Annotated in this window: 56 protein-coding genes and 3 pseudogenes (1 of these 59 cut by a window edge); 16 read left to right on the top strand and 43 right to left on the bottom strand. The window is 60.6% G+C overall.

The genetic code is table 11. The features are described 5' to 3' along the window. The 8 genes from gcl to H043_RS0123635 all read left to right on the top strand — a co-directional run. Window positions 1-1,491, top strand: partial view of a glyoxylate carboligase gene (gene gcl / locus H043_RS0123670; protein WP_027613942.1) — the 3' portion only. 285 nt of this gene lie to the left of the window's left edge; 1,491 of the gene's 1,776 nt are visible here — the last part of the coding sequence; its start codon lies beyond the left edge, outside the window; its stop codon occupies window positions 1,489-1,491. 177 nt (window positions 1,492-1,668) lie between these two features. Next, window positions 1,669-2,451, top strand: coding sequence for a hydroxypyruvate isomerase (hyi, locus tag H043_RS0123665; RefSeq protein ID WP_027613941.1), 783 nt, complete (start codon window positions 1,669-1,671; stop codon window positions 2,449-2,451). A 162-nt stretch (window positions 2,452-2,613) separates the two neighbouring features. Further along, window positions 2,614-3,507, top strand: coding sequence for a 2-hydroxy-3-oxopropionate reductase (locus H043_RS0123660; RefSeq protein ID WP_003222962.1), 894 nt, complete (start codon window positions 2,614-2,616; stop codon window positions 3,505-3,507). Between the two features lie 154 nt (window positions 3,508-3,661). Beyond that, complete coding sequence (locus tag H043_RS0123655; protein WP_027613940.1) at window positions 3,662-4,936, top strand: glycerate kinase; 1,275 nt, start codon at window positions 3,662-3,664, stop codon at window positions 4,934-4,936. Next, a complete protein-coding gene (gene pyk, locus H043_RS0123650) occupies window positions 4,933-6,348 on the top strand; it encodes a pyruvate kinase (protein WP_007961656.1) in 1,416 nt (471 codons plus the stop codon). Before H043_RS0123655 ends, pyk begins: the two co-directional genes overlap by 4 nt. 147 nt (window positions 6,349-6,495) lie before the next feature. Continuing rightward, window positions 6,496-7,410 (top strand): urea transporter, encoded by a 915-nt coding sequence (locus H043_RS0123645; RefSeq protein WP_027613939.1) that lies wholly within the window; start codon window positions 6,496-6,498, stop codon window positions 7,408-7,410. Between the two features lie 21 nt (window positions 7,411-7,431). Then, on the top strand, window positions 7,432-8,256 hold the full coding sequence (locus tag H043_RS0123640; RefSeq protein ID WP_027613938.1) for an ion transporter: 825 nt from the start codon (window positions 7,432-7,434) through the stop codon (window positions 8,254-8,256). A 105-nt stretch (window positions 8,257-8,361) separates the two neighbouring features. Continuing rightward, entirely contained in the window at window positions 8,362-9,360 is a 999-nt protein-coding gene (locus tag H043_RS0123635) for a sulfate ABC transporter substrate-binding protein (RefSeq protein WP_027613937.1), read from the top strand. Window positions 9,361-9,485: 125 nt separating this feature from the next. On the opposite strand, the gene H043_RS0123630 is transcribed toward H043_RS0123635, so the two are convergent. Continuing rightward, the gene (locus H043_RS0123630; protein ID WP_027613936.1) at window positions 9,486-10,106 is read right to left on the bottom strand and encodes a DUF5666 domain-containing protein; all 621 of its coding nucleotides are present in this window, start codon (window positions 10,104-10,106) and stop codon (window positions 9,486-9,488) included. Window positions 10,107-10,349: 243 nt separating this feature from the next. On the opposite strand from H043_RS0123630, the gene H043_RS0123625 reads away from it, so the two are divergent. Next, window positions 10,350-11,537 carry an MFS transporter gene (locus H043_RS0123625; RefSeq protein ID WP_003222953.1) on the top strand — a complete coding sequence of 396 codons (1,188 nt, stop codon included), beginning with the start codon at window positions 10,350-10,352 and terminating at the stop codon, window positions 11,535-11,537. A gap of 54 nt (window positions 11,538-11,591) precedes the next feature. Here the strand turns inward: H043_RS0123625 and H043_RS0123620 are convergent, their stop codons facing one another. Beyond that, a complete protein-coding gene (locus tag H043_RS0123620) occupies window positions 11,592-11,996 on the bottom strand; it encodes a type II toxin-antitoxin system HicB family antitoxin (RefSeq protein ID WP_007961664.1) in 405 nt (134 codons plus the stop codon). Continuing rightward, window positions 11,996-12,208, bottom strand: coding sequence for a type II toxin-antitoxin system HicA family toxin (locus H043_RS0123615; RefSeq protein ID WP_027613935.1), 213 nt, complete (start codon window positions 12,206-12,208; stop codon window positions 11,996-11,998). Before H043_RS0123615 ends, H043_RS0123620 begins: the two co-directional genes overlap by 1 nt. Window positions 12,209-12,475: 267 nt before the next feature. On the opposite strand from H043_RS0123615, the gene H043_RS0123610 reads away from it, so the two are divergent. Beyond that, complete coding sequence (locus H043_RS0123610; RefSeq protein ID WP_027613934.1) at window positions 12,476-13,363, top strand: LysR family transcriptional regulator; 888 nt, start codon at window positions 12,476-12,478, stop codon at window positions 13,361-13,363. 104 nt (window positions 13,364-13,467) lie between these two features. On the opposite strand, the gene H043_RS0123605 is transcribed toward H043_RS0123610, so the two are convergent. The 10 genes from H043_RS0123605 to ccmA form a co-directional block, all read right to left on the bottom strand. Then, entirely contained in the window at window positions 13,468-13,872 is a 405-nt protein-coding gene (locus H043_RS0123605) for a hypothetical protein (RefSeq protein WP_027613933.1), read from the bottom strand. A 27-nt stretch (window positions 13,873-13,899) separates the two neighbouring features. Then, window positions 13,900-15,102, bottom strand: a complete 1,203-nt coding sequence (ccmI, locus tag H043_RS0123600; RefSeq protein WP_027613932.1) for a c-type cytochrome biogenesis protein CcmI — start codon at window positions 15,100-15,102, stop codon at window positions 13,900-13,902. Further along, entirely contained in the window at window positions 15,099-15,569 is a 471-nt protein-coding gene (locus H043_RS0123595) for a cytochrome c-type biogenesis protein (protein ID WP_027613931.1), read from the bottom strand. The genes ccmI and H043_RS0123595 overlap by 4 nt, the downstream gene beginning before the upstream one ends. Further along, window positions 15,566-16,102: a DsbE family thiol:disulfide interchange protein gene (locus tag H043_RS0123590; protein ID WP_027613930.1), complete on the bottom strand. Its 537-nt coding sequence runs from the start codon at window positions 16,100-16,102 to the stop codon at window positions 15,566-15,568. The genes H043_RS0123595 and H043_RS0123590 overlap by 4 nt, the downstream gene beginning before the upstream one ends. After that, on the bottom strand, window positions 16,099-18,087 hold the full coding sequence (locus tag H043_RS0123585; RefSeq protein ID WP_027613929.1) for a heme lyase CcmF/NrfE family subunit: 1,989 nt from the start codon (window positions 18,085-18,087) through the stop codon (window positions 16,099-16,101). The genes H043_RS0123590 and H043_RS0123585 overlap by 4 nt, the downstream gene beginning before the upstream one ends. A gap of 3 nt (window positions 18,088-18,090) precedes the next feature. Beyond that, the gene (ccmE, locus tag H043_RS0123580) at window positions 18,091-18,546 is read right to left on the bottom strand and encodes a cytochrome c maturation protein CcmE (RefSeq protein ID WP_007961672.1); all 456 of its coding nucleotides are present in this window, start codon (window positions 18,544-18,546) and stop codon (window positions 18,091-18,093) included. Beyond that, window positions 18,543-18,719, bottom strand: coding sequence for a heme exporter protein CcmD (gene ccmD, locus H043_RS0123575; RefSeq protein ID WP_003222944.1), 177 nt, complete (start codon window positions 18,717-18,719; stop codon window positions 18,543-18,545). Before ccmD ends, ccmE begins: the two co-directional genes overlap by 4 nt. Further along, the gene (locus tag H043_RS0123570) at window positions 18,716-19,471 is read right to left on the bottom strand and encodes a heme ABC transporter permease (RefSeq protein WP_027613928.1); all 756 of its coding nucleotides are present in this window, start codon (window positions 19,469-19,471) and stop codon (window positions 18,716-18,718) included. Before H043_RS0123570 ends, ccmD begins: the two co-directional genes overlap by 4 nt. 78 nt (window positions 19,472-19,549) lie before the next feature. Beyond that, window positions 19,550-20,218 (bottom strand): heme exporter protein CcmB, encoded by a 669-nt coding sequence (gene ccmB, locus H043_RS0123565; RefSeq protein ID WP_003222942.1) that lies wholly within the window; start codon window positions 20,216-20,218, stop codon window positions 19,550-19,552. Continuing rightward, window positions 20,215-20,850, bottom strand: a complete 636-nt coding sequence (gene ccmA / locus H043_RS0123560) for a cytochrome c biogenesis heme-transporting ATPase CcmA (protein WP_027613927.1) — start codon at window positions 20,848-20,850, stop codon at window positions 20,215-20,217. Before ccmA ends, ccmB begins: the two co-directional genes overlap by 4 nt. 197 nt (window positions 20,851-21,047) lie before the next feature. Between ccmA and H043_RS0123555 the strand changes: the two genes are divergently transcribed. Together H043_RS0123555 and H043_RS0123550 are read left to right on the top strand one after the other, a co-directional pair. Then, window positions 21,048-22,628, top strand: a complete 1,581-nt coding sequence (locus tag H043_RS0123555; protein WP_027613926.1) for a flagellar hook-length control protein FliK — start codon at window positions 21,048-21,050, stop codon at window positions 22,626-22,628. Then, on the top strand, window positions 22,625-22,954 hold the full coding sequence (locus H043_RS0123550) for an EscU/YscU/HrcU family type III secretion system export apparatus switch protein (protein WP_027613925.1): 330 nt from the start codon (window positions 22,625-22,627) through the stop codon (window positions 22,952-22,954). Before H043_RS0123555 ends, H043_RS0123550 begins: the two co-directional genes overlap by 4 nt. A 45-nt stretch (window positions 22,955-22,999) precedes the next feature. Here the strand turns inward: H043_RS0123550 and H043_RS0123545 are convergent, their stop codons facing one another. The 16 genes from H043_RS0123545 to H043_RS0123470 form a co-directional block, all read right to left on the bottom strand. Further along, entirely contained in the window at window positions 23,000-25,441 is a 2,442-nt protein-coding gene (locus H043_RS0123545) for a PIG-L family deacetylase (protein WP_027613924.1), read from the bottom strand. A 235-nt stretch (window positions 25,442-25,676) separates the two neighbouring features. Next, entirely contained in the window at window positions 25,677-26,069 is a 393-nt protein-coding gene (locus H043_RS0123540) for a DUF2802 domain-containing protein (protein ID WP_007961680.1), read from the bottom strand. After that, window positions 26,070-26,555: a chemotaxis protein CheW gene (locus H043_RS0123535; RefSeq protein ID WP_003222936.1), complete on the bottom strand. Its 486-nt coding sequence runs from the start codon at window positions 26,553-26,555 to the stop codon at window positions 26,070-26,072. A 90-nt stretch (window positions 26,556-26,645) separates the two neighbouring features. Then, complete coding sequence (locus tag H043_RS0123530) at window positions 26,646-27,608, bottom strand: CheW domain-containing protein (protein ID WP_027613923.1); 963 nt, start codon at window positions 27,606-27,608, stop codon at window positions 26,646-26,648. Between the two features lie 105 nt (window positions 27,609-27,713). Further along, the gene (locus tag H043_RS0123525) at window positions 27,714-28,502 is read right to left on the bottom strand and encodes a ParA family protein (RefSeq protein WP_003222933.1); all 789 of its coding nucleotides are present in this window, start codon (window positions 28,500-28,502) and stop codon (window positions 27,714-27,716) included. A gap of 43 nt (window positions 28,503-28,545) precedes the next feature. Then, window positions 28,546-29,436, bottom strand: coding sequence for a flagellar motor protein MotD (gene motD / locus H043_RS0123520; RefSeq protein ID WP_027613922.1), 891 nt, complete (start codon window positions 29,434-29,436; stop codon window positions 28,546-28,548). 15 nt (window positions 29,437-29,451) lie between these two features. Beyond that, on the bottom strand, window positions 29,452-30,192 hold the full coding sequence (locus H043_RS0123515) for a flagellar motor protein (protein WP_007967839.1): 741 nt from the start codon (window positions 30,190-30,192) through the stop codon (window positions 29,452-29,454). Then, window positions 30,192-31,328 (bottom strand): chemotaxis response regulator protein-glutamate methylesterase, encoded by a 1,137-nt coding sequence (locus tag H043_RS0123510; RefSeq protein ID WP_027613921.1) that lies wholly within the window; start codon window positions 31,326-31,328, stop codon window positions 30,192-30,194. The genes H043_RS0123515 and H043_RS0123510 overlap by 1 nt, the downstream gene beginning before the upstream one ends. A gap of 49 nt (window positions 31,329-31,377) precedes the next feature. Then, window positions 31,378-33,660 carry a chemotaxis protein CheA gene (locus tag H043_RS0123505; RefSeq protein ID WP_027613920.1) on the bottom strand — a complete coding sequence of 761 codons (2,283 nt, stop codon included), beginning with the start codon at window positions 33,658-33,660 and terminating at the stop codon, window positions 31,378-31,380. Window positions 33,661-33,714: 54 nt separating this feature from the next. Then, window positions 33,715-34,503 carry a protein phosphatase CheZ gene (locus tag H043_RS0123500; protein WP_027613919.1) on the bottom strand — a complete coding sequence of 263 codons (789 nt, stop codon included), beginning with the start codon at window positions 34,501-34,503 and terminating at the stop codon, window positions 33,715-33,717. A 17-nt stretch (window positions 34,504-34,520) separates the two neighbouring features. Next, a complete protein-coding gene (locus H043_RS0123495; RefSeq protein WP_024012118.1) occupies window positions 34,521-34,892 on the bottom strand; it encodes a chemotaxis response regulator CheY in 372 nt (123 codons plus the stop codon). Between the two features lie 165 nt (window positions 34,893-35,057). Continuing rightward, entirely contained in the window at window positions 35,058-35,798 is a 741-nt protein-coding gene (gene fliA, locus H043_RS0123490) for an RNA polymerase sigma factor FliA (protein WP_007920004.1), read from the bottom strand. Further along, the gene (gene fleN / locus H043_RS0123485; RefSeq protein WP_003222917.1) at window positions 35,795-36,625 is read right to left on the bottom strand and encodes a flagellar synthesis regulator FleN; all 831 of its coding nucleotides are present in this window, start codon (window positions 36,623-36,625) and stop codon (window positions 35,795-35,797) included. Before fleN ends, fliA begins: the two co-directional genes overlap by 4 nt. A 113-nt stretch (window positions 36,626-36,738) precedes the next feature. Continuing rightward, window positions 36,739-38,079, bottom strand: coding sequence for a flagellar biosynthesis protein FlhF (gene flhF, locus H043_RS0123480; protein ID WP_003222914.1), 1,341 nt, complete (start codon window positions 38,077-38,079; stop codon window positions 36,739-36,741). Between the two features lie 11 nt (window positions 38,080-38,090). After that, the gene (gene flhA, locus H043_RS0123475; protein WP_027613918.1) at window positions 38,091-40,220 is read right to left on the bottom strand and encodes a flagellar biosynthesis protein FlhA; all 2,130 of its coding nucleotides are present in this window, start codon (window positions 40,218-40,220) and stop codon (window positions 38,091-38,093) included. Window positions 40,221-40,438: 218 nt separating this feature from the next. Beyond that, on the bottom strand, window positions 40,439-41,113 hold the full coding sequence (locus tag H043_RS0123470) for a hypothetical protein (protein WP_027613917.1): 675 nt from the start codon (window positions 41,111-41,113) through the stop codon (window positions 40,439-40,441). A gap of 604 nt (window positions 41,114-41,717) precedes the next feature. Between H043_RS0123470 and H043_RS0123465 the strand changes: the two genes are divergently transcribed. From H043_RS0123465 to H043_RS29305, 3 genes and pseudogenes are all read left to right on the top strand, one after another. Next, window positions 41,718-42,077: a hypothetical protein gene (locus H043_RS0123465; protein WP_027613916.1), complete on the top strand. Its 360-nt coding sequence runs from the start codon at window positions 41,718-41,720 to the stop codon at window positions 42,075-42,077. A 341-nt stretch (window positions 42,078-42,418) separates the two neighbouring features. Continuing rightward, a complete protein-coding gene (locus H043_RS29310) occupies window positions 42,419-45,340 on the top strand; it encodes a hypothetical protein (protein WP_177325660.1) in 2,922 nt (973 codons plus the stop codon). Between the two features lie 29 nt (window positions 45,341-45,369). Continuing rightward, window positions 45,370-45,588: pseudogene (locus H043_RS29305) on the top strand (hypothetical protein); the annotation flags it as partial. A gap of 229 nt (window positions 45,589-45,817) precedes the next feature. Here H043_RS29305 and flhB read toward each other — a convergent pair. The 13 genes and pseudogenes from flhB to H043_RS30835 all read right to left on the bottom strand — a co-directional run. Further along, complete coding sequence (flhB, locus tag H043_RS0123450) at window positions 45,818-46,957, bottom strand: flagellar biosynthesis protein FlhB (protein WP_027613915.1); 1,140 nt, start codon at window positions 46,955-46,957, stop codon at window positions 45,818-45,820. Between the two features lie 3 nt (window positions 46,958-46,960). Further along, on the bottom strand, window positions 46,961-47,746 hold the full coding sequence (gene fliR / locus H043_RS0123445) for a flagellar biosynthetic protein FliR (RefSeq protein ID WP_027613914.1): 786 nt from the start codon (window positions 47,744-47,746) through the stop codon (window positions 46,961-46,963). 3 nt (window positions 47,747-47,749) lie between these two features. After that, window positions 47,750-48,019, bottom strand: coding sequence for a flagellar biosynthesis protein FliQ (gene fliQ, locus H043_RS0123440; protein ID WP_007920026.1), 270 nt, complete (start codon window positions 48,017-48,019; stop codon window positions 47,750-47,752). Next, on the bottom strand, window positions 48,016-48,774 hold the full coding sequence (gene fliP, locus H043_RS0123435) for a flagellar type III secretion system pore protein FliP (protein ID WP_003222895.1): 759 nt from the start codon (window positions 48,772-48,774) through the stop codon (window positions 48,016-48,018). The genes fliQ and fliP overlap by 4 nt, the downstream gene beginning before the upstream one ends. Then, a complete protein-coding gene (gene fliO, locus H043_RS0123430) occupies window positions 48,774-49,226 on the bottom strand; it encodes a flagellar biosynthetic protein FliO (protein WP_027613913.1) in 453 nt (150 codons plus the stop codon). The genes fliP and fliO overlap by 1 nt, the downstream gene beginning before the upstream one ends. After that, entirely contained in the window at window positions 49,227-49,688 is a 462-nt protein-coding gene (fliN, locus tag H043_RS0123425) for a flagellar motor switch protein FliN (RefSeq protein WP_164747895.1), read from the bottom strand. A gap of 52 nt (window positions 49,689-49,740) precedes the next feature. Next, on the bottom strand, window positions 49,741-50,709 hold the full coding sequence (gene fliM / locus H043_RS0123420) for a flagellar motor switch protein FliM (protein WP_003222890.1): 969 nt from the start codon (window positions 50,707-50,709) through the stop codon (window positions 49,741-49,743). 9 nt (window positions 50,710-50,718) lie between these two features. Continuing rightward, window positions 50,719-51,222 (bottom strand): flagellar basal body-associated protein FliL, encoded by a 504-nt coding sequence (fliL, locus tag H043_RS0123415; protein WP_007966247.1) that lies wholly within the window; start codon window positions 51,220-51,222, stop codon window positions 50,719-50,721. A 212-nt stretch (window positions 51,223-51,434) separates the two neighbouring features. Next, complete coding sequence (locus H043_RS0123410; RefSeq protein ID WP_027613912.1) at window positions 51,435-52,826, bottom strand: flagellar hook-length control protein FliK; 1,392 nt, start codon at window positions 52,824-52,826, stop codon at window positions 51,435-51,437. Between the two features lie 106 nt (window positions 52,827-52,932). After that, window positions 52,933-53,280 carry an Hpt domain-containing protein gene (locus H043_RS0123405; RefSeq protein ID WP_027613911.1) on the bottom strand — a complete coding sequence of 116 codons (348 nt, stop codon included), beginning with the start codon at window positions 53,278-53,280 and terminating at the stop codon, window positions 52,933-52,935. Window positions 53,281-53,317: 37 nt separating this feature from the next. After that, on the bottom strand, window positions 53,318-55,015 hold the full coding sequence (locus H043_RS0123400) for a fused response regulator/phosphatase (RefSeq protein ID WP_027613910.1): 1,698 nt from the start codon (window positions 55,013-55,015) through the stop codon (window positions 53,318-53,320). Window positions 55,016-55,020: 5 nt separating this feature from the next. Continuing rightward, entirely contained in the window at window positions 55,021-55,326 is a 306-nt protein-coding gene (locus H043_RS0123395; protein ID WP_027613909.1) for an STAS domain-containing protein, read from the bottom strand. Between the two features lie 195 nt (window positions 55,327-55,521). After that, window positions 55,522-55,629, bottom strand: a pseudogene (locus H043_RS30835) (flagella biosynthesis chaperone FliJ); the annotation flags it as partial. 136 nt (window positions 55,630-55,765) lie between these two features. On the opposite strand from H043_RS30835, the gene H043_RS0123385 reads away from it, so the two are divergent. After that, the gene (locus H043_RS0123385) at window positions 55,766-56,119 is read left to right on the top strand and encodes a hypothetical protein (RefSeq protein WP_027613907.1); all 354 of its coding nucleotides are present in this window, start codon (window positions 55,766-55,768) and stop codon (window positions 56,117-56,119) included. Window positions 56,120-56,154: 35 nt separating this feature from the next. On the opposite strand, the pseudogene H043_RS30830 reads toward H043_RS0123385, so the two are convergent. Beyond that, window positions 56,155-56,251 (bottom strand): annotated as a pseudogene (locus H043_RS30830) (flagella biosynthesis chaperone FliJ); the annotation flags it as partial.

Genomic DNA, 56,251 nt, shown 5'->3' with positions numbered 1-56,251 from the left:
CCGATCCTCTGCATCACCGGCCAGGCACCCCGCGCCCGTATGCACAAGGAAGACTTCCAGGCGGTCGACATCACCAGCATCGTCAAGCCCGTCACCAAGTGGGCGACCACCGTTCTTGAGCCGGGCCAGGTGCCTTACGCGTTCCAGAAAGCCTTCTATGAAATGCGCTCCGGTCGTCCAGGCCCGGTGCTGATCGACCTGCCGTTCGACGTGCAGATGGCTGAAATCGAATTCGACATCGATGCTTACCAGCCGCTGCCGTTGGCCAAGCCAACCGCGACCCGCGTTCAGGTCGAGAAGGCGCTGGCCCTGCTTGATCAGGCCGAGCGTCCATTGCTGGTGGCCGGTGGCGGCATCATCAACGCCGACGCCAGCGATCTGCTGGTGGAGTTCGCCGAGCTGACCGGTATTCCGGTGATCCCGACCCTGATGGGCTGGGGCACCATTCCCGATGATCACCCGCTGATGGTCGGCATGGTCGGTCTGCAGACGTCGCACCGTTACGGCAACGCCACGCTGCTCAAATCCGACGTGGTACTGGGTATCGGCAACCGTTGGGCCAACCGCCACACCGGTTCGGTGGATGTCTACACCGAAGGGCGCAAGTTCATTCACGTCGACATCGAAGGCACGCAGATCGGCCGTGTGTTCACCCCGGACCTGGGCATCGTCTCCGACGCTGCTGCGGCGCTGACCGTGTTCATCGAAGTCGCCCGTGAATGGCAAGCCGCTGGCAAGCTGAAAAACCGTAGCGCCTGGCTGCAGGATTGCCAGCAGCGCAAGGCCAGCCTGCAGCGCAAGACCCACTTCGACAGCGTACCGGTCAAGCCGCAGCGCGTTTACGAAGAGATGAACCAGGTGTTCGGCAAGGACACTTGCTACGTCAGCACCATTGGTCTGTCGCAGATTGCCGGCGCGCAGTTCCTGCACGTCTACAAGCCGCGTCACTGGATCAACTGCGGTCAGGCCGGCCCGTTGGGCTGGACCATTCCGGCGGCGCTGGGCGTGGTCAAGGCCGATCCGAGCCGGAAAGTCGTGGCCCTGTCAGGGGACTATGACTTCCAGTTCATGATCGAGGAGTTGGCGGTCGGCGCTCAGTTCAAACTGCCTTACATCCACGTCGTGGTGAACAACTCGTACCTGGGGTTGATCCGTCAGGCCCAGCGCGGGTTCGAAATGGACTACTGCGTGCAGCTGTCCTTCGATAACCTGAACGCGCCGGAACTCAACGGTTACGGTGTCGACCACATCGCAGTCGCCGAAGGCCTCGGCTGTAAAGCCCTGCGGGTGTTCGAACCGTCGGAAATCGCCCCTGCCCTGCGCAAGGCCGAACAGATGATCGAAGAGTTCAAGGTACCGGTGATCGTCGAAATCATCCTGGAGCGTGTGACCAACATCTCTATGGGGACCGAGATCAACGCCGTCAACGAATTCGAAGACCTCGCACTGGTCGGCAACGACGCGCCAACGGCGATTTCGTTGCTCGACTGAACGTAACTGGCGCCCTCTCCCTCCGGGAGAGGGCTGGGGTGAGGGAGCGATTTTGTGTCGTTCGGGGAATTGGGGGCCAACCCTGATTCCCCCCTCACCCTAACCCTCTCCCCCTGGAGAGGGGACTGATTGGGTTTAGTCTGACCACCCGCGTCAAAACCGTTTTAGGAGACCACCATGCCGCGTTTCGCTGCCAACCTGTCCATGCTGTTCACCGAACAGGATTTCCTTGCCCGTTTCGACGCCGCCGCCAAGGCCGGTTTCAGTGGTGTGGAATACCTGTTCCCGTACGACTTCAGCTCTGCCGAAATCAAGGCCAGGCTCGATGCCAACGGTCTGACCCAAGTGCTGTTCAACCTGCCGGCCGGTGACTGGGCCAAGGGCGAGCGCGGAATCGCGTGTCTGCCGGATCGCGTTGAAGAGTTCCGCGCCGGGGTCGATCTGGCGATTGCCTACGCGCAAGTGCTGGGCAACACCCAGGTCAACTGCTTGGCCGGTATTCGTCCGCAAGGCGTGGACGATGCCACCGTGGAAAAAACCTTCGTCGCCAACCTCAAATATGCAGCCGACAAGCTGCAAGCGGCGGGTATCAAACTGGTGATGGAAGCGATCAACACCCGCGACATCCCGAGCTTCTACCTGAACAACACGGCGCAAGCCCTGTCGATTCGCGAGCAGGTCGGCAGCGCCAACCTGTTCCTGCAATACGACATCTACCACATGCAAATCATGGAAGGCGATCTGGCTCGCACCCTGCAATCGCACCTGGCCGAGATCAACCACGTGCAGCTCGCGGACAACCCGGGGCGCAACGAACCGGGCACCGGTGAAATCAACTACCGGTTCCTGTTCGAACACCTGGATCGCATTGGTTATCAGGGTTGGGTGGGTTGCGAATACAAGCCGCTGACCACCACTGAAGCGGGTCTTGGCTGGTTGAAAACCCACAACGCCATTTAAGAACACTGCAAAAAAACCTGTGGGAGCGGGCTTGCTCGCGAATGCGGTGGTTCAGTCAACATGGATATTGAATGTTCCACCGCATTCGCGAGCAAGCCCGCTCCCACCCAAAGCAACACCCCCTATTTCGCTTGAGCAAGACAAAAACAAGAGGATTTTCTCATGGCTAAAATCGGATTTATCGGCACCGGCATCATGGGCCACCCAATGGCTTCGAACCTGCAGAAAGCCGGTCACAGCCTGTTCCTGTCGGCGCACCACGACGCCGCTCCGGCCGATCTGGTCGCCGCTGGCGCCGTCGCCCTGGCCAACCCGCGCGAAGTGGCGCAGGAAGCTGAATTCATCATTGTCATGGTGCCGGACACCCCGCAGGTCGATGACGTGCTGTTCCGCGCCGACGGCGTCGCTGCCGGCATCGGCAAAGGCAAAGTCGTGATCGACATGAGCTCGATCTCGCCGACCGCCACCAAAGCCTTCGCCAAGAAGATCAACGAGAAAGGCGCGCAATACCTCGACGCGCCAGTGTCCGGTGGGGAAGTCGGCGCCAAGGCTGCGACCCTGAGCATCATGGTCGGTGGCGATGCCGATGCCTTCGAACGCGCCCTGCCGCTGTTCCAGGCCATGGGCAAGAACATCACTCTGGTCGGTGGCAACGGCGACGGTCAGACCGCCAAAGTGGCGAACCAGATCATCGTCGCGCTGAACATTCAGGCCGTGGCTGAAGCCCTGCTGTTCGCTTCGAAAAACGGTGCTGATCCGGCCAAGGTGCGTGAAGCGCTGATGGGCGGTTTCGCTTCGTCGAAGATCCTCGAAGTGCACGGCGAGCGCATGATCAAAGGCACCTTCGATCCGGGCTTCCGTATCAGCCTGCACCAGAAGGACCTGAACCTGGCCCTGCAAGGCGCAAAGGAGCTGAACATCAACCTGCCGAACACCGCCAACGCCCAGCAAGTGTTCAGCACCTGCGCGGCGATCGGTGGCAGCAACTGGGACCACTCGGCGCTGATCAAGGGTCTGGAACACATGGCCAACTTCTCGATTCGCGACAAAAAATAAAGCCTGCACAAAACCCTGTGGGAGCGAGCCTGCTCGCGAAAACGGTTGCACATTCAACATCGATGTTGGCTGACACACCGCCTTCGCGAGCAGGCTCGCTCCCACAAGGGGTCCGAGTTGCCCTTTCGAATAACAAGAATTCCGGGAGCCCGCCATGTCGGTCGATCCGCAACAACTGCTGCGCGAGCTGTTTGCCACAGCCATCGACGCGGCCCATCCGAACCAGGTCCTCGAAGCCCATCTGCCTGCCGATCGCACGGGTCGGGTGATCGTCATCGGCGCCGGCAAGGCCGCAGCCGCCATGGCCCAGGTGGTCGAGCGCTGCTGGCAGGGTGAAGTATCCGGTCTGGTGGTGACCCGTTACGGTCACGGCGCTCCGTGCGAAAAAATCGAAGTGGTCGAAGCCGCGCATCCGGTACCGGACGCTGCCGGCCTGGCCGTGGCCAATCGCGTGCTGGAACTGGTCAGCAATCTGACTGAAGACGACCGCGTGATCTTCCTGCTGTCCGGCGGCGGTTCTGCCCTGCTCGCGCTGCCAGCCGAAGGCATCACCCTGGCCGACAAGCAGTCGATCAACAAAGCCCTGCTTAAATCCGGCGCGACCATCGGCGAGATGAACTGCGTGCGCAAGCACCTCTCGGCGATCAAGGGCGGCCGCCTCGGCAAGGCTTGCTGGCCTGCCACCGTCTACACCTACGCAATTTCCGATGTGCCGGGCGACCTCGCCACGGTCATCGCCTCCGGCCCGACCGTGGCCGACCCGAGCACTTCGGCCGAAGCGCTGGCGATCCTCAAGCGCTACAACATTGAAGTCCCGGCGTCGGTGCGCAACTGGCTGCAAAGCCCGGAATCGGAAACGGTCAAACCCGGTGATCCGAGCCTCGCTCGCAGCCATTTCCAGTTGATCGCCCGCCCGCAGCAATCGCTGGATGCAGCGGCGGTGAAATGCCGTCAGGCCGGTTTCAGCACACTGATCCTCGGCGACCTCGAAGGTGAATCCCGCGAGGTGGCGAAGGTCCACGCCGGCATCGCTCGGCAGATCATCAACCATGGTCAGCCGTTGGCGGCGCCGTGCGTGATTCTTTCCGGCGGCGAAACTACCGTGACCGTGCGCGGCAATGGCCGCGGCGGGCGCAACGCCGAATTCCTCTTGAGCCTCACCGACAGCCTCAAGGGCCAGCCCGGCGTCTACGCGCTGGCCGGCGACACCGACGGCATCGACGGTTCGGAAGACAACGCCGGCGCAATCATGACCCCGGACAGCTACGCCCGCGCCGCCGCCCTCGGTTTGAGCGCCAGCGACGAGCTGGATAACAACAACGGTTACGGCTACTTCGAGGCGCTCGATGCGCTGATCGTCACCGAGCCGACCCGCACCAACGTCAACGACTTCCGCGCCATCCTGATCCTTGAGAACTGCAAATCATGACGCCTGATAAAAAGGTCAAAATCCTCGCCACCCTCGGGCCTGCCGTCGATGGCATCGAAGACATCCGTGAACTGGTCGAGGCCGGGGTCAACATCTTCCGCCTGAACTTCAGCCACGGCGATCACGCCGACCACGCCAAGCGCTATCAGTGGATCCGCGAAGTCGAGCGCCAGCTCAACTATCCACTGGGGATCCTGATGGATTTGCAGGGGCCGAAACTGCGCGTCGGCAAGTTCGCCGACGGTAAGGTGCAACTGCATCGCGGTCAGGCGTTCCGCCTCGATCTGGACGCCACACCCGGCGATGAACGCCGGGTGAACCTGCCGCATCCGGAGATCATCGCCGCGCTCGAAGCGGGCATGGATCTGCTGCTGGATGACGGCAAACTGCGCCTGCGCGTGGTCAGCAAATACTCCGACGCGATCGACACCACCGTGCTCAACGGTGGCGAACTGTCGGACCGCAAAGGCGTGAACGTGCCGCAGGCGGTGCTCGATTTGAGCCCGCTGACCGCCAAGGATCGCCGCGACCTGAGCTTCGGTCTGGAGCTGGGCGTGGACTGGGTGGCTCTGTCGTTCGTGCAGCGTCCGCAGGACATTCTCGAAGCCCGCGAACTGATCGGCGACAAGGCCTTTCTGATGGCGAAAATCGAGAAGCCGTCAGCGGTTGAACAACTGCGCGAAATCGCCGAACTGAGCGACGCGATCATGGTCGCTCGCGGCGATCTCGGTGTCGAAGTGCCGGCGGAAAGCGTGCCGCAGATCCAGAAGAACATCATCAGCACCTGCCGCGAACTCGGCAAACCGGTGGTGGTGGCGACGCAGATGCTCGAATCGATGCGCTTCTCCCCGGCACCGACCCGTGCTGAAGTCACTGACGTGGCCAACGCTGTGGCTGAAGGCGCGGACGCAGTGATGCTTTCGGCGGAAACCGCATCCGGTGAATACCCGCTGGAAGCGGTGCAGATGATGAGCAAGATCATTCGCCAAGTGGAAAACGGCCCGGATTATCAGACCCAACTCGATGTCAGCCGACCGAAAGCCGAAGCGACGGTGTCCGATGCCATCAGTTGCGCGATCCGCCGCATCAGCAATGTGCTGCCGGTGGCAGTGCTGGTCAACTACAGTGAATCGGGCGCTTCGACGTTGCGTGCAGCGCGGGAGCGGCCGAAAGCGCCGATCCTCAACCTGACGCCGAACCTGCAAACGGCACGACGTTTGAGTGTGGCGTGGGGTATTCATTCGGTGGTCAACGATCGCCTGCGTCAGGTCGATGAAGTGTGTTCGACCGCGCTAGAAATCGCTCAGGCGCAAGGCATGGCCGAGCGTGGCGATACGCTGCTGATCACTGCGGGGGTGCCGTTCGGGCAGCCTGGTTCGACTAACTCGCTACGGATTGAAACATTGATTTAGCGCCTGTACCGGCCTCTTCGCGAGCAGGCTCGCTCCCACAGTTGATTTGTGTGCATCACAAACTCAATGACTGAACAAAGATTCAATGTGGGAGCCAGCCTGCTGGCGAAGAAGGCAACTCGGTTTCACTGACTTTCAGAACTGCCCATGCCTGCCAATCATTTCAACACCCACTGCCCCGACTGGGCCGAGGCTTTGCTCAACGGTTTCAGTCAGATATTCCTCCAGCGCCACCCGCTATGCGGCCTGTTGTGCCTGCTGGCGATCCTGCTCACTGCGCCGGTGCTGTTTGCCGGCGCGCTGCTCGGGGCGGTCGCTGGATTGCTCACTGCACAGCGACGTAACTATGCCAAGGCTGATCGTCAGGCCGGTTTGTTCAGCTATAACGGCGTGCTGCTCGGCTTGTTGCTGAGCCCGTATTTCCCTTGGTCACCGCTGCTGCCGCCGCTGATTCTGGCGGCTGGCGGCCTCAGTGCGATGGTCACTCAGCAATGGCTCAAACACGTGTACCGCAATCGATCGATACCGGCTTACACCTCGCCGTTCGTGGCCATCGGCTGGATCTTGCTGCTGTTCGCCGAGCCATCCGCGCCGACAGCGCACATCGAGATGAACACGCTGAATTTGCTCGCCGCTGAGTTGCGTGGACTGGGTCAGGTGATGTTCCTTGATCATCCACTGGCCGGCGCATTGATCGCCATTGGCTTGTTGATCGCTGATCGCCGCGCCTTTTGCTGGGCATTATTCGCGTCAGCCATCGGCCTTGCGTCCAGTCTGCTGCACCACGAAACCGGCGCGGCATTGCTGGGACTGGGCAGTTACAACGCGGTACTCGCCGCCCTCGCCTTCAGTGCGCAGCGCCAGCAACCGTGGCTGTCGCTGCTGGGCATCGTCCTTGCGCTGCTGGTCACCCCGCTGTTCGTCGCTCTCGGTCTGGCGACGCTGACCGCGCCGTTCATCCTCGCTTGCTGGCTGATCCGCGCCGGGATCCAGATGCTTGGCAAAGCGGCCGTCGACGCCACGCCTTGCGCACAGGGGGACAATCAACCTAGGCTGCGCTGATCTTCAATTCAGGCGTTATCCATGGACAGCAGCAACAGTTGGCGCGAACGGCTTTACGTGATGATTTTCCAGAGCGACACCCTCGCCGGGCGGCGCTTCGACGGCACCTTGCTGTTGATCATCCTTGCCAGCCTGGTGGTGGTGATGCTCGACAGCATCGACAGCATTCACCAGAACTACGCCGATGTGCTGGCCTACATCGAGTGGGGCTTCACCATCATTTTTCTCGGTGAGTACATCCTGCGGTTGTATTGCTCACCGAAACCATTGCGCTACGCCTTCAGTTTCTACGGACTGGTGGATCTGCTGGCGATCGTGCCGGGGATCCTGGCGCTGTATTACAGCGATGCGCAGTACCTGCTGATCATCCGCATCATTCGGATGCTGCGGATCTTCCGGGTGCTCAAGCTCAGCCCGTACCTCAAGCAAGCCAACTACCTGATGTCGGCGCTGCGCGGCAGCAAGCAGAAAATCGTGGTGTTTCTGGTCAGCGTCTGCACCCTGGTGACGGTGTTCGGCACCCTGATGTACGTGATCGAAGGCCCGGAACATGGCTTCACCAGCATCCCCAAAGGCATCTATTGGGCTATCGTGACCCTGACCACCGTCGGCTTCGGCGACATCGTGCCCAAGACCCCGCTGGGTCAGGTAATTTCTTCGCTGGTGATGATCACCGGTTACTCGATCATCGCCGTGCCCACCGGGATTTTCACGGCGGAACTGGCCAACGCCATGCGCGGCGAACAGCTGCAACATGACTGCCCGGTGTGCAAGAAAAACAGCCATGAACAGAACGCAGCGTTTTGCTCGCGGTGCGGCAGTCAGCTGTTTAAGAAAGTGGAATAAGCACAGAGCTTTTTAATCTTTAAACGACTATGCCAGCCCGGCTATAGTCGCTGGCAAAACGGTATCACCCCCGACCGTTATCACCGACACAACAAGGAATGCGCAGTGAAAAAACTCTTTGGCGCCTCACTTCTCGCCGCCGGTCTTGCCTTTGGCAGCGTGGCTCAAGCCGCACCGACCCTGCTTAACGTCTCCTATGACGTCATGCGCGATTTCTACAAGGATTACAACACTGCGTTCCAGAAACACTGGCAGGCCGAGCACAACGAAAACATCACCGTGCAAATGTCCTTCGGCGGTTCGAGCAAGCAGGCGCGTTCGGTGATCGACGGCCTGCCGGCTGACGTCATCACCATGAACATGGCGACCGACATCAACGCCCTCGCCGACAACGGCAAACTGGTGCCGGAAAACTGGGTCAGCCGCCTGCCGAACAACAGCGCACCGTTCACCTCGGCCACCGTGTTCATCGTCCGCAAAGGCAACCCGAAAGCCCTGAAAGACTGGCCGGACCTGCTCAAGGACGGCGTGCAAGTGATCGTGCCGAACCCGAAAACTTCGGGCAACGGCCGCTACACCTACCTCTCGGCCTGGGGCTACGTGCTGAAAAATGGCGGTGACGAGAACAAGGCCAAGGACTTCGTCGGCAAACTGTTCAAGCAAGCGCCGGTGCTCGATACCGGTGGCCGCGCCGCGACTACCACGTTCATGACCAACCAGATCGGCGACGTACTGGTGACCTTCGAAAACGAAGCCGAGATGATCGCTCGCGAGTTCGGTCGCGATCAGTTCGAAGTGATCTACCCAAGCGTCTCCGCCGAGGCCGAACCACCGGTATCGGTGGTCGACAAAGTGGTCGACAAGAAAGGCACCCGCGCCGCTGCCGACGAATACCTGAAATACCTGTGGTCGCCGGAAGGTCAAGAAATCGCCGCTGCCAACTACTTGCGTCCACGGGACCCGGCAGTGCTGGCGAAGTACACCGACCGTTTCCCGAAAGTCGACTTCCTGTCGGTTGAAAAGACCTTCGGTGACTGGCGTTCAGTGCAGAAGACCCACTTCAATGATGGCGGGATCTTTGATCAGATTTATACCGGCCAGTAAGGCTTAGGCCGTAACGAAAAAGGCGACCTCAACAGGTCGCCTTTTTTGTGGGCATTGGAAATCACCACACTTCCCCCTGTGGGAGCGAGCAAGCCCGCTCCCACAGGGGATTGTTTGTCAGCCAGTTACATCGGTGGGGTCACGCCATCCTTGCCGGCGGAAATCGATTGCGCCGTCAACGTGCCGTCTGCGTCCTGGGTCACGAAGCTGACAATCTTCACCCCGACCTTGAGCAAGCTGCGATCCCCCGGCGTCAGGTTAACGATCGGCACGTCCTCCGGTACCAGAATCTTCTGCTGCCCGCCCTTGTAGTTGACGGTCAGCACCCGGCCATTGCTGACCACCAGATCACCGACGCTGCCATTGGTCATGCTGCTGCCCTTGGCCAGATCAAACGGCCGATGACCGTCACCGCTGCCGGCCAGTTCCGGCGGGAATACGTGCACTTCCAGCGCCTTGAGCGTGCCATCCTCCTGCGGCATGGCGGCCGAGCCAATGTAGCTGCCGGGTTTGATGTCTTCGATATTCGCCAGCGTGACGGCACGCACCTTGGTGTCCGCATTCAACCGGATCACCACATTCTCGCCGCTGTTGACGTGGACTTTCAGCGAGTCGGCGCTGACCCCGGTGATCTCGCCGCGCACGCCGAGACGCATACCCGGGGCATCGGCGGCCTGCACCGCAGTGGCACTGAGCAGGCCGATCAAAGCAATCGTGGTGGTGTGACGCAGCAGCTGGCGCAACATGGCAATCCTCCGGTGATGAGCAGTAAAAGCGCAGTGGTAAACATAAGCACGCTATCGAAGAAGATGTAAGTGAATGTATCATCAGCCCTCCCCGGCCGGACGCAAGGTTCGCCGATGGACGACACCGCCGTTGAAGCCAATCATTCCGCAACGGAATAACTGATATCGATACAAGGCTTCTACCGCCGCTTCGGTGCGTCCCTTAGCCTCACCGCATTCCCTTTCGCTGGATCGAGAAACCTTATGAACGCCACAACTCACGCAATGACCCGAGGCATGGTGCTGCTGTTCGCCTTCTGCTGCGGCGCGATCGTCGCCAACATTTACTACGCGCAACCCATCATCGGGCTGATCGCGCCGGACATTGGTCTTTCCGACACCATGGCCAGCTTCATCGTCTCGCTGACGCAGATCGGTTATGCGCTGGGCCTGTTCTTCCTGGTGCCGCTGGGCGACCTGCTGGAAAACCGCCGACTGATGATCATCACCACTGTAGTGGCGATTGCCAGCCTGCTCGGTGCAGCGTTCACCAGCCAGCCGAATGTGTTTTTGCTGATCTCGTTGCTGGTGGGCTTCAGTTCGGTGTCGGTGCAGATCCTGATTCCGCTGGCCGCGCATCTGGCGCCGGAAGAATCCCGGGGCCGGGTGGTCGGCGGGATCATGGGCGGCTTGTTGCTGGGCATTCTGCTGGCGCGACCGGTGTCGAGCGTGGTGGCTGACCATTTCGGCTGGCGTGCGATGTTCATGATTGCTGCGGCGTTGATGGCAGCGATCAGCGTGGTGCTGGCGCTGACCGTGCCCAAGCGCCAACCGGATCACAGCGCGTCCTACGGCCAGTTGCTCGGCTCACTGTGGACGCTGCTGCGCCAACAACCGGTGCTGCGTCAGCGGGCGTTTTATCAAGGCTGCATGTTCGCCACCTTCAGCCTGTTCTGGACAGCGGTGCCGCTGGAACTGGCGCGCAACCATGGCCTGTCGCAAAGCGAGATCGCGATCTTCGCGCTGGTCGGCGCCATCGGTGCAATCGCCGCGCCGATCAGCGGACGCCTGGCTGACGCTGGCCACACCCGCATCGCTTCCTTGCTGGCCATGCTGTTCGCCAGCCTGAGCTTCCTGCCGGCCTTCATTCACCCGGCCTACAGCGTCATCGGCCTCGCGGTGACCGGCGTGGTACTGGACTTCTGCGTGCAGATGAACATGGTTCTCGGCCAGCGCGCGGTCTACTCGCTGGACGCCAAAAGCCGTGGTCGCCTGAATGCGCTATACATGACCAGCATCTTCATCGGCGGCGCCTTCGGCTCGTCGGTTGCCAGTGCGGTGTATGAGCATGGCGGCTGGTTGTGGATCGTGATTGTCGGCAGCGCGTTCCCGCTGCTGGCGCTGTTGCGGTTTTTGAGTGCTTCGCAGCGTGGTTCTTTGGCAACGGCATAGGCATCCAGGCTCGCTCCCACAGGTTGCTCACTGGGCCTGTGGGAGCGAAGACGCTTAATACCGAACCAGTTTTTCCATCGCCGCATCCGCCAGAAACGAAGAGCGGCTTTTGACATTGTGTTCACGCACATAACGATCGATGCGCTGGATCACATAGCCTGGCAACGTCACGTTGACCTTCTCGGTCTTGCCCATGTACGGCGAGATATCCAGCTCGAGCATCCCCCAGCCCATGTCGGCAAACTCCGGATTATTGCGATGCGCCGCTGCCGACGTCGGCATCGGAATCGATTCCCCGTCCGCCGCCATCTCCTGCAACATGAGATGGGCGACTTCAACGGCTGCGTTATAGGCGTCCTCGAAAGTGTCCCCGGCCGTGACGGCGCCGGGAATGTCAGGTATCTGAATACCGATGGCGGTGTTGTCGTCACCCCATTCGATGCAGATCGGATATTGCATTATGGATCTCCCTTGTAGCTGGCTGGCGGGTGGTACAACCCGGCACGCCTCCTGATGCTTTTGACCGTCCCCAGCGGCAAATCCTTTTTAGGGTGAGGAACGGGAATGGTGTACGGGTTGTAACGATGCGTGAAGATGTGATGACTGCCGGTGACTCGATCCAGCGTCCAGCCTGCCTCCTCCAGCTCCTTGATCAATAGCCTGCTTTGCACCTACCGCCTCCTTGCTTCGGCCGAACAAAAGTAACCCTAGAGTTATCTTTACTCAAGCACATAAATCTGCAGGACGACGTTTGGTTGTTTTACCGCATGTGATTGAATGGACGCGGATTACACTCAGCACCCTATTCCCTGTGGGAGCGGGCTTGCTCGCGAAGGCGTTGGATCAGCCAATACATGTGCTGAATGTCAGACCGCTTTCGCGAGCAAGCCCGCTCCCACAAGGGGACTACGACAACTTTCAGATTTGCAGGAAGACTGATGGACCGCCTCGCCGCCATGGAAACCTTCGTGTACGTGGTCGAAACCGGCTCCTTTTCCGCCGCCGCCCGACGCTTGAATATTGGCCAGCCCGCCGTGTCGAAAACCATCGCTCAGCTGGAAAAACGCCTGGCGGTAAGCCTGTTGCTGCGCTCGACTCGCGGCCTGACCCCGACCGAAGCCGGACTCGCGTTTTTCGAACGGGCCAGACGCGCCATCGACGAAGCCAACGAAGCCGATAACGCCGCCCGTGGCAGCGCCAGCGGTTTAAGCGGCAACCTGCGGATCAGCGCTGCGGTGACTTTCGGCCGCCTGCACGTCGTGCCGCAGCTGGGGCCGTTTCTCGAGCAGCATCCACAGCTGAACATCGACCTGATGCTCGATGACCGCAATATCAATCTGGTCGAAGAAGGTATCGACGTCGCCCTGCGCATGGGCCCGCTCAGCGACTCTGGTCTCACCGCGCGCAAGATCGCCGACTGTCGCCGCGTAGTGCTCGGCAGCCCGGCCTACTTCGATCGTCACGGCGAACCGAGCTGCCCTGCCGACCTCAATCAGCACCAAGGCATCGTCTACAACCTCAGCGGCGGCGCCACCTGGATCTTCACCCAGGGCAGCGAACAACAGACGCAAACCCTGACCGGCCGCCTGCGGGTCAGCGCCGCCGAGGGCTTGCGCGCCGCCGTGCTGGCCGATCAGGGCCTGACCATCGCCTCGCAATGGATGTTCGCCCCGGAGCTGGCAAGCGGCGCGGTCAGGGCGGTGATGAACGAATGGGTATTGCCGGATCAGGACTTGTGGGCGGTGTTTCCCACGGGGCGGATGGTCAGTGCGAAGGCGCGGGTGTTTGTGGATTATGTGCAAGGGTTGTTGACCAGCGAACTTTGAAAACAGCAGATCAAAAGATCGCAGGCTTCGCCAGCTCCTACAGGGACATCATCAATGCCCGGCAACACACAAAAAAACGGCGATCCAGAGATCGCCGTTTTTCATTACTGCCCGAACTGTTTGCCCAACCCCGGCGGCACGCCGTGGATGTTGGTGTCTTCCCACGGGCCGTTGGGGCTGACGGAGCGAGTCCAGCCGTTGTTCCAGCGGAAGTAGGTGCGCTGGCGGTAGAAGGTGTTGGGCTGGTCGTCGAGGACGTAGACGCCGAGCTTCTGGTCCCAGTGGCTGTTGCCGCCCGGTGGTGGGGCGAAGCTGGCTGAGGTGCGTGGGACTGGCTTGGACGGTTTGGCCGGGATGCTTTTGCCCGGAGTCGGCGAGGTCGACGGGGTCGGGCTCGGTTGTGACGGCGGGATCGGCGGTAGGTTGGTGGTCGGTTCCGGCCGGTGCACCGCACATGCGCTCATGCTCAAGGCCAATGTGATGACGGAGATGCGGGCGAGGCTGTGCATGGCGGTGCTTTCCTGTGGGTTCCGGGGTTATTTGTCCGGGCTGTCGATGGTCAGTGTTTGCGGCGCGGTGGTGCTGCTGGCCAGCGGGCCGCTGCGACCTACCCACTCCCCGGCGGTTGGCTGACCGGCGCGAGAGATGCGTGCAACCAGTTGGACTTCAGGAAAGTTCGACAGTTTCAACTGCGGCATCATCGCGTCGGCATCGCCCAGTTCGACAGTGACCGGCAGATCGGCCACGGTCAGGCGCTTGGCCGCCAGCGGTGCCGGTGGGCCGGAAACGGCGCGGGCGAAGATGAACACGCTGTCGCCCGGTTGCACCTTGCCTTTGAGTTCGCTGGCCAGATCGACACGCACCTTGAGCAGTGCGGCAACCTTGGCGGCCGGCGCGGCGGCGACCTTGCCGCCACTGGCTTGCAGGCGCTCGGTGGCTCGCTCGATCCCGCCCTGCAATGCGGCGCGGGAGTTGTCGCCCTCTGGCAACTGCGCCAGCAGCCGGTTCCAATAGTCGATTGCCTGCTGATAACGCTCACCCTCGAACGCGGCGATGCCGAGCAGGCCGAGGCTGGTGACTTCTTTCGGATCGGCTTTCAGCGCTTCATCGGTCAGGGCCTGGATCTTGTCCGACCACTTTTTGCCATCGGCGAAATACTGCGCCTGCGCCCACTGACCAAGCAGCTCCGGCTGGCGACCGGCCAGGTTGGCGGCGCGTTCGAACATCTTGGCCGCATCTGCCGGACGATCCTGGGCCATGTAGGTGCGCCCGAGGAAGTACAGGCCTTCCGCCGAATCCGGTTGCGCCGCAACAGCACGCTCCAGACGCCGGGTCATCTCTTCCATCGACTGCGGCGCCTGGGCGAATTCACGGGTCAGCTCGACTTTGTCGGCAGCACCGAAATGCAGGTACAGCCCCAGGCCCAACACCGGGACCAGCACCGCTGCCAACAACGGCAACGGCTTGCCCAGTCTCGATACACGCGGTGCGGCAACGCCTTCGGTATCGGCGAGCAGCTCACGCGCAGCTTCCGCGCGACCGCTGTCCATTTGCGCGGCATCGAGTACACCTTCAGCCTGCTGCGCTTGCAGCTCGGCCACGCGCTCCTGATACAGCGCCACGTTCAGGGCAGTTCGATCCTCTTCACGCTGGGCGCGACGGCCACGCAAAACCGGGATCAGCAGAAAACTCAGGGCGACCAGAAGCAACAGCCCTGCGGCAAGCCAGAAATCAATCATTCTTGGTTTTTATCCAACAGTTGGTCGAGGCGCTGACGCTCTTCGGTGGACAGCGATGGCGGGGTCTCGGTGCGTTGCGCGCGGCGTCGGCGAACGATCACCGCGATCACCACCAGACCGCCGAACAACAGACCGGCCGGGCCGAACCACAGCAAGGCTGTCTTGGCATTGAGCGCCGGTTTGTAGCGGACGAAATCACCGTAGCGATCGACCATGAAATCGATGATCTGCTGATTGTCCTTGCCCTCGCCGAGCATGCGGAAAATCTCTTTGCGCAGGTCGGCGGCAATCGGCGCGTTGGAGTCGGCGATGTCCTGGTTCTGGCACTTGGGGCAGCGCAGTTCCTTGGTCAGTTCACGAAAGCGCTCGCGATCGCCTTCCTTGGCGAACTCGTAGGTGTCGATCGCGGCATGCGCCACACCGGCCAGACTCAGGCCCAACAAAACGGTAGCCAGAAAACGCTTCATGGCTTGGCCTCATCGACCAGCGCCTGATATTTGGCTGCAAGTTTTTCGCGCCAGACCTGTTCGTCGATCACCCCGACGTACTTGTCGCGGATGATGCCCTTGGCGTCGATGAAGAAGGTTTCCGGCGCGCCGTACACGCCGAGGTTGAGGCCCAGCGAACCTTCGTCGTCACGGATATCCAGCGAGTACGGGTTGTGGAATTCGGCCAGCCACTTCAACGCATCGGCGTTGGTGTCCTTGTAGTTGATGCCGTAGATCACCACACCGCGCTCGGCCAGTTTGTTCAGCACCGGGTGCTCGACCCGGCAGGAAATGCACCAGGTGCCCCAGACGTTGACCAGTGCCGGTTTGCCGAGAATGTCAGCCTTGGTCAGGTTCTTGTCGCCCTGCACGTTCGGCAGAGTGAACTCCGGGAAAGGCTTGTTGATCATCGCCGACGGTAGCTCCGCCGGATCGAGGTACAGACCGCGATAAAGAAACACCGCCACCAGCAGGAAAATCGCCAGGGGTACCAGCATCAACCAACGTCTCATGCAGCCGCTCCTTGCAGGCCGAGGGCTTCACGCACCCGGGCTTTGACCTTGACTCGATAACGCCGATCCAGCGCCGCCAGCAATCCGCCCAGACCGGTCAGCAAACCGCCGAACCAGATCCAGCGCACGAACGGTTTGACGTGAACCCGCACCGCCCACGCGCCGTTTTCCAGCGGCTCGCCCAGTGCGACGTACAGATCGCGGGTGAAACCGGCGTCGATCCCGGCCTCGGTCATCATCGAACTCTGCACGGTGTACAGGCGCTTTTCCGGGTGCAGCACGCTGACTTCCTTGCCGTCGCGGATTACCCGGATGGTGCCCTTGTCGGAGGTGAAGTTCGGCCCTTCGAAGTGTTTGGCACCTTCGAAGATGAAGTGATAACCGGCCAGATCCATCGACTCGCCCGGCGCCAGACGCAGGTCGCGCTCGGCACTGTTCTGACTCGACAGCACCACACCGAGGGCGCACACGGCGATGCCCAGGTGAGCGATCTGCATGCCCCAGTAGCTGCGGGTCAGAGTTGGCAGACCTTTGATCAGGCCCTTGTGGCGAGTCTTGTCGAAGATGTCGCGCACACCGGCGAGCAGCACCCACGCGGCGAGCAGGAACGTCGCGATCACCGCCCAGTTGAAATCGCCGTAAGCGACACCAGCCACCACGGCCAATGCGACACTGCCGAGCAACACCGGGGTCAGCATGTTCGCCAGCCACTTCACCGGGGTGTCCTTCCAGCGGACGATCACGCCGACCGCCATCACCACCATCAGCAACGCCATCAACGGGATGAACAGCGCGTTGAAGTACGGCGGGCCTACCGACAGCTTGGCGCCGCTGATCGCATCAAGAATCAGCGGATACAACGTGCCGAGCAGAATCATCGACGCCGCCACCACCAGCACCAGGTTGTTGCCCAGCAGCAGGGTTTCCCGCGACCACAGGTTGAAGCCGACCTGGCTCTTGACCACCGGAGCGCGCAACGCAAACAGCGTCAGCGAACCGCCGACCACAAACAGCAGGAAGATCAGAATGAACACGCCGCGCTCAGGGTCCGAGGCAAACGCATGTACCGAAGTCAGCACGCCGGAGCGCACGAGGAACGTACCGAGCAGGCTCAACGAAAATGCGGCAATCGCCAGCAACACCGTCCAGCTCTTGAACACGCCACGTTTTTCCGTGACCGCCAACGAGTGGATCAGTGCGGTGCCGACCAGCCATGGCATGAACGAGGCGTTTTCCACCGGGTCCCAGAACCACCAGCCGCCCCAGCCGAGTTCGTAGTACGCCCACCATGAACCGAGGGTGATGCCGATGCCGAGGAAGGCCCAGGCGACAATCGTCCAAGGGCGCGACCAGCGTGCCCACGCGGCGTCGAGACGACCACCGAGCAGTGCAGCGATGGCGAAGGCGAACGCCACCGAGAAGCCGACGTACCCCATGTAGAGCATCGGCGGATGCACAATCAGGCCGATGTCTTGCAGCAGCGGATTGAGGTCACGACCGTCGGCCGGAATCTGCGGCAGGATCCGCGAGAACGGGTTGGAGGTGAGGATCAGGAACAACAGGAAACCGGTGCTGATCATGCCCATCACCGCCAGCACACGGGCGAGCATGACTTGCGGCAACTGCCGGGAGAACACCGACACGGCGAAGGTCCAGCCACCGAGGATCAACGCCCACAGCAGCAGCGAACCTTCGTGGGCGCCCCACACCGCGCTGAACTTGTAGTACCACGGCAAGGCGCTGTTGGAGTTCATCGCCACATAACCGACCGAGAAATCGTCGGTCATGAACGCGTAGGTCAGGCAACCGAAGGCAAACAACAGGAACGCAAACTGGCCCCACGCCGCCGGCTGGGCCAGGCCCATCCACATGCGGTCACCGCGCCACGCACCGAACAGCGGCACCACGGCCTGCACCAGCGCAAAACACAGCGCCAGAATCATCGCCAGATGGCCGAGTTCGGGAATAAACAGTGCAGAAGTCATCGATCAACCCTCCTTCGCTTGGGTCGGTGCCGATTGACCACTGTCTTTCAGCGCTTTGGTCACTTCCGGCGGCATGTACTTCTCGTCGTGCTTGGCCAGCACTTCATCGGCCACCACCACGCCGTCGGCGTTGAGTTTGCCCAGGGCGACAATGCCCTGCCCTTCGCGGAACAGATCCGGGAGGATCCCGCGGTAGGTGATGGTCACGGCTTTGTTGAAGTCGGTGACAACGAATTTGACGTCCAGTGAGTCCGGCGAACGCTGCAGCGAGCCCTTCTCGACCATGCCGCCGGCGCGGATGCGCGTGTCGTGCGGCGCTTCGCCGTTGGCGATCTGGGTCGGCGTGTAAAACAGGTTGATGTTTTCCTGCAGGGCGCTGAGGGCCAGGCCGACGGCAGCGCCGACCCCGACCAGGATCGCCAGAATGAGGGTCAGACGTTTTTTGCGCAGCGGATTCACTTGCCGTTCTCCCGGCGCAGACGACGCGCCTCTTGTTGCAGATAGCGCTTGCGGGCCGCGATCGGTGCGACCACGTTGAGGATCAGCACCGCCAGACAGATGCCGTAGGCCGACCAGACATACAGGCCATGGTGGCCCATGGCGAGGAAGTCGCCGAATGAAGCAAAACTCATCGCGCGGCCTCCAGGCTGTTCTGCACTTCTTCTTTGACCCAACTGGCGCGGGCTTCGCGCTTGAGCACTTCAAGGCGCATGCGCAACAACAGCACGGCGCCGAAGAAACAGTAGAAACCCAGCACCGTCAGCAACAGCGGCAGCCACATTTCAGCGGGCATCGCCGGTTTCTCAGTGAGGGTGAAGGTCGCGCCCTGGTGCAGGGTGTTCCACCACTCCACCGAGTACTTGATGATCGGGATGTTGATCACCCCGACGATCGCCAGCACCGCGCAGGCCTTGGCGGCGCTGGCGCGGTTGCTGATGGCGTTGCCCAGCGCAATCACCCCGAAATACAGGAACAGCAGAATCAGCATCGACGTCAGCCGTGCGTCCCAGACCCACCACGAGCCCCACGTCGGCTTGCCCCAGATCGCCCCGGTGACCAGCGCCACAGCGGTCATCCACGCACCAATCGGTGCCGCACATTGCAGGGCGACGTCGGCCAGTTTCATTTTCCACACCAGCCCGACCACGCCGCACACCGCCAGCATCACGTAGATCGACTGCGCCAGCATTGCCGCCGGCACGTGAATATAGATGATGCGGAAGCTGTTGCCCTGCTGATAATCCGGCGGTGCGAAGGCCAGGCCCCAGACGACGCCAATGCTGATCAGCAGCAACGCGGCAATGCTCAGCCACGGCAGAAACCTGCTGCTGATGCCGTAGAACCACTTGGGCGAGCCGAGCTTGTGAAACCAGGTCCAGTTCATACTGTTTCCATCACGGGTGCCGCTCATCGGTGTGAGCAGTCTCAGGGTCTTTGCTGGTTAAATTTTAACCAGACCTCATTATTCGCCGACGCTGATCTTCAGGCCAGCAGCTATTGCAAAAGGTGTCAGGGTGATCGCCAGGGCGGTCAGGCTACCCAGCCACAGCAGATACCCGGTCGCCGGCATGCCTTGCAAGGCGGCCTGCAAAGCGCCACTGCCCAGGATCAACACCGGGATGTACAACGGCAGAATCAGCAACGCCAGCAACAGGCCGCCGCGTTTCAAACCAACCGTCAGCGCCGCGCCCACCGCACCGAGCAGGCTCAGCACCGGTGTACCCAGCAGCAACGACAACAGCAACACCGGCAGGCAGGCGACCGGCAAACCGAGCATCAACGCCAGCAACGGCGAGAGCAGAACCAGTGCCAGTCCCGAGAACAGCCAGTGTGCCAGCACCTTGGCCAGCACCAGTAGGGGCAGCGGGTGCGGCGAAAGGACCCACTGTTCCAGGGAGCCATCTTCGAAATCACTGCGAAACAGTCCGTCCAGCGAAAGCAGGACCGACAACAACGCGGCCACCCAGACTAACCCCGGGGACAGGTTTTGCAAGACTTGAGTTTCCGGGCCGACGGCCAGCGGGAACAAGGCGATGACGATGGCGAAGAAAATCAGCGGATTGGCCAGTTCCGCCGGGCGACGAAACAGCAAACGGGACTCACGGGCAACCAGCAGGCCGAACACACTCATACTGCCCAGTTCCCCAGATCGATATCGCGATAACCGGCCGGCATCCGGCTCAATGTGTGGTGCGTGGTCAGAACCACCAGACCGCCGCGCTCGCAGTGCCCGGCCAAGTGTTCTTCAAGCTGCGCCACGCCCTGTTTGTCGAGCGCGGTGAACGGCTCGTCGAGAATCCACAGCGGCGGGCTGTCCAGATACAGCCGCGCCAGCGCCACGCGGCGTTGCTGACCGGCGGACAGGGTGTGGCAGGGAACGTCTTCGAATCCGCGCAATCCTACGGCTGCCAACGCCTGCCAGATCGCCTCGCGCCCGGCCGGCCGATGCAGGGCGCAGAGCCAGGACAGGTTCTCTTCCGGGGTCAGCAGGTCCTTGATCCCGGCAGCGTGGCCGATCCACAACAGGTTGCGCGCCAGTTCGCTCGGTTGTGCAGTCAAGGGCTGGCCGTTGAGCAGCACTTGACCGCTGGTCGGCTGCATCAACCCGGACAACAGACGCAGCAGGCTGGTCTTGCCGCTGCCGTTGGGGCCGCTGATCTGCACCATATCGCCACTGGCCAGTCGCAATTCGAGATTTTCGAAGAGCAGCCGCAGGTCTCGCTCACAGGCAAGGGCAACGGTTTGCAGGACAGGACTGGTCAAGGGATCACGGGCCTTATACGGTTCAAGTCGGCTCTGGCGCGGCCGTTAAAGAGATGCAGGATAAATGCAATGACGGTGCGAAGCAGAGAGCTGGATCAAACAATTGCTATGTTTTCTGAACGAAGCGCAAGACGCGCGGCATTATACATGCCGTGCCTTACTCCCAAGAGCGCAATTTCCTCAGGTTGTGTCCGCGTATGACAGGCGAAATGAACATCCTCCCGCTGCCGCCCGCCACCCCGGCGAACACGCGCCCGCTGGTGATGAGCGGTGAGTTGCTCAAGCTGCTGACCCCGGTCGAAGGCCTGATCGGCGCCGGGCAAAGCGCCCAGGCCGAGGTGTTGTCACTCAGGCAGGCGGATCAGACCTTTCAACTGCTGCTCAAGGTGACCGTCGACGGCGGCCGGCAGACCACCGTGCAAGCCAGCAGCAACCTGCCGTTGCCGACCGGCACCAACCTGGCCGTCACTCAGCCGTCGGCGGGCAATCTGGCGATCACCGTGCAACAGGCGATTGCCAGCAGCGTCGCCGCCCTCACCCGCATCGACACCGCGCAGTTGCCGGTCGGCACGCTGCTGCAAGGCAAGGTGCTGACCTCGCAGACACTGCCGCAAGTGCCGGGACAGCCGACGGTGTACCGCTCGCTGGTGAGCCTGCTCAACACCGCGCAAAGTGGCGCCACACTGGACATCGACAGCCCGACGCCACTGCGCATCGGCACCCTGCTCTCGGCACTGGTCGAAGACTCGCAAACCCTCAAGTTCGTGCCACTGAGCAGCCGTCAGGAGCAATTGGCGGTGAGCCAGCAACTGCTCGGCCAGCAGACTCGCCAAGGTTCGCTGGACGGTTTGCTCAATGCTCTGCAAAACCTGCCGAGCGACGACGATCAGACCTCGCAGGACCTGCGCGCTGCCGTCACGCGCCTGCTCGCCAACCTGCCCGATGTGCAGCAAATGAGCACCGCCAAAGGCGTGGCGCTGGCCCTGGCCAACAGCGGCGCCTTCCTCGAAGCCAAATTGCTGACCGGACAGAATCCGGCGCTGGCCCCGGACATGAAAGCCGATCTGCTCAAACTGATCGCACAGCTGTCGCCGGGTGCGCCGGGCAATGCCAGTTTCAACGCGATCATCGCTGCCAACACCCTGGCACAGGCGCTGCCGAGTTTCGTGCGCAACGCCCTCGGCACCCTCGGTCAGGTCAGCGCCAAACCCGTGCCGAGCAGTTTCCCGCTGCCCGACCGCCTGCTGCAAAGCCTCGAAGGTGAAGGCGATCTGGAACATCTGCTGCGCCTCGCCGCGGCAGCCGTGTCGCGCCTGCAAAGCCATCAACTGTCGAGCCTGGAACAGACTGGGCTCACCGACGATGGTCGCCTGCTCAGCACCTGGCAGCTGGAAATCCCCATGCGCAACCTGCAGGACATCGTGCCGTTGCAGGTCAAGTTTCAGCGCGAAGAAGCGCCGGAAAGAGAACCGCAACCCAACGAACGCCGTGACGAACGCGAGCCCAAACAGCAGCTGTGGCGCGTCGACCTGGCGTTCGACATGGAGCCGTTGGGGCCGATGCAGATTCAGGCGCAGTTGATTGCTGGCAGCCTGTCGAGTCAGCTCTGGGCCGAACGCCCGTACACCGCAGACCTGATCGAAACCAATCTGTTCGCGCTGCGTCAGCGCCTGCTCGAACGCGGCCTGAATGTCGGCGATCTCGACTGCCACCTCGGCACCCCGCCGCAAGGCAATCAAACCCGCCTCGAACACCGCTGGGTCGACGAAACCGCATGAACGATTCCACTGCTCCACGCCAGGCCATCGCCCTCAAATACGACGGCAACCACGCCCCGACCCTCACCGCCAAGGGCGACGAGGAACTGGCCGAAGAAATCCTGCGCATCGCCCGCGACTGCGAAGTGCCGATCTATGAAAACGCCGAGCTGGTGCGGCTGTTGGCGCGGATGGAACTGGGCGACAGCATTCCCGAGGAGCTGTACCGCACGATCGCCGAGATCATCGCGTTCGCGTGGAATCTGAAGGGGAAATTCCCCGAGGGGCAGGATCCGGATGCGCCGATGGTCGAGAAGGACGTTACCGAACGCGGGGCTGATCACTAGGCCGCGCCGGATACAAGCTCAAGTGCACGCGTCCCCGCTCGACATTCAGTTCAAGCGCGCTCGCCACTGCAGGTTCGCCCATTCAAACCGTGGTGAACGTCCATAATCCTTGATCTCGAGGGGCATACCTTGCTCGGAGAGATTCAGTGCCTTGAAGCCAATTTTCCCGATTCGCCAGTAATACTCATGCACAGGATCGTTGACGCGATAGGGAAGCAGGATCTGCCTGCCCGTCCCCAGCCCATAAGGCCGCACGTCGGCCCAATTAAGCACGCTCGTCTCGAAAGCCGGAGACGAAGGCTCTTCGAACTCTCCGCCGCCAGGATTTTCGACTTTCCAGAAATTGATATCACTACCGTCTGATCGGGCATGCAGCACCCATAGATCGGTCAGTTTGGTAATCGGCGAATCCAGCACTGTGGTCTTCGAACGCGCGGAATAGTAGCCCGGCAACTCCAACACTTTCTCAAAATCCAGAGAACGGCCGCTGCTCCTGTAGGTGAGCAGCTTCAAGAACTGCTCACTTGAATCAACAGCGAGCACATCATCCTTGCCATCGTTGTCCAGTCTGGCGCTGTAGAAATGGACCGGCAATGGGTTTTTTCGAGCATCTCCCCAATGAGCGGGAATGCCCAGACTCGCCCCTTTATTCTCCATCAGCCAGAAATCGGACACTGTGTTATTCAGGGTTTGCACGATCAACACATCTTGCTTGCCGACGCCTCTGAAGTCGCCAGCCAGATATTGCTGAGCTTGCCGGTAGGCATGCCCTTGCTGAACCGAACGCCAGATAACCGGATCAGCAAAATGCCCGCCTTCATTCTTCAATAGCCTGAAAATGGTTTCGTCAGCGTTTCCGGGCGATATCGCCATCAGATCAGCCTTGCCGTCACCTGTGAAATCCGCCAGCAGATAGCGCGTAGTGTCGTAGCAAAGGGCTGTAGCACACCCGGAATCAAAAGAGTCTGGATCAAATGAAAGTCTGTCCTCATACCATTTCTCGGATGCAATCGCGTCTGCGTCCAGCGACGTGACCCAAATATCGACACCTGGACCATCCTCCCGGCGCTGCACTTGCACCGTCCGGTTCGTCCCGTCACCGATGACATCCCCCATCAGCGCCACTTCCATCGAATCATTGCTGTCGATGTTATCGATGCTGCGCACCCACAACGTAGAACCCGCAAACTCCCTGCAATCCGCTATCAAGCTCGGCTGTACTCCGTCCAGGCATTGCCCCTGCGCTCCGGGAACATAAATTTTCCCGAAATCCCACGGAGTCCAGTGTTGAGAGGGCTCATTGCTTTCACATGCGCGTTCGATCAATTGGCCATTCTGACGCGCTATGCAATGGCCAGAGGCTGTTTTCAGCAGTGCAACTCCCCTGCTCGCGCCGACTGCAATGTCGGAGGGCACAAACGCCCAGCACTGGTCAGCGTCTGGCTCACATCCATCCAGTGTCACCTGCTGCCCCAATCCATTGGCAACCAGGCACTGTTGCGTCTGGAAATTGACTAGCGGTCTGAAAGGGATATTCACCAGTGGCCCGGCGGCGTGAGCATGGCTGAGCGTGAAATTGAGTCGCGCCACCCAATTGCCATTCCAGGTGGCTTCACTGTACGCACTGCTGACTGGCTCAGCCCCTTCAAAATGAAAGTAACTGGCGACAACATGCCGTTTCGCCTGCACCGCTGCCGGGTCCACGTTAGGAGCGAGGGCCGCCGAGGGATAGGTCTCGTGATAAACCACCGGGATATCTGCACTGATCCCGCGCAAGGCCAGGCGCGTCAAACGTGCCGAATAAATATGGTCAGGATGCTCCGTGTACGGGACGGTGTCCGGATTGAGTGCATACACCCGGGTGGCTCCTTCATTGATGATCAGCTCAGTCAAGAGCTGCACAAAAGATGTTCGACTGTAGAGGTTTACCGGACCTGAGGCCGAGTCCAGATATGGCCAACTCCGAACAGTTTTATCGAGGTCGAGCATATCGGCCAGCGGCACATCTCCACCACGAACGTCCCCTCCCGGCACGCGCAAAAATATGAGCTTCAATCCAGGTCGCTCATTGGCCTTGACGCTCATCACAATGGCTGAATCAGTGAATATCAGGTAAGGCGTCCATCCGGTCGCAAAACCCAGCATTTTTTCATAGGCTTTTCTCGATGCGCTTTCGCGCTTCAACACATAGTCGAAACCGGCGCCAGAACTGCCACCGTTCATGAAGATACTGGTCACACAGCCGCCGGCAGCCAGAACTTGCGAAATCCGCGGATCAATAAACAGCAGATCGTCGTCCATATGCGCAACGACATTGACCAGGTGGACACCGTGACAATTTTGCCGGTCGGTCATATTGGCTTCTGGAGCAAGCCTGCTGACCTGAGCCTGACAAGCCGTCAGGAGCAGCACGACTGCCAGCCACAGGGCGGCAACACCGGGTGACCGGACTTTTTTCACGCGCTCGATTCTGGCTGGCAAATGCATACCCACTCCACGATTGGCTGGATCGGTGAATTGGCGATCAGACGCGTCTGCCTGAAAAGCCGACGGGACTATCGCGAGTCACGAGCAGTGTGAGGAGCGATGAGCGAAATTCTCTACTGTCAGAAATAACAGTTCAGACAGACGGCCATGGGCGAATCAGGCAACAAAATCGAGCGCAAAAAAAATCGCCGGCATGACCGGCGATTCTTATTTAAATGACATGCCTCTACGCATATCAGCTTCTGTGCAGCTTGCGCATCAACTCCGCCTCAGCCTGGGTCAAGCCGCAGGACTGGGTCAGCTCATCGACGCTCGCGCCCATGCCCACCAGTTTCGCCGCCTGGGCGAACGACAGGCTCGACGGGTCGCGTTGTTCCAGCGCGACAATCTTGTCCGGCAACGGACCGACTACCGAGCGCAGCTCGTGCAGGGCTTCGCCCATGCGCACGTTGCCGTTCTGATAGTCGTCGACACGCTTGGCCAGGTCCTTGATGCGCTGATCACGCAGCGCATCGCCCTGAGCCTGTTGCGCAGCGATCACCCGCTGCGCCTTGATGTACGCCAGAAACATTGCCAGCGTGCCTGCCCAGAAGAGGAACAGGACAATGACCGCAACCTCGAGAATCAATCAGATGCTCTCCAGTTCCGACCATTCTTCTTCGCTCATCATCTTGTCCAGCTCGACCAGGATCAGCAACTCGTTGTTCTTGTTGCACACGCCCTGGATGAACTTGGCCGACTCTTCGTTGCCGACGTTTGGCGCAGTCTCGATTTCCGACTGACGCAGGTAAACCACTTCGGCCACGCTGTCGACCATGATCCCGACCACTTGCTTGTCGGCTTCGATGATGACGATACGGGTGTTGTCGCTGATCTCGCCGCTGTTCAGGCCGAAGCGCTGACGGGTGTCGATCACGGTGACCACGTTACCGCGCAGGTTGATGATGCCCAGCACGTAGCTTGGCGCACCCGGTACCGGCGCGATTTCGGTGTAACGCAGGACTTCCTGAACGCGCATCACGTTGATGCCGTAGGTTTCGTTGTCCAGCTTGAAGGTCACCCATTGCAGGATCGGATCTTCAGAACCTTTTGCATTCGTCGCCTGACTACTCATACCCTGACCCCTCGAAAAAACCGCACTGGGCGGTGTGTGTTCTGTGTGGAGGCATTGAAAAATGCCTTCGCCTGACTGTTATGTCGGCTGCTATGTCGATTTATGTAGCGGCTTGTGGCCGCCCAAGTGCTTTGCCCCGCCGCTGGCGATCAACTCGGCCAGCGCGGCTACATCAAGTAATGCACACATGTGCTCGATCACCGTGCCGGCAAGCCATGGCCGCTGACCCCGGTGACTTCTCCATTTGATTTCATTCGGATCCAGACGCAACGAACGGCTGACCTGATGCACCGCCAGGCCCCATTCGTAACCTTGTACCGAAATCACGTACTGCAGGCCCTGACGGAAGTCATCGCGATAGCGATCCGGCATGACCCAACGCGCCGTGTCCAACACTTTCAGATTGCCGGCCTGGCTCGGCAGAATCCCGAGGAACCATTCCGGCTGCCCGAACAGCGGCGTCAATTCGTGGCCAGCCAGCGAATAGATCGAACCGAGGCACACCAGCGGCACCGCCAGCGTCAGCCCGGCAACATCGAACAACAGGCATTCGAAGGCTTCCGAAGCCCAGGCCGGACGGCCATCGGTTTCCACCGGTGGCGGCGTGTTGCTCGGTGGCAGGTGCACTTCCACCACTGGCGGCACCAGCGTCTGTTCGACGGGTGCCGGTGCCACCGACGCCGGTTCGGCCACAACCGGTTCCGGCGCGGTTTTCAGCAATTGGGTTTGCAGCAGCGGTGCGAGTGTCGATACCGGCGCGCGTGGCGGCTCGGCTTCTTCGATCAACGCCACTGGCGCCTTGGCGATCGGTGCGGCGGCAGGCGCGGCAACCGGGGCAGCAGGCTTGGCGGCTTTCTGCGCATCACGCGCCTGCTCTTCAAGCATCGCCGCCTGGAATTCATCCAGCGCCGCAGCTCTTTCGACCACCTCGACCGGCGCCTCGACCTGCACTTCCACTGGCGGCAACTCGTCAGGGATTTCCTGCAGCAGGCTGTCCAGATAGGACTGCAACGCCAGTTGCGGACGCGATGTCAGCTGGATTGGGCGGTTCATCGGTCAACAGCGCCAGACAGGGAAACCGCGTCGCCAGCTTCGCGAGCAGGCTCGCTCCCACAGGATTTGTGCAATTCAGGCATGCGTGATCGGAACACGGTCATCTCAGGCCACCTGCGGAACAAGTTGTTGCGCCAGCAGATGCTTGAGCAGCGCGCGGTAAGCCAGCACGCCACGACTCTTGCCGTCGAACTGCGAAGGCGTGACACCGGCCCGGCTGGCGTCGCGCAGACGGGTATCGACCGGGATGTAACCCTGCCAGATCTCTTCCGGGAATTTGTCACGCAGCACGCGCAAGGTGCCCAGCGACGCCTGGGTGCGGCGGTCGAACAGGGTCGGCACGATGCTGAACGGCAGCGCCTGTTTGCGCGAGCGGTTGATCATCGCCAGGGTGTTGACCATGCGCTCCAGACCTTTGACGGCCAGGTGCTCGGTCTGCACCGGGATCACCAGTTGCTGGCTCGCGGCCAGGGCGTTGACCATCAACACGCCGAGCAACGGCGGGCTGTCGATGATCGCGTAATCAAAGTCCTGCCACAGCTGCGCCAGACTCTTGGCGATCACCAGGCCCAAACCACTCTGCCCCGGCGACTGGCGCTCAAGGGTGGCGAGTGCGGTACTCGACGGCAACAGGGAAATGCGTTCGTCGCTGGTCGACAGCAGCAACTGTCCGGGCAAGCCTTGCGGCACGCTGCCCTTGTGCAGAAACAGGTCGTAGTTGCTGTGCTCCAGGCTGTCGGGGTCGTAGCCGAAATAGCTGGTCATCGAGCCGTGCGGGTCGAGATCGACCACAACCACGCGCTTGCCCGCCTCCGCCAGCAATCCGGCTAAAGCGATGGAAGATGTGGTTTTACCGACACCACCCTTTTGATTGGCGACTGCCCAGACTCTCATTCGGTTCGTTCCTCCCGGCCGAGATGCTCGACCGAGACATAGCTCAGCGTATTAATGCGGGCGACGGAGAATTGACGGCACTCTCGCGTCCCGGCGTCTTGACCGGGGACGGTGCAGTTTGTGTGCCAGCGCGCTTCAATGCCGCGTCCGGTTGCGCATTGGCGGTACCGGTACCGGTCAGGCTGCGGCGCACATCGAGGTTGCGCGACACCACCAGCACCACACGACGGTTTTTCGCCCGGCCTTCGGCGGTGGCGTTGTTGGCCACCGGCTGAAACTCACCGTAACCCACCGAGGCCAGACGCCCGGGGTTGACGCCCTGCATCGCCAGCATCCGCACGATACTCGCCGAACGCGCCGAGGACAGTTCCCAGTTGGTCGGGTACTGCGCGGTGCGGATCGGCTGATCGTCGGTGAAGCCTTCGACGTGGATCGGGTTGTCGAACGGTTTGAGGATCGCCGCGACCTTGTCGATGATGTTGAACGCGATATCACTCGGCATTGCGTCGCCACTGCCGAACAACAGGCTGGAATTGAGTTCGATCTCGACCCACAACTCGTTGCCGCGCACGGTCATCTGGTTGGAAGCGATCAAGTCGCCGAACGCGGCACTGATGTCATCGGCAATACTTTTCAGCGGATCGCTGGCCCCGGCGATACCGGCATCGACCTGCTCGCTGTCCTTGACCAACGGCTTGGCCGGGGTCACGGTCTTTGGCCGTTCCTCACCGATCGGGATCGGCTTGAGCGAGCGATCGGAGTCAGTGAAAACCCCGATCAGCGCCTCGGAAATGACCTTGTACTTGCCTTCGTTGATCGACGAGATCGAGTACATCACCACAAAGAACGCGAACAACAGCGTGATGAAATCCGCGTAGGACACGAGCCAGCGCTCGTGATTAACGTGTTCTTCCTGATGCCTGCGGCGAGCCATAGTCCATTACCCCCATCAATCCATGAAGCCCTGAAGCTTCAGCTCGATAGAGCGAGGGTTTTCACCTTCGGCGATCGACAAAATACCTTCCAACAACATTTCGCGATAACGCGACTGCCGCAACGCGATTGACTTGAGCTTGGCCGCCACCGGCAGCAACACCAGGTTGGCACTGGCCACGCCGTAGATGGTCGCGACGAATGCCACGGCAATGCCGCTGCCCAATTGGGTCGGATCAGCGAGGTTGCCCATCACATGAATCAGGCCCATCACCGCACCGATGATGCCGATGGTCGGCGCGTAGCCGCCCATGCTTTCGAAGACTTTGGCGGCCTCGATGTCGCGCGCTTCCTGGGTGTAGAAGTCCACTTCGAGGATGCTGCGGATCGCTTCCGGTTCGGCGCCATCGACCAGCAGTTGCAGGCCCTTGCGTGAGTAGTTGTCCGGTTCGGCATCGGCGACGCCTTCCAGGCCGAGCAGGCCTTCCTTGCGCGCGGTGAGGCTCCAGTTGACCACGCGGTCGATGCCGCCGGCCAGGTCCACCCGTGGCGGAAACAGGATCCAGGCGAGAATCTGCATGGCGCGCTTGAACGCGCTCATCGGCGATTGCAGCAGCGCGGCACCGATGGTGCCCCCGAGCACGATCAGCGCCGCCGGGCCGTTGGCCAGCGCGCCGAGGTGTCCGCCCTCAAGGAAGTTGCCGCCGATGATGGCGACGAACGCCAGGATAATCCCGATAAGGCTTAAAACATCCATCAGATACACGCCTCGACGATGTGCTTGCCAATGTCGTCCAGGCCATACACCGCGTCAGCCAGATCGGCTTTGACGATGGCCATCGGCATGCCGTAGATCACGCAGCTTGCTTCGTCTTGTGCCCATACCGAGCTGCCGCCCTGTTTGAGCAGACGCGCGCCTTCGCGGCCGTCGGCGCCCATGCCGGTGAGGACCACCGCCAGAACTTTGTCACCGTAGGACTTGGCTGCGGAACCGAAGGTGATGTCCACGCACGGCTTGTAGTTCAGACGCTCGTCGCCCGGCAGGATTTTCACCGCGCCACGGCCGTCGACCATCATCTGCTTGCCACCCGGGGCCAGCAGCGCCAGGCCCGGACGCAGGATGTCGCCATCCTCGGCTTCCTTGACGCTGATGCGGCACAGCTTGTCCAGACGCTCGGCAAAGGCCTTGGTGAACGCCGCGGGCATGTGCTGGATCAGCACGATCGGCGCCGGGAAGTTCGCCGGCAACTGGGTCAGCACCCGTTGCAGGGCAACCGGGCCGCCGGTCGAAGTGCCGATGGCAACCAGTTTGTAGGCTTTGCGTTTCGGTGCCGGCGACGACGCGCTGGCGGCTGGCGCACGCGCAGGTGCTGGAGCAGGCGCCGGACGCGTCGGTGCAGCAGCGCTGTGGCTGCTGAAGCTCGAAGCCGCCGGGGCTGGCGCAGGCGTCGGTGCAGCGGCCGGAGCCGGCGCACTGTAGGCACTGAAACGACGATTACTGCGCGAGATGCTGTGGACCTTCTCGCACAGCAGTTGCTTGACCTTCTCGGGGTTGCGCGAGATGTCTTCGAAATTCTTCGGCAGGAAATCCACCGCGCCGGCGTCCAGCGCATCCAGGGTGACCCGGGCGCCTTCGTGCGTCAGCGAGGAGAACATCAACACCGGGGTCGGGCAGCGCTGCATGATGTGCCGCACCGCCGTGATGCCATCCATCATCGGCATCTCGTAGTCCATGGTGATCACGTCCGGCTTGAGGGCCAGGGCCTGATCGATCGCCTCTTTACCGTTGGTGGCCGTGCCGACCACCTGGATGCTCGGATCCGCTGAAAGAATTTCCGAGACGCGGCGGCGGAAAAAACCCGAATCGTCCACCACCAGGACTTTGACTGCCATAAACACTCCATTAGGTGCGGCGGGACGTCGTCGCCCCGCTGCCCCGGATTCAAATACGCTTCGTCGCGTAACGCTTGAGCATGCTTGGAACATCGAGAATCAGCGCGATGCGGCCGTCACCGGTGATGGTGGCGCCGGACATGCCCGGAGTGCCCTGCAGCATTTTGCCCAATGGCTTGATGACCACTTCTTCCTGGCCGACCAGTTGATCGACGACGAAGCCGATCCGCTGGGTGCCCACCGAAAGAATCACCACATGGCCTTCGCGCTGCTCTTCGTGAGCGGCGGAGCTGACCAGCCAGCGCTTGAGGTAGAACAATGGCAGCGCCTTGTCCCGCACGATCACCACTTCCTGGCCATCCACCACGTTGGTGGTCGACAGGTCGAGGTGGAAGATTTCGTTGACGTTGACCAACGGGAACGCAAACGCCTGATTGCCGAGCATCACCATCAGGGTCGGCATGATCGCAAGCGTCAGCGGCACCTTGATGACGATCTTCGAGCCCTGGCCCTTGGTCGAGTAGATGTTGATCGAACCGTTGAGCTGGGAAATCTTGGTCTTCACCACGTCCATGCCGACACCGCGGCCGGACACGTCGGAGATCTCGGTCTTGGTCGAGAAACCCGGGGCGAAAATCAGGTTGTAGCACTCGGTATCGCTCAGGCGATCGGCCGCGTCCTTGTCCATCACACCGCGTTTTACCGCGATCGAACGCAGGACGTTCGGGTCCATGCCCTTGCCGTCGTCGGAGATCGACAACAGGATGTGATCGCCTTCCTGCTCGGCGGCCAGTACCACGCGACCGCCACGGGCCTTGCCCGAAGCTTCGCGCTCTTCCGGCGATTCGATGCCGTGGTCGACAGCGTTACGCACCAAGTGGACCAACGGGTCGGCCAGGGCCTCGACAAGGTTTTTGTCGAGGTCGGTTTCTTCACCCACCAGTTCCAGGTTGATCTCTTTCTTCAGCTGACGCGCGAGGTCGCGAACCAGACGCGGGAAGCGCCCGAAGACCTTCTTGATCGGCTGCATCCGGGTCTTCATCACCGCGGTCTGCAAGTCAGCCGTGACCACGTCGAGGTTCGACACGGCCTTGGACATGGCTTCGTCGCCGCTGTTGAGACCCAGGCGCACCAGACGGTTACGCACCAGCACCAGCTCGCCGACCATGTTCATGATTTCGTCGAGACGCGCGGTATCGACCCGCACGGTGGTCTCGGCTTCGCTCGCCGGTTTTTCCGGCGGCGGAGCAGCGGCAGCACGGGCCGGGGCCGGTGCAGCAGCGGCGGCCGGTTTTGGCGCTTCGGCTTTCGGCTCAGGCTTGGGCGCAGCCTTCGGCGCAGCAGCCGGAGCGGCGACGGCCTTGGCGGCAGGCGCGACCACAGTCGACGCGGTGCCCGCAGCAGCGGCGCCAACATCGGTGAACTTGCCTTTGCCATGCAACTCGTCGAGCAGCGATTCGAATTCGTGATCGCTGATCAGATCGCTGCCGGCAGCGGCGGCCGCCGGTGCGGCAGGCGCAACCGGTGCCGAGGCGATCGCCGATTCCAGCGCTTCCACGGCAAAGTTGCCCTTGCCATGCAACTGATCGAGCAGTGCTTCGAATTCGTCGTCGGTGATGTCCGAGCTGTCGCCCGCCGCCGGTGCCGCTGGAGCGGCCGCGGTCGGTGCCACGGCGTCTGGCGCGAACTGGCCTTTGCCGTGCAGTTGATCGAGCAACGACTCGAATTCGGCGTCGGTGATTTCATCGCTGGCGGTCGCATCGGCAGCCGGCGCAGGTGCAGCAGCAGCCGGGGCTTCGGCTTCGGCCTTGACGGCGTTCAGCGAATCCAGCAGTTGTTCAAATTCGTTATCGGTGATGTCGCCCGAATCGCTCGAATCGCCATCGACGACCAGTTCTTCGATCATCTCGGCCACTGGCGAAGCCGGTGCTTCGTCGGCCGTTTGCGGTTCGGCCAGACGCGCCAGCGCGGCCAGCAGTTCCGGGGTTGCAGCAGTGATCGGTGCACGTTCACGGACTTCGCTGAACATGCTGTTCACCGCGTCCAGTGCTTCAAGCACCACGTCCATCAGTTCTGCATCAACGCGACGCTCACCCTTGCGCAGGATGTCGAACACGTTTTCGGCGATGTGACAGCACTCCACCAGCTCGTTGAGCTGAAGGAAGCCGGCGCCCCCTTTTACAGTGTGGAAACCGCGAAAAATTGCGTTGAGCAGATCTGCGTCATCCGGGCGGCTTTCCAGCTCGACCAGTTGCTCGGACAGTTGCTCAAGAATCTCGCCGGCCTCAACCAGGAAATCCTGAAGGATCTCTTCATCGGCGCCGAAGCTCATTAATGGGGTGCTCCTACAGGTCTAAAAACCCAAAAAACCTAAAATTCCAAAACTCTAGAATCCGAGGCTGGATAACAAATCGTCCACATCGTCCTGACCGGACACAACGTCTTCTCGTTTATCGGCATGAATCTGCGGACCTTCACCCTGCGAGAGATGTTTTTGTGGATCTTTTTCTGCAAGCATCGCGGCACGGTCGTGTTCGATGCCCGCAAAGCGGTCAACCTGACTGGCCATGAGGACGAGTTTGAGCAAATTGCTTTCGACTTCGGTGACCAGTTGGGTCACACGCTTGATCACTTGACCGGTGAGGTCCTGGTAATCCTGAGCCAGCAGGATGTCGTTGAGGTTGCTCGACACCGCACGGTTGTCCGTGCTGCTGCGTGACAGAAAACCGTCGACCCGGCGCGCCAGTTCGCGGAACTCTTCAGCTCCGACTTCACGACGCATGAAGCGGCCCCAATCGGTGCTCAGCGCCTGGGCTTCTTCAGCCAGGCCATTGACCACCGGGGTGGCGCTTTCCACCAGATCCATGGTGCGGTTGGCCGCGGCTTCGGTCAGCTTGACCACATAGCCCAGGCGTTCGGTGGCGTCGGTGATTTGCGACACTTCCTCGGCCTGCGGCATGTGCGGATCGATCTGGAAATTGACGATCGCACTGTGCAGTTCGCGTGTGAGCTTGCCCACTTCCTGATACAGGCCGCGGTCACGGGTCTGATTGAGCTCATGGATCAGTTGCACAGCGTCGCCGAACCTGCCTTTTTCAAGGCTCTCGACCAGTTCGACCGCGTGTTTTTTCAGGGTCGACTCGAAATCGCCCTGTGAAGATTCGTTATGCTCCATAGCTCCCCCGCGCGTCATCAGCCGATGCGTTCGAAAATCTTCTCGATTTTGTCTTTCAACGCCTGAGCCGTGAAAGGTTTGACCACGTAGCCGTTCACACCGGCCTGAGCGGCCTCGATGATTTGCTCGCGCTTGGCTTCAGCGGTCACCATCAGCACCGGCAGATGCTTGAGTTTTTCATCGGCACGCACGTGGCGCAGCAAGTCGATACCGGTCATGCCCGGCATGTTCCAGTCCGTTACCAGAAAGTCGATGCTGCCGCTGTTGAGTACCGGAATGGCGGTAGTGCCATCGTCGGCCTCGACGGTGTTGGTGAACCCGAGATCGCGCAGCAGGTTCTTGATGATCCGCCGCATCGTTGAGAAGTCATCAACGATGAGGATTTTCATGTCTTTGTTCAATTCGACCTCCAAGCAGTCTTAAACGCGCCCAGCACCTGGACGCGCCACTTCAATCAATCGGCGCAGCACTCGAAGACTGTCTGGAGCACAACAGAGCAAGACCGGTGCCGTTCTCACCGCACCAGCCTCGTTCGCAGTGTCCCCACACTGCCTTCAGCGCGCTCGCCACTCCCCCAAACGCCCCCGCAAACGGGCCGCGCACTGGCTGTGTAACTGGCTGACCCGCGATTCACTGACGCCAAGGACTTCACCGATCTCCTTTAGGTTCAGCTCTTCGTCGTAGTACAGCGCCAACACCAGTCGCTCACGCTCCGGCAAATTGGCAATCGCGTCCGCCAGCGCCGCCTGGAAGCGTTCATCTTCCAGATCGCGTGACGGCTCAAGATGAGCACTGGCGCCATCCTCGTGCAGCCCTTCGTGTTCGCCGTCCTGCAACAGGTCGTCGAAACTGAACAGCCGGCTGCCCAGGGTGTCATTCAAAATCCCGTAGTAATCGTCGAGACTCAATTGGAGTTCGGCCGCAACCTCGTGATCTTTAGCGTCACGGCCGGTTTTAGCTTCAATTGAGCGAATGGCATCGCTGACCATACGGGTATTGCGGTGAACCGAGCGCGGTGCCCAATCCCCTTTGCGCACTTCATCGAGCATCGCGCCGCGGATCCGGATGCCCGCGTACGTTTCGAAACTGGCGCCTTTGCTGGCGTCATATTTGGTCGAGACTTCGAGCAGGCCGATCATCCCGGCCTGAATCAGGTCTTCAACCTGCACACTCGCCGGCAAGCGCGCCAGCAAGTGATAGGCAATGCGCTTGACCAGTGGCGCGTAACGCTCGATCAACTCGTACTGCGCGTCACGTGCCGACTTCTTGTAGTAGTTCATACCGCTCGCGGTCATAACACAGGCCCTGCTGTTTGCTGCACGAGGCGCTCGACGAAAAACTCAAGGTGGCCGCGCGGGTTGGCAGGCAGCGGCCAGGTATCGACCTTCTGCGCGATCGCCTTGAACGCCAGCGCGCACTTGGAACGCGGAAAGGCTTCATAGACCGCTCGCTGCTTCTGCACTGCCTTGCGTACGCTTTCGTCGTACGGCACGGCGCCGACGTATTGTAAGGCGACGTCGAGGAAGCGATCCGTGACCTTGGTCAACTTGGCGAACAGGTTGCGCCCTTCCTGCGGGCTCTGCGCCATGTTGGCCAGCACGCGGAAGCGGTTCATGCCGTAGTCGCGGTTGAGCAGTTTGATCAGCGCGTAGGCGTCGGTGATCGAGGTCGGCTCGTCGCAGACCACCAGCAACACTTCCTGCGCGGCGCGGACAAAACTGACTACCGAGTCACCAATACCCGCAGCGGTGTCGATCACCAGCACATCGAGGTTGTCGCCGATGTCGCTGAAAGCCTGAATCAGACCGGCATGTTGCGCCGGGCTCAGGTGCACCATGCTTTGGGTGCCGGAAGCGGCCGGCACGATGCGGATCCCGCCGGGGCCCTGCAACAGCACGTCGCGCAGCTCACAGCGGCCTTCGATCACATCGGCCAGAGTACGTTTGGGGGTCAGTCCCAGCAGAACGTCGACGTTCGCCAGCCCCAGATCGGCGTCCAGCAGCATGACCCGACGGCCAAGCTCTGCCAGCGCCAGAGACAAGTTCACTGACACGTTAGTCTTGCCGACGCCACCTTTGCCGCCGGTCACCGCGATCACCTGTACGGGATGCATGCTGCCCATGTTATTTCTTTACCTTGTCTTGCATAGACGGAGGCCACATTACTGGCTGCGCGTTCTCAACCGGAACAATGCATGGCAGACCATCGATGTAGGTACAAAAACGGTTCATTACCTCAGCCAACCTGCTTGGTCGGGCTGTGGTAGATATCAGCGAACATGTCAGCCATGGCTTCTTCGCTGGGTTCTTCCTGCATTTGCACGCTGACGGCGCGGCTGACCAGTTGATGACGGCGCGGCAGATGCAGATCATCCGGAATCCGTGGGCCATCGGTCAGGTACGCGACCGGCAGTTCATGACTGATCGCCAGGCTCAACACTTCGCCAAGGCTGGCCGTCTCATCCAGTTTAGTCAGGATGCAGCCGGCTAGCCCGCAACGCTTGTAACTGTGGTACGCGGCGGTTAGAACCTGTTTCTGGCTGGTGGTTGCCAGCACCAGATAATTTTTTGAACGGATGCCACGCCCGGCCAGACTTTCCAGCTGCATGCGCAAGGCCGGATCGCTGGCCTGCAAGCCGGCGGTATCGATCAGCACCACGCGCTTGCGCAGCAGCGGGTCGAGCGCCTGAACCAGCGACTGGCCCGGATCGACGTGAGTCACCGGCACATTGAGAATACGGCCCAGGGTCTTCAGCTGTTCCTGCGCGCCGATGCGGAAACTGTCCATGCTGACCAGCGCCACATTCTGCGCGCCGTACTTGAGCACGTAGCGCGCAGCGAGTTTGGCCAGAGTGGTGGTTTTGCCCATGCCGGCCGGACCAACCATGGCAATCACCCCGCCCTCTTCCAGCGGCTCGACTTCCGGTACGGCAATCATTCGCGCCAGGTGCGCGAGCAGCATGCGCCAGGCCTGACGCGGCTCTTCGATATCAGTGATCATCGCCAGCAGATCGCGCGACAACGGCCCGGACAGACCGATGCGTTGCAAACGGCGATACAGATTGGCTTGCGCCGGACGGCTGCCTTGCAGCTGATTCCAGGCCAGCGTGCCGAGCTGCACTTCCATCAGCTCACGCAGACTGTTCAATTCGAAACGCATCGAATCCAGCGCACGCGGATCGATGCCGGCGGACGACTGGGCAGGCGCGGGCGCCGGACGCGCCGGGGCGGCGTAAGTCGGTTCGCTCAACGGCTCGGCAGCGGTCAGCGGCAGGCCGGCCGTCAACGGCAGCCCGGCGAACAACTGGCGATTGGTGTTGCCGTCGGCTTCGCCACGCAGGCTCAGTTCGGCCTGGGCGGTCACGATGCGCGACTGGGTCTTGCGCAGCTCGTCCTCGAGTTCCATGTTCGGAACCCGTGGCGCCAGCGCCGACAATTTGTAATCCAGCGCCGCCGTCAGCTCGACGCCGCCGGCAATGCGGCGGTTGCCAATAATGGCGGCATCAGCGCCCAGCTCATCACGAACCAGCTTCATGGCCTGACGCATATCGGCGGCGAAAAAACGCTTAACTTGCATAAACCACTACCTCAGCCGTTGGGCCCTACTGTCGCAACGATGGTCACTTGCTTGTTGTCCGGAATTTCCTGGTAGGCCAGCACGTGCAGCCCTGGAACTGCGAGGCGACCGAAACGCGAGAGCATCGCGCGGATCGGGCCTGCTACCAACAGGATCACCGGTTGACCTTGCATTTCCTGGCGCTGCGCCGCTTCGATAAGCGAACGCTGCAGCTTCTCGGCCATGCTTGGCTCCAGCAGAACGCCCTCTTCAGAGCCTTGTCCTGCCTTCTGCAGACTATTGAGCAATATTTGTTCCAACCTTGGTTCCAGGGTGATCACAGGCAGCTCGGAGTCAGTGCCTACAATGCTTTGGACGATGGCGCGGGATACGCCGACGCGCACTGCGGCGACCAAGGCGGCGGTATCTTGACTCTTGGCGGCGTTGTTGGCGATAGCCTCGGCAATGCTGCGGATATCGCGCACCGGCACGTGTTCGGCGAGCAACGCCTGCAGCACTTTGAGCAACTGCGACAGCGAAACCACACCCGGCACCAGCTCTTCAGCCAGTTTCGGCGAGCTTTTGGCCAGCAATTGCATGAGTTGCTGCACTTCCTCGTGGCCGATCAGCTCGCTGGAGTGCTTGTACAGAATCTGGTTCAAGTGGGTCGCGACCACGGTACTGGCGTCGACCACGGTGTAACCGAGCGATTGCGCCTGGGCGCGCTGGCTGACTTCGATCCACACCGCCTCCAGGCCGAAAGCCGGATCTTTGGCGGTAATGCCGTTGAGCGTGCCGTAGACCTGCCCCGGGTTGATCGCCAGTTCGCGATCCGGGTAGATCTCGGCTTCGGCCAGGATCACGCCCATCAGGGTCAGACGATAGGCGCTCGGCGCCAGATCGAGGTTGTCGCGAATGTGCACGGTCGGCATCAGGAAGCCCAGATCCTGCGAGAGCTTCTTGCGCACGCCCTTGATCCGCGCCAGCAACTGCCCGCCCTGATTGCGATCCACCAACGGGATCAGGCGGTAACCGACTTCCAGGCCGATCATGTCGATCGGCGTCACGTCATCCCAGCCCAGCTCCTTGGTTTCCATGGCGCGGGCCGGCGACGGCAACAGTTCCTGCTGACGCTGAACTTCTTGCAGCGCCTGGACCTTGGCGACGTTCTGCTTTTTCCAGAACAGGTACGCGCCACCGGCAGCCAGCGCAGCCATGCTCAGGAACGAGAAGTGCGGCATGCCCGGGACCAGACCCATGACCGCCATCAAACCAGCGGCCACCGCCAGCGCTTTTGGCGAGGCGAACATCTGCCGGTTGATCTGTTTGCCCATGTCTTCCGAACCGGAAGCACGGGTCACCATGATCGCTGCCGCTGTCGATAACAACAGTGATGGCAATTGCGCCACCAAACCGTCACCGATGGTCAGCAAGGCGTAAACCTTGCCCGCGTCGGCGAAGGTCATGTTGTGCTGGAAGATACCGACGGCCATACCGCCGATGAGGTTGATGAACAGAATCAGCAGGCCGGCGATGGCGTCACCGCGAACGAACTTGCTGGCACCGTCCATCGAACCGTAGAACTCGGCCTCTTGGGCCACTTCCTGACGGCGGGCCTTGGCCTGGTTCTGGTCGATCAGACCGGCGTTGAGGTCGGCGTCGATCGCCATTTGTTTGCCGGGCATCGCGTCGAGGGTGAAGCGTGCGCTCACCTCGGAAATCCGCCCGGCACCCTTGGTCACCACGACGAAGTTGATGATCATCAGGATCGCGAACACCACGATACCGACCACGTAGTTACCGCCGATCACCACCTCACCGAAGGCCTGAATCACCTTACCGGCAGCGGCGTGGCCGTCCTGACCGTGGAGCATCACCACCCGCGTCGAGGCCACGTTCAACGCCAGCCGCAGCAGCGTCGCCACCAGCAGAATGGTCGGGAACACCGCGAAATCCAGCGGCCGCAGCGCATACACGCAGACCAGCAGGACGACGATCGACAGGGCGATGTTGAAGGTGAAAAACACGTCCAGCAGGAACGGCGGCACCGGCAACATCATCATCGCCAGCATGACCAGCAGCAACAACGGCACGCCCAGATTGCCTCGACTGAGGTCGGCAACATTCGAGCGAGCAGTGTTGAATAACTGAGAGCGATCCACCGGTTTTCCCCGTTCCTTTAAAGCAAACTTTTGACGCCCAAAGCAGGCGCACGGCGGCTACTGCAAGAAGCCTTCCAACTTTTGCCGGGGATTGAAATTGAGGTTTGCTTCAGGGGAATTGTCTTGCCAGAAGCTGGGCGCCATGGAGCCGACCGCAAAACAGACGCAGACGGCTATCACCCTTAGCCCAGGTGAAAAAAATCAGAAAACCCGCGTACTCACGGATACCCGGCAGTCAAAATTTGCTCTGGATTAATCTCACCAAGACGCAAATTGCGGCCCACCAGGTAGCGCGTACCCTTACGGATCTGCTTCCCTCCCACGTCGACAAGCGCCTCCTCAGAATCGCCCAAAGTCACGATTTTCTCAGGCTCATGAAAAGGATTGTCGGGATCTGCCTTCAACACACTCAGTGCCCAGACAAAGTAAATGTCCGGCACATCCTGCGGCTCGATCTTCCTCTTGATCCGCGGCTCGATCTCCCATCGAAAGTCCTGTCCTCCCGTGACCTGTAACTGATCACCGACCATGTGAAATTGTGGTTTGTGATAACGCATCAGTAGGCCACCGCCAATGCTGCTCCATATATCGTAGTAGTTGTTGGGCGAAGAGAAAACGCTGACCAACTCTTTAACGGTGCCAATGTTGCCAGCGGCACTATTGAATCTGTTGTAGAGACCATGGTGGGCTACCCCGTCCAACCTTGGCGTGATCGCATTGATATACGAATCGAGATAGCCCGGCACATACGCATCGCTCATGTGCACGAAATGCGTGAAGTCCAACATCGCCATAAAAGAGAACGTGCAAGCGATATGATCAGACTCTTTCACCACCGACCCGGAAACGAACTCAAACCTCATTCCTTCAAGCTTTCTGTAGTTATCTGGCATGACCTTCTCCTTGGCGAATGTTAAAGACAGGTCAGAAGGCGACTTGCCCGTGAAACCTGCCAAGGAACATGGAATAGCTGAATGCCCATTGTGTCCACTGTCAGAACTAACAGGTAGAGGTCTTTTTCAGATAAACGGAAGGCCGCGGTCTTTTGATTTATCAGGAATCGCGCCGCAATGAACACAGATTGGCGGTATCACACAGATCCCCTGTGGGAGCGGCTTGCTCGCGAAGAGGCCATCCGCGACACCACAGAGTCATGAGCAGCACTTTTAAACGCTGGCGTTTGATAGACACCTCCAGACACGCCTTGCGGGCTACACATCCTTGCGCCATTGCCTACAGCTACGCCAGAATCCGCCGGCTTGTGCGCCTTGGGGGCGGGTTCTATTGTGGGTCGGTCGCTGACGAATCAGCGATCGGGTCTCGCAGCCCGCTGATTTCTAGACGCACAACTTCCGTCCTCGTTTTATGGCGGCTGTACGTGGGAGACCTTTGGGTCTGCCGGTTCTAGAGTCCCGGTCTGCGACCCGCGTATAGCTGCCACCTCCCTTTCGTATCGCAGCGAAATGTGGCAGCTCCGTCGACTCTAGGAGCCTCAGCATGATCAAACCAACACCCAACCCACCCGAAACCGACGCCACCTCCCCCTACGAATCCCTCGATTCAAAAAAGCTCCACGAAGCCGCCGACCGCGCCCTCGACCACTACCTCTGCTCGCCCGGCGCCACGCCCATTCAACGTAAAACCCGTTCGATGTACGCCGTGACCGCAGACTTCAAAAACGAAGAACTGCTGGCCGATGCCTGCGAAACACTCGCTTCAGCCAGAACCATCGCCAATGATTTCGCCCACCTGATACCGGCGTCGCAGCGCAGGACGCTGCTGGGCATTGCGCAACTGATCATGCTTGGGGAACTGGCAGTGAATCGGGTGATGGATAATCTGGAGTTGCCGCAGTAGCAGGGATCTGTGACAAGCCCTGAGTGAGGCGTTGTGGCTGCTGACGTCTTCGCGGGCAAGCCCGCTCACACAGGGATTGGTGTCGATCACAAACCTGTGCCTGCACGCCGAACCGGTGGGAGCGGGCTTGCTCGCGAAAGCGGCCTCACAGCCGACACATGTCTCCAGGCATAAAAAACCGCCACCTCATTTAACCGGGCTGCGGTTTGTCGGCTCTTTTCTTCAGCCCACATGACCACTTGTCGGAAACCCGCCAGCACCTGTTAGATCTGACAGGTGCCTAATTCCTCCAACGCGCGCTCAATAACTCCGTCACCCAGCCCCCGACCGGAGTTCGCCAGATGTCCAGCAAGCAAACCCCTCAAGCCCTCAGACCTCCGTATCTTCCGGCACTGGTCAACCTCAGCCCTGCCGAACACTATGACGGCGGCATACCCATCAGAGCCGTGGAAGGCGATCTGCAAGGCATCATCCCCGCCTGGCTGACCATGTCCATTGGCGATCTGGCCGAGGTGTTCTGGGACAATGACAGCGCCGCGGTCTGGAGCAAGACCTTAGAGCACGATGCCGAGCTCAACCAGGACCTGGTTTTCACCATTGCCAAGGGCCAGGTACTTGAGGGGGATGCCACGCCAGTGTTCTACCGGATCACGCGCAAGAACCAGGGCGCCCCAGAGGACTCGAAACCGGTCATGACCCTGCTGGTCAAACTCACGCGTCCCGGGGGGTACGATGACATTCCCGGCGATGACGGCCACTCCGATCTCAAGTTCTCCCTTTCTCATGACGAGGTCGATGAAAACCTGCCGCCCAGCGGGGTGACGATGCACATCGTGCCCTACCGCAACCTCACCCGATACGACCGCATTCTCGCCCGCTGGGGCAGCCAGCAAGTGGTGCATGTCGTTACGCCGGAACAGGCCCAGGACCCGATCAGAAACCCGATCGAAGTTGTCTTCAGCCGCGCCGTTATCGACGACGCCGGGGACGGCAATAGTGTGGCGGTGGCTTATCAGGTCATCGATCGCTGCGGTAACTTCCCGGACGAACGCGCGCCGTGGTCGGCGACGCGTCATATGCTGGTGGACCTGGGGGGCAATCGGCTGGACGAACCGCAGGTGCTGGTCAACGGCATTCCAACCGACAGCATCGACCTCGATCAGCTCGGGGATGAAGATGTGATCGCCCGCGTTTACATCACCAAGGACGATTTTGCGGTGGGCGACAAGGTGCTCCTGACCTGGATCGGCACCCCGGCGCAAGGCTCGCAGATCATCGTCGGGCCGCTGGAGAAAGAGGTGTCGTACGTGCCCTTACAACTCGATTTCCCCATCCCCAACGCCGCCGTCAAAGCCATTGCCAAAGGCGCAGCCTCGGTCGGCTATGTGCGCCGTCGCAGCGATGAAAGCGACCGCCGCTCAAAAAATGCCAGCGTCACCGTGATTGGCGACATCAGCCAGTTAGTCGCCCCCACCGTCGACGAGGCACCGGGCGGAACGTTGCCACCCGAAACGCCTTGGGCGACTGTGCAGATCCCTTGGTATCCCGGTCGCAACAGCAGCGACCTGCTCAACCTGATCTGGTGGGCCCAGGCGCCCGGTAACGACACCGTTTATTACGAAGATCCCCGCCCGGTCGGCAACGTAGCGGACAATCAGCCCGTCCTGCGCAGCGTGAGCAATGCCGAAATCCAGCGTTTCAACGGCCTGAACGTCAAGGTCTATTACGTCGTCACCAACAGCGAAACGGGGCTGTTGAGCGTTCGCGAGTCGCTGCCGTTCATGATGCAGGTCGGCGTCGCCCTGCCGACGTTCGACCGGCCGGAAGTCGAGGGCGCAGATGCCAACGACGTGCTCGATCCGGACGACGTGCCACCCACCGGTGCCACGCTGGTGGTGCCGTACCTCGGCACCCGCGACAAGGATCGTGTGAACTACCGTTGGCGCGGCTCTGCCAGCGGCGGTAGCGTCAGCGACCATGTCGACCTCATCCCCGCCACCGCCGGCAGGCCTGTGCGGATTACCGTTGAGAAAAAATACGTGACCACCAACCTGAACGGTACGGTGGTCGCCGATTACAGCATTCAGCGGGCGGGCGAGACGCTGGGGCATTCTCATGAGTTGACGTTGCGCATCGGGACGGCGCTGGGGGAGCTACCGCCACCGTTCCTTGTAGCACCGGCCACCGATCCGATTGATATCCTGGCCTACCCGGACGGGGTGACGGTGCGTATCGAATTCCTTGAAGCATTGAGCGGCGACCAGGCATGCCTGGAGGAAGACAATCCACCGGCAGGTTGGCCGCCGTTTCCTTTGGTGGAATTCAACAGCAACAAGCGAGTGAACACACTGTTGAGCCCCGCATTCCTGGCGGCGCGACATGGAACGGTGATCGAGCTGCGCGGGAACTTGTATCGCAATGGTGGCCACGCTGGCCAATCAGACGCGATCAAGGTGAGACTGCTGAAAATTATCGATGAAGACCCGCGCCTTCCTACACCTAATATCGACGGCAACACCAGTAAAGAGTTGAGCGTTCAAGACCTCACAACAGACGCACGGATTCTCGCGGAAAGATGGCCGTTGTTCGAACCAGGACAACCGATCTGGGCAACCTGTAGAGGCTTTGACAAGAACGGCGAGCCGATAACCAACGACGTCAGGTCGGGAGAGCCCAATGATTCGCCGGATGGATTGTCCCTGGCGGCTCCGATTGAGTGGTTAAAAGAACTGAAGGACGGAACTGAGCTAACGATCAGCGTGAAAGTAAATCTTGACGGAATAGCCAGTGAGTTGACCGCGACAGCCTGCCCACCTCGAATCTATAACCTTAGAGGCACCCAGAGAGATGAAAACTTTGATAATGTCCCGCCTCAACTTATAGGGCCATTGGAAACTTTGGATACTGGTGCGATAAGCATCATTAATCAAAGCTCAACAGGATCACTGAAAATCGTCACATTTAATAGGGATAGCGCTTCAGGGGCGATAGAAGGAAACGTGTTAATTAACGAGAGCGCTGTAACCAAATTCAGGATAGAGCTCAAAGCCCCCGTGCAAAGATTAAGCTTCCACTACGCTGACGTTCAAGCCACCCAAGGCAAAATCTTATTCTACGGCCCAGGTGGATATATAGACGAAAGACCACTAATCAGCAGCGCAGGTATTTCACAGTTAATTTTTTCAGCGGCGAACATCAATTACATTGAATTTTATAACGGAGGCGAAGAGCAAGTAATTTTCGATAACTTTATGTTCAACTGATTTCTGTAAGCGCCTCAATTGGGGCGCTTGAAACCCGCTCGATGTACGCCGTGACCGCAGACTTCAAAAACGAAGAACTGCTGGCCGATGCTTGCGAAACACTCGCTTCAGCCAGAACCATCGCCAATGACTTCGCCCATCTGATACCGGCGTCGCAGCGCAGGACGCTGTTGGGCATCGCGCAACTGATCATGCTCGGCGAGTTGGCGGTGAATCGGGCGCTGGATAATCTGGGGTTGCCGCAGTAGCAGGAATTGGTGACAAGCCTTGAATGAAGCGTTGTGGCTGCTGACGTCTTCGCGAGCAAGCCCGCTCCCACAGGGATTGGGGTCGATCACAAACCTGTGCCTGCACGCCGAACCTGTGGGAGCGGGCTTGCTCGCGAAGGCGGCCTCACAGCCGACACATGTCTTCAGGCATAAAAAAACCGCCGCCCCGTCCAATCGGGATGGCGGTTTTTATTGCGTCACTGTCAAGTCAGGAATCGCGCCGCAGATCCGGCGGGATCGGCAGATCGTCTTTCAGTGGATCCGGGCGTTTGCCCTTGCCGGCGCGGTACTGGCGGATCTGGTAGACGTAGGCCAATACTTGGGCGACCGCCAGGTACAGGCCGCCGGGGATTTCCTGCTCGAGTTCGGTGGAGTAGTAGATCGAGCGCGCCAGCCCCGGCGATTCGAGGAGCATGACGTTGTTGGCGACGGCGATTTCGCGGATCTTCAGCGCGAGGAAGTCGCTGCCCTTGGCCAGCAGCACTGGCGCGCCGCCCTTCTCCGAGTCGTACTTGAGCGCGACGGCGTAGTGAGTCGGGTTGGTGATGACCACGTCGGCGTCGGGAATCGCCGCCATCATCCGCCGCTGCGACATCTCGCGCTGGGTCTGGCGGATACGCTGCTTGACCTCCGGCCGGCCTTCCTGATCCTTGTGCTCGTCGCGCACTTCCTGCTTGGTCATCAGCAGTTTCTTGTGGGCTTCCCAGAGCTGCACCGGCACGTCGACGGCGGCGATGATGATCAGGCCGCAGGCCAGCCACAACGTACTCCAGCCGACCAGCGTGACACTGTGAATGATCGCCATTTCCAGCGGCTCGTGGGCGATCCGCAAGAAATCATCGACGTCCGCCGACAACACCACCAACGCCACCCCCAGGGTGATCAGAAACTTGGCCAGCGCCTTGAGCAGCTCGACCACAGCCTTGAACGAGAACATCCGCTTCAGGCCTGCCGCCGGGTTCATCCGGCTGAATTTGGGCGCCATGGAACCGGCGGCAAACAGCCAGCCACCGAGGGAGATCGGCCCGATCAGCGCCGCAAGCAACAGGGTGATCATGATCGGCTGGATCGCCAACAGCGCCATCTGGCCCGACTGCAACAGGAACCTGCCCATGGCCCCCTGATCCATGATCACCTCGCGCGAGAGAGTGAAGTTCAGGCGCATCAGCTCCATCAGGTCTTCGGCCAGCATGCCGCCGAACACCAGCAGCGCACCGGCACCGGCCATCATCACGGCGAGGGTGTTGAGCTCTTTGGAGCGGGCAATCTCACCCTTCTCACGGGAGTCTTTTTTGCGTTTGTCCGTAGGGTCTTCTGTTTTGTCCTGACCGCTTTCGCTCTCTGCCATGGCTCAGCGCGCCCGTGCCAGTTCGCGTAACAACTGCAAGGCCTCGGAGGCCAGCGGTTGATACTGATTGAGGATGTCCGCCAGACCGACCCAGACGATGAACAGGCCCAGCACCAGAGTCAGCGGGAAACCGATGGAGAAAATGTTCAGTTGCGGCGCGGCGCGGGTCATCACGCCGAACGCGATGTTGACCACCAGCAGCGCAGTGACTGCCGGCAGCACCAGCAACAACGCCGCCCCGAGAACCCAGCCAAGCTTGCCGGCCAGCTCCCAGTATTGCGCGGTCATCAACCCGCCGCCGACCGGCAGCGTGGTGAAGCTTTCGGTGAGCACTTCGAAGACCACCAGGTGGCCGTTCATCGACAGGAACAGCAAGGTCACCAGCATGGTGAAGAACTGCCCGATCACCGCCACCGAGACGCCGTTGGCCGGGTCGACCATCGAGGCGAAGCCCATGCCCATCTGGATCGCGACAATCTGCCCGGCCACGGCAAACGCCTGAAAAAACAGCTGCAGGGAAAACCCCAGCACCGCCCCCACCAGAATCTGCTCGGCAATCAGTAACCAGCCACTGAGAGCAAGCGGACTGACGTCCGGCATCGGCGGCAGCCCCGGGGCAATGCACACGGTGATGGCCACGGCGAAATACAGGCGTATCCGCCGCGACACCAGCGTGGTGCCGAACACCGGCATGACCATCAGCATCGAGGCGACGCGAAACAGTGGCAACATGAACGACGCCACCCAGGTACTGATCTGGGTGTCGGTCAACTGAAGCAGCGATTGCATGGCTTAGCCGATGACCATCGGAATGTTTTTGTACAACTGAATGATGTATTCCATGAACGTCTGCACGATCCACGGGCCGGCGACGATCAGGGTCACCAGCATCACCAGCAGACGCGGCAGGAAGCTCAGGGTCTGTTCGTTGATCTGCGTCGCCGCCTGAAACATCGCCACCAGCAAACCGACCAACAGGCTCGGCACCACCAGAATCGCGACCATCAAAGTGGTCAGCCACAGCGCTTCACGAAAGATATCGACCGCGACTTCCGGCGTCATGGCGAGACACCTCCGAAACTGCTGGCCAGGGTGCCGATAATCAGCGCCCAGCCATCCACCAGCACGAACAGCATGATCTTGAACGGCAGCGAAATGATCAGCGGCGAGAGCATCATCATACCCATCGCCATCAGCACACTGGCCACGACCAGGTCGATGATCAGGAACGGAATGAAGATCATGAAGCCGATCTGGAACGCGGTTTTAAGCTCAGAGGTGACGAACGCCGGCACCAGAATCGTCAGTGGCGCCTGATCCGGGGTGGCGATGTCGGTGCGCTTGGACAGACGCATGAACAGCTCCAGATCGCTGGTGCGGGTCTGGGCGAGCATGAAGTCCTTGATCGGTACCTGAGCCTTTTCCACCGCTTGCTGGGCGGTGAGTTTTTCCGCCAGATACGGCTGCAGCGCATCGTTGTTCACCCGGTCGAACACCGGGGCCATGATGAACATGGTGAGGAACAGCGCCATGCCGGTGAGAATCTGGTTCGATGGCGTCTGCTGCAGGCCGAGGGCCTGACGCAGGATCGAGAAGACGATGATGATCCGGGTGAAACTGGTCATCAGAATCACGGCCGCCGGAATAAAGCTCAGGGCGGTCATGATCAGCAGGATCTGCAGGCTGACCGAGTATTCCTGCGCGCCGTCGGCGTTGGTGCCCAGCGTGATCGCCGGAATCGACAACGGGTCGGCGGCGAACGCCAGCGGCGCGGCCAGCATCAGGGCCAGCGTCAAGACGATGCGTAGCGCACCCATTACTTCTTATCCTTCTGATCCTTGCCGAGAATCTTCAGCAGATGCTGGGCAAATTCCGGGGTCGCTTTTTCGCTGCTGCTCGGCACTGGCACCGGCTCCTTGAGCACGTGCAGCGCGGTGATGGTGCCAGGGCTCAAGCCGAGCAGAATCTGCTCGTTGCCGACCTGCACCAGCATCAAGCGGTCACGCGGACCGAGGGCGCGGGAGCCGATCAGCTCGATCACCTGGCCCTTGCCGGCCGGCCCTGCCTGTTGCACTCGACGCAACAGCCAGGCGAGGAAGAAGATCAACCCCAGCACCAGCAACAGACCGAACACCAGTTGCGTCAGTTGCCCGGCCACGCCGCTGCTGACCATCGGCGCGGTGGCAGCAGGCACGGTGGTCGCCGTCGACGGCTCGGCGGCCAGCACGCTCAATGGCAGTGCCAGCAAAGCCCAGAGAAACCGTTTCACTCAGCGCAGCTTCTTGATGCGTTCGCTTGGGCTGATCACGTCGGTCAGGCGGATACCGAACTTCTCGTTGACCACCACCACTTCGCCGTGTGCGATCAGCGTGCCGTTGACCAGTACGTCCAGCGGCTCGCCGGCCAGACGATCGAGCTCGATCACCGAACCCTGGTTCAGTTGCAGCAGGTTACGGATGTTGATGTCGGTGCTGCCCACTTCCATCGAGATCGACACCGGGATGTCGAGGATCACGTCCAGGTTCGGACCGTCCAGGGTCACCGGATCGTTGTTCTTCGGCACGCTGCCGAACTCTTCCATCGGCAGACGGTTGGAGCTTGCAGCGCCAGCGTCGGCGGCCAGCAGCGCGTCGATGTCAGCCTGGCTACCATCACCGGTCTCTTCCAGGGCCGCAGCCCATTCGTCGGCCAGTGCCTGATCGTCCTGGGCGTTCATTTCGTCGTTCATCATTTGTCCTCGGCGGGCAACAATTCAGTTAAATGCGTGGGGGAAAAGCGCCGCTTCAGCGACGCTCGATCGGCTCGATCACCTGCAACGCGAGGTTGCCTTTGTGCGAGCCCATCTTGACCTTGAAAGCCGGTACGCCGTTGGCGCGCATGATCATGTCTTCCGGCATCTCGACCGGGATCACATCCCCCGGCTGCATGTGCAGGATGTCGCGCAGCTTCAACTGGCGGCGGGCCACGGTGGCGCCGATCGGCACGTCGACATCGAGCACGTCCTGACGCAGGGCGTTGACCCAGCGCTCGTCCTGATCGTCGAGGTCCGACTGGAAACCGGCATCGAGCATTTCACGCACCGGCTCGATCATCGAGTACGGCATGGTTACGTGCAGGTCACCGCCACCGCCATCGAGTTCGATGTGGAAGGTGGAGACCACGATTGCTTCGCTCGGGCCGACGATGTTGGCCATGGCGGGGTTCACTTCCGAGTTGATGTACTCGAAATTGACTTCCATGATCGCCTGCCAGGCTTCCTTCAGATCGACGAAGGCCTGCTCCAGCACCATGCGCACCACACGCAGTTCGGTCGGGGTGAATTCACGCCCCTCGATCTTGGCGTGACGGCCGTCGCCGCCGAAGAAGTTGTCCACCAGTTTGAACACCAGTTTGGCGTCAAGGATGAACAGCGCGGTGCCGCGCAGCGGTTTGATCTTGACCAGGTTGAGGCTGGTCGGCACGTACAGCGAGTGCACGTATTCGCCGAACTTCATCACCTGGACGCCACCGACGGCAACGTCCGCCGAGCGGCGCAGCATGTTGAACATGCTGATGCGGGTGTAACGGGCAAAACGCTCGTTGATCATCTCCAGAGTCGGCATGCGTCCACGGACGATGCGATCCTGGCTGGTCAGGTCGTAGCTTTTGACACTGCCGGGTTCGGCAGCGTTATCGGTCTGTACCAGACCATCGTCGACGCCATGCAACAGCGCGTCGATTTCATCCTGGGACAGCAGATCCTGCACGGCCATGTCGTGTTCCTACTGCAGTACGAAATTAGTGAAAAGCAACTGTTCGATCACCACTTTGCCCAGCTCTTTCTGCGCCACTTCCTGGACGCTGGCGGTAGCCTTCTGGCGCAACATCTCCTGCCCGACCGGGGTCGCCAAGGTGGCGAAATCCTGACCGGAGAAGAGCATCACCAGGTTGTTGCGGATCACCGGCATGTGCACTTTGAGCGCCTCCAGATCGGCCTGGTTACGCGCCAGCATGGTGATGCTCACCTGCATGTAGCGCTGACGGCCGTTCTGGTTGTAGTTGGCGACAAACGCCGGTGCCATCGGCTCGAAGATCGCCGGTTGCTTGCCGACCGGAGTCGCTTCGGCCGCTGCGGCAGGCTTGCTCTGAGCGCTGTGCATGAAGTACCAGGTCGCGCCCACGGACACACCGATCGCCAGCAGCAGAGCCACCACGATCAGGATGATCATCTTGAGTTTGCCTTTGGTCGCGGGGTCTTTTACAGCTGCTGCTTCGCTCTTCGCCATGCCAATAATCCGTCACTAATCGGGTTTTCACAGTCGCACGGCAAGGCAAGAGCAAGTGTTATGCCAGAAGTGTCGGAGCACACTGGAGAGCGCTCTAAAACCAATGTGGGAGCGGGCTTGCTCGCGAGAGCGGTTTAACATTCAACAGTTATGTTGGCTGTCATACCGCTTTCGCGAGCAAGCCCGCTCCCACAGGGGGATACAGCGTTGTATCAGGCGTAATAGTCGACGGCGCTGCTGCCGATCACGCTGGTGGTTTGTGCAGCGGTTTCAGCCACCGCCGCCGACGTCAGCTCCTCTTCCGCCGAATCCAGTCGACCACCCGCAGCGCTGGTGCGTCCGCTCTGGCCTTGCTGCGCCTGTTCCTGACCCTGACCCTGCCAGCCACGGCTCTGGTCGGAGACATTGACGTCGACCTGGCCCATGCCCTGCTGGGTGAACATGTCACGCAAGCGATGCATCTGGCCGTCCAGCGCTTCGCGCACGCTTGGGTGCGCGCTCATGAAGGTCACCTGCGTCTGCTGATCCGGCACCATGTTGACCCGGATATCCAGACGCCCCAGTTCCGCCGGCTGCAATTGAATATCCGCCGCCTTCAGGTTGGCGCTGGACAGGTACATGACGCGGTTGACGATTTCTTCGGTCCAGCCGCTCTGATGCATGGCGATCGGTTGATTCACCGGCACCGCGTTCGCGGTTTTCGGAGTGGCCGCCTGAGTCAGCGCCGCCAGACGGTTGGCGAAATCATCGACACGGGTGTCGCTGGTAGCAGCCTTCAGATCTTTCAGGCCATCGTCGATCAGGCCGCTGAAGGCCTTTTCACCATTCTGACTGGTGCTGTCCTTGTCGGCCTGCACGTCGAGCATGCTCGCCATGCCGGCAGCGAAGTTCTGCGCCGCAGTCAATTCACCGTCGGCCTGAGCCTGGGCCGGTGTAGCTTTGGCTTGTGCCTGGCTGCTGGCGGAAATGTGCCCGCCCTGCTCCATCGCCATGCGCAGCGCCGGCAACGAGTCGAGTGGATCGGCCGCCGGGTCGAAAGCGCTATCGGTCGATGCCGCCGGATCTTTGACCACGGCTGGCGCCAACGTGGCGGCCACGACCGGCGTTTCGGTTTTGGCCGGTTCCGGCGTTTCAGCGACGGGCGCTGCCACCACCGGCGCGGTCACCAGCGGCTGCACGGTTTGCGCAAGTGCCGGATCCAGCGCCGGATCCACCGGGGTGGCGTCCGCCACTGGCGTCTGCGCGCTGTCAGCGGCCGCATCGGCGGCAGCCTTGTCAGCGGCTGCCTGATCATCGGAGGTGGTCGACGCAGTCTTGTCGGCAGGCAAGGCATTGCCGCTATCGGCAACGGTCTGTTGTGTGGCGGCAGACTTATCCTTGGCGAAATCTTTCTTGTCGCTGTTGTCGGCAACCTTGTCGCGCGCCGGTTTCAACGAACTGTCAGCGCTCGCAAGGGGCTTTTTCGGGCCTTGATCGGCGAACACCTGAGCGAAGCTTGAGGCCTTGTCCCCGGTGTCTGCGGCCATGACCGGCGTTTTCGCGGCGGCGGCTTGCGCCTTGGCCTGGGCGGCAGATTGAAGAAGAACATTGGGGGTCGCAGGCATGACACGGTCTCCGCTGCACTGGGATCGTAGGTACAGTTGACGGGGATTATTGCAAGTGTCGGGCCAGTTTTGTCCGGCGCTTGCGAAAAGCGCCGGACGGCAGGATTCAATGGGTCAGGGCGTGCTGGCGTTCGTCTTCGTAGATCGGGCGGACATCGGCGAACTCGCCACTGATGTCAGCCACCAGCCTGGCAATATCCGAGGGGCTTTTATTTTTGGCTTCCGATTCCAGCTCCTGGCAGAGCGCCGCCAACCGGACAGCCCCCATGTTGCTGGCGCTGCCCTTGAAGCTGTGGGCAACTTCAGACAAAGCCTTGGCATCTGCCGTGTTCTGCAGCTCAGCCAAGCGACTTTCGGAATCGGCCAGAAAGGTATCCAGAAGCTCCGGATAACCCTCCTCCATGACTTCGCGCAGTACGCTCAGCGCCTCGCGATCAATATGTGTGTCAGTCACTTGTTCACTCCTTGATCAAGAATCGGCGAATTATGCCTCAACCCTCCCAGAAAAACTCCACGCAAGCACTGCGACCTTCGTCCGACCAACTGGCGTTATGCCCCAACTGCCGGATCAGGCTGACCCCGCGCCCCGACAGACGGACACCATCCAGCGGCCGCTCCATCACCCGCGCCACGTCAAAACCCTTGCCGCTGTCCTCGACGCGGATCACCAGACGGCCCCCGGCCCCTTGCGGCTTGACCTGCAGATGCACGCGCACATAACCGTCCTGTAAGGCTTCTAGTCGCTCGTTGCGCATTTCATAGTAGCGGGCGAATCCAGCCGCATCGCGCTTGAGGCTGGAATCGAGACCCAGCACGCCGTGCTCCAGCGCGTTGGAGTAAAGCTCGGCGAGCACGCTGTAGATCGCCCCGCCCTGGGTGCGCAAACCGTGCACTTCCTGCAACAACTGCAGCAGATACGGCAAAGGATTGAAGCGTTTGAGCGTCGCCCCGCGAAACTCGAAGCTTACCGACCAGTCCAGCGGGCTCGACTGGCCGCTGTCGGAATACACCGGCGCCGACGGCACGACATGCGCCGCTTCAAGCAAGCTGATCTCAACCATGCTCACATCGTCGCGGGGCTCGCCGCGAAAGGCGTGCAAGGCCTGCTCGATCTCGGCGAACAGGTTGTCCGGCTCACGATTGGCGGCAAACAGTTGCTGCAAACGCTTGACACCGAACAAGCGGTCGTCGGCGTCAGTGGTGTCGATCACACCGTCCGACAGCAGGAACACCCGGTCACCCACGGCCATGGTCTGTACTTCGGTGCGATCATCAAACGCTTGCGGACTGAGCACCCCCAGCGGCAAATGGCGCGCCGCCAGCGGCACACGTTCGCCGGTGGCGATCCGGTGCAGATAACCGTCAGGCATGCCGCCGTTCCACACCTCTACCGAACGCCGCTGAAAACTCAGACAAAGCATGGTCGCGCAGCAGAACATGTCCACCGGCAGGATGCGCTTGAGCTTGGCGTTCATCTCGCGCAGGGTCTCGGCCAGGCCGTAACCCTTGGCGGTCATACCGTAAAACACTTCGGCCAGCGGCATCGCCCCCACCGCCGCCGGCAATCCGTGACCGGTGAAATCACCGAGCAGCACATGCATGTCGCCGGCCGGGGTGTAGGCCGCCAGCAGCAGGTCGCCGTTGAACAACGCATAGGGCGATTGTAAATAACGAATATTCGGTGCACTCAGGCAACCGGAATGCGCGACCTTGTCGAAAACGGCTTTGGCCACGCGCTGTTCGTTGAGCAGGTAATCGTGATGTCTGGCGATCAGATCGCGCTGCTGCAGCACCGTGGCCTGCAAGCGGCGCAAGCGATCCATCGCCTTGATTTTGGCGGCGAGGATCACCTGGTTGTAGGGCTTCGCCAGAAAGTCGTCGCCACCCGCCTCCAGACAACGGGCCAGCGCTTCACTTTCGGTCAGCGAAGTCAGAAAGATGATCGGCACCAGGGTTTCCCCCGCCAGCGCCTTGATCTGCCGCGCCGCTTCGAAGCCGTCCATCACCGGCATCATCGCGTCCATCAGCACCAGATGCGGTGGCTGACGCCGAAACACCTCCAGCGCTTCGGCGCCATTGGCGGCGGTCAGCACTTCATGCCCCTGACGGCGGACGATGGTCGACAACAGTAACCGGTCGGCGGCACTGTCTTCGGCGATCAGGATCGTCAGCGGCTCTTGCGCCTGCATGGCCGTCAACTGATGTCGAAGAGTTTGTCGAAGTTGGAGATGGCGAGGATCTTGCGCACGTCGGAGTTGCTGTTGATCACTCGCACGTCCGAGTCGTCGCCGCCGGCGTGATCGCGCAGCAGAAGCAGCATGCCCAGCGCGGAGCTGTCGAGGTAGGTGGCATCTTTCAGATCAACCACGATGGAGTCGGGTTTCTGGTTAAGTCGCTCATAGGACTCGCGAAACTCCTGATGGCGCCCAAAATCGAACCGCCCCTTGACCGAAATCGTCAGTTTTTGACCATCCGGAGAGACTTCTGTAACGACTGACATTGACTGGCTTCCTTGTCATTGACGAACGTGTACAAGGTTTAGCACCTGGTAGACCCAGGGGCAAGGTGCAACGCAGAACCAAATGTGGGAGCGGGCTTGCTCGCGAAGGCGGTGTGTCAGTCAACATTGCTGTCTCTGACACACCGCCTTCGCGAGCAAGCCCGCTCCCACAGGGAATTTTTGGGCAATTTGAACAGGGTTGTGTCGCGGCAAGCGCTGCGACAACTCGTCCAGCAGCTTCTGCTCGCGCTTGTCTTCGAGGCGTTGCGCCTCTTCGCCGTAGCGCTGCACCCGTTTGCGCAGGAGAAACAGTGAGCTGCAGCCACTCCGCGACTGCCGCTTGTCGCCACTGTCAGATCTGACAGTAGACCGAGGAAAGAGGCATAGACCTTAATCAAGCGGCAGCAATTTCGCTGCGCTCAGGTCAAAGGACTGCATCATGAACTCGCCTAAAGTTGGATTTTTCGAAGCACCGTTCCTGCATAACACCCAGTCACCACACATCATGACCTACGATGAATTCCTGGGTAGAAATCGTAAATGCACCGTGGTGGCGCGCTACCCTAATAAAATAGGCGAAACACTTACGCTTTACCTTATAGCCGACACCCCCTACCCCAGCCTGGATGTTATTGAGATCTATCGTGAGCAGGAGCTATGGGGCACGGACGTCGACCGCACCAGGTTTTCGGAACTTGAGGGCAAACAAGTACATGCGTTCTTCGTCGTAACCCGTGACTCTACATTAGTGGGTTTCTCCGCAATGCTCAGGTTCGAAATATTAGCCCAATGACTCAGACCATCCTCTAGCACCACTGCTGCGGCACGTTAATACGGATCGTGCCGCGGCAAGCGCTGCGACAACTCGTCCAGCAGCTTCTGCTCGCGCTTGTCTTCGAGGCGTTGCGCCTCTTCGCGGTAGCGC

It is taken from the genome of Pseudomonas sp. URIL14HWK12:I6, assembly GCF_000514195.1.
GTDB classification, from domain to species: domain Bacteria; phylum Pseudomonadota; class Gammaproteobacteria; order Pseudomonadales; family Pseudomonadaceae; genus Aquipseudomonas; species Aquipseudomonas putida_A.
Note: the sequence above shows the minus strand (reverse complement) of the source record. Positions and strands in the feature narration are given on the sequence as shown.

What these genes read in the sequence shown, in the direction of transcription:
- flhF (WP_003222914.1), bottom strand. Translation starts at nt 38,079, where the DNA reads ATGCAAGTTAAGCGTTTTTTCGCCGCCGATATGCGTCAGGCCATGAAG.
- H043_RS0123470 (WP_027613917.1), bottom strand. Translation starts at nt 41,113, where the DNA reads ATGCCAGATAACTACAGAAAGCTTGAAGGAATGAGGTTTGAGTTCGTT.
- fliM (WP_003222890.1), bottom strand. Translation starts at nt 50,709, where the DNA reads ATGGCCGTGCAGGATCTGCTGTCCCAGGATGAAATCGACGCGCTGTTG.
- H043_RS0123495 (WP_024012118.1), bottom strand. Translation starts at nt 34,892, where the DNA reads ATGAAAATCCTCATCGTTGATGACTTCTCAACGATGCGGCGGATCATC.
- H043_RS0123645 (WP_027613939.1), top strand. Translation starts at nt 6,496, where the DNA reads ATGCCTGCCAATCATTTCAACACCCACTGCCCCGACTGGGCCGAGGCT.
- ccmB (WP_003222942.1), bottom strand. Translation starts at nt 20,218, where the DNA reads ATGAGTGTGTTCGGCCTGCTGGTTGCCCGTGAGTCCCGTTTGCTGTTT.
- H043_RS0123570 (WP_027613928.1), bottom strand. Translation starts at nt 19,471, where the DNA reads ATGAACTGGACCTGGTTTCACAAGCTCGGCTCGCCCAAGTGGTTCTAC.
- H043_RS0123410 (WP_027613912.1), bottom strand. Translation starts at nt 52,826, where the DNA reads ATGCCTGCGACCCCCAATGTTCTTCTTCAATCTGCCGCCCAGGCCAAG.
- fliN (WP_164747895.1), bottom strand. Translation starts at nt 49,688, where the DNA reads ATGATGAACGACGAAATGAACGCCCAGGACGATCAGGCACTGGCCGAC.
- fliP (WP_003222895.1), bottom strand. Translation starts at nt 48,774, where the DNA reads ATGGGTGCGCTACGCATCGTCTTGACGCTGGCCCTGATGCTGGCCGCG.
- H043_RS0123630 (WP_027613936.1), bottom strand. Translation starts at nt 10,106, where the DNA reads ATGTTGCGCCAGCTGCTGCGTCACACCACCACGATTGCTTTGATCGGC.
- H043_RS0123595 (WP_027613931.1), bottom strand. Translation starts at nt 15,569, where the DNA reads ATGAAGCGTTTTCTGGCTACCGTTTTGTTGGGCCTGAGTCTGGCCGGT.
- H043_RS0123525 (WP_003222933.1), bottom strand. Translation starts at nt 28,502, where the DNA reads ATGAGAGTCTGGGCAGTCGCCAATCAAAAGGGTGGTGTCGGTAAAACC.
- H043_RS0123660 (WP_003222962.1), top strand. Translation starts at nt 2,614, where the DNA reads ATGGCTAAAATCGGATTTATCGGCACCGGCATCATGGGCCACCCAATG.
- H043_RS0123550 (WP_027613925.1), top strand. Translation starts at nt 22,625, where the DNA reads ATGAACGATTCCACTGCTCCACGCCAGGCCATCGCCCTCAAATACGAC.
- H043_RS0123385 (WP_027613907.1), top strand. Translation starts at nt 55,766, where the DNA reads ATGAACTCGCCTAAAGTTGGATTTTTCGAAGCACCGTTCCTGCATAAC.
- ccmD (WP_003222944.1), bottom strand. Translation starts at nt 18,719, where the DNA reads ATGAGTTTTGCTTCATTCGGCGACTTCCTCGCCATGGGCCACCATGGC.
- H043_RS0123395 (WP_027613909.1), bottom strand. Translation starts at nt 55,326, where the DNA reads ATGTCAGTCGTTACAGAAGTCTCTCCGGATGGTCAAAAACTGACGATT.
- motD (WP_027613922.1), bottom strand. Translation starts at nt 29,436, where the DNA reads ATGGCTCGCCGCAGGCATCAGGAAGAACACGTTAATCACGAGCGCTGG.
- ccmI (WP_027613932.1), bottom strand. Translation starts at nt 15,102, where the DNA reads ATGATTGATTTCTGGCTTGCCGCAGGGCTGTTGCTTCTGGTCGCCCTG.
- H043_RS0123625 (WP_003222953.1), top strand. Translation starts at nt 10,350, where the DNA reads ATGAACGCCACAACTCACGCAATGACCCGAGGCATGGTGCTGCTGTTC.
- H043_RS0123515 (WP_007967839.1), bottom strand. Translation starts at nt 30,192, where the DNA reads ATGGATGTTTTAAGCCTTATCGGGATTATCCTGGCGTTCGTCGCCATC.
- H043_RS0123605 (WP_027613933.1), bottom strand. Translation starts at nt 13,872, where the DNA reads ATGCACAGCCTCGCCCGCATCTCCGTCATCACATTGGCCTTGAGCATG.
- H043_RS0123610 (WP_027613934.1), top strand. Translation starts at nt 12,476, where the DNA reads ATGGACCGCCTCGCCGCCATGGAAACCTTCGTGTACGTGGTCGAAACC.
- H043_RS0123545 (WP_027613924.1), bottom strand. Translation starts at nt 25,441, where the DNA reads ATGCATTTGCCAGCCAGAATCGAGCGCGTGAAAAAAGTCCGGTCACCC.
- H043_RS0123620 (WP_007961664.1), bottom strand. Translation starts at nt 11,996, where the DNA reads ATGCAATATCCGATCTGCATCGAATGGGGTGACGACAACACCGCCATC.
- H043_RS0123640 (WP_027613938.1), top strand. Translation starts at nt 7,432, where the DNA reads ATGGACAGCAGCAACAGTTGGCGCGAACGGCTTTACGTGATGATTTTC.
- H043_RS29310 (WP_177325660.1), top strand. Translation starts at nt 42,419, where the DNA reads ATGTCCAGCAAGCAAACCCCTCAAGCCCTCAGACCTCCGTATCTTCCG.
- fleN (WP_003222917.1), bottom strand. Translation starts at nt 36,625, where the DNA reads ATGGGCAGCATGCATCCCGTACAGGTGATCGCGGTGACCGGCGGCAAA.
- H043_RS0123530 (WP_027613923.1), bottom strand. Translation starts at nt 27,608, where the DNA reads ATGAACCGCCCAATCCAGCTGACATCGCGTCCGCAACTGGCGTTGCAG.
- H043_RS0123555 (WP_027613926.1), top strand. Translation starts at nt 21,048, where the DNA reads ATGACAGGCGAAATGAACATCCTCCCGCTGCCGCCCGCCACCCCGGCG.
- flhB (WP_027613915.1), bottom strand. Translation starts at nt 46,957, where the DNA reads ATGGCAGAGAGCGAAAGCGGTCAGGACAAAACAGAAGACCCTACGGAC.
- H043_RS0123400 (WP_027613910.1), bottom strand. Translation starts at nt 55,015, where the DNA reads ATGCAGGCGCAAGAGCCGCTGACGATCCTGATCGCCGAAGACAGTGCC.
- fliA (WP_007920004.1), bottom strand. Translation starts at nt 35,798, where the DNA reads ATGACCGCGAGCGGTATGAACTACTACAAGAAGTCGGCACGTGACGCG.
- H043_RS0123500 (WP_027613919.1), bottom strand. Translation starts at nt 34,503, where the DNA reads ATGGAGCATAACGAATCTTCACAGGGCGATTTCGAGTCGACCCTGAAA.
- H043_RS0123510 (WP_027613921.1), bottom strand. Translation starts at nt 31,328, where the DNA reads ATGGCAGTCAAAGTCCTGGTGGTGGACGATTCGGGTTTTTTCCGCCGC.
- H043_RS0123585 (WP_027613929.1), bottom strand. Translation starts at nt 18,087, where the DNA reads ATGACTTCTGCACTGTTTATTCCCGAACTCGGCCATCTGGCGATGATT.
- hyi (WP_027613941.1), top strand. Translation starts at nt 1,669, where the DNA reads ATGCCGCGTTTCGCTGCCAACCTGTCCATGCTGTTCACCGAACAGGAT.
- fliR (WP_027613914.1), bottom strand. Translation starts at nt 47,746, where the DNA reads ATGCAATCGCTGCTTCAGTTGACCGACACCCAGATCAGTACCTGGGTG.
- H043_RS0123505 (WP_027613920.1), bottom strand. Translation starts at nt 33,660, where the DNA reads ATGAGCTTCGGCGCCGATGAAGAGATCCTTCAGGATTTCCTGGTTGAG.
- H043_RS0123465 (WP_027613916.1), top strand. Translation starts at nt 41,718, where the DNA reads ATGATCAAACCAACACCCAACCCACCCGAAACCGACGCCACCTCCCCC.
- fliL (WP_007966247.1), bottom strand. Translation starts at nt 51,222, where the DNA reads ATGGCGAAGAGCGAAGCAGCAGCTGTAAAAGACCCCGCGACCAAAGGC.
- H043_RS0123590 (WP_027613930.1), bottom strand. Translation starts at nt 16,102, where the DNA reads ATGAGACGTTGGTTGATGCTGGTACCCCTGGCGATTTTCCTGCTGGTG.
- H043_RS0123535 (WP_003222936.1), bottom strand. Translation starts at nt 26,555, where the DNA reads ATGAGTAGTCAGGCGACGAATGCAAAAGGTTCTGAAGATCCGATCCTG.
- fliQ (WP_007920026.1), bottom strand. Translation starts at nt 48,019, where the DNA reads ATGACGCCGGAAGTCGCGGTCGATATCTTTCGTGAAGCGCTGTGGCTG.
- pyk (WP_007961656.1), top strand. Translation starts at nt 4,933, where the DNA reads ATGACGCCTGATAAAAAGGTCAAAATCCTCGCCACCCTCGGGCCTGCC.
- H043_RS0123655 (WP_027613940.1), top strand. Translation starts at nt 3,662, where the DNA reads ATGTCGGTCGATCCGCAACAACTGCTGCGCGAGCTGTTTGCCACAGCC.